At 65.5% G+C, this 57,097-nt stretch carries 51 protein-coding genes and 1 other RNA gene (1 of these 52 only partly in view); 29 read left to right on the top strand and 23 right to left on the bottom strand.

Annotation, left to right across the window (positions count from 1 at the left end; genetic code table 11):
• The 3 genes from mtnA to TGR7_RS07685 form a co-directional block, all read right to left on the bottom strand.
• On the bottom strand, positions 1-628 hold the 5' portion of the coding sequence (gene mtnA, locus TGR7_RS07695) for an S-methyl-5-thioribose-1-phosphate isomerase (RefSeq protein ID WP_012638101.1). Its footprint begins 419 nt before the window's first position; the window shows 628 of its 1,047 coding nt (coding positions 1-628); it begins with the start codon at positions 626-628; the stop codon falls past the left edge of the window.
• Between the two features lie 79 nt (positions 629-707).
• Complete coding sequence (locus TGR7_RS07690) at positions 708-1,538, bottom strand: mechanosensitive ion channel family protein (protein WP_012638100.1); 831 nt, start codon at positions 1,536-1,538, stop codon at positions 708-710.
• A gap of 66 nt (positions 1,539-1,604) precedes the next feature.
• Positions 1,605-2,846 (bottom strand): HD-GYP domain-containing protein, encoded by a 1,242-nt coding sequence (locus TGR7_RS07685; protein ID WP_012638099.1) that lies wholly within the window; start codon positions 2,844-2,846, stop codon positions 1,605-1,607.
• Positions 2,847-3,117: 271 nt separating this feature from the next.
• Between TGR7_RS07685 and TGR7_RS07680 the strand changes: the two genes are divergently transcribed.
• The 4 genes from TGR7_RS07680 (at position 3,118) to TGR7_RS07665 (ending at position 7,459) form a co-directional block, all read left to right on the top strand.
• Positions 3,118-4,437: a TRZ/ATZ family hydrolase gene (locus TGR7_RS07680; protein ID WP_012638098.1), complete on the top strand. Its 1,320-nt coding sequence runs from the start codon at positions 3,118-3,120 to the stop codon at positions 4,435-4,437.
• 147 nt (positions 4,438-4,584) lie between these two features.
• Complete coding sequence (ubiG, locus tag TGR7_RS07675; RefSeq protein WP_012638097.1) at positions 4,585-5,298, top strand: bifunctional 2-polyprenyl-6-hydroxyphenol methylase/3-demethylubiquinol 3-O-methyltransferase UbiG; 714 nt, start codon at positions 4,585-4,587, stop codon at positions 5,296-5,298.
• Positions 5,299-5,306: 8 nt separating this feature from the next.
• On the top strand, positions 5,307-5,999 hold the full coding sequence (locus TGR7_RS07670; protein ID WP_049764723.1) for an HAD-IA family hydrolase: 693 nt from the start codon (positions 5,307-5,309) through the stop codon (positions 5,997-5,999).
• 206 nt (positions 6,000-6,205) lie between these two features.
• Positions 6,206-7,459 (top strand): DNA recombination protein RmuC, encoded by a 1,254-nt coding sequence (locus TGR7_RS07665; protein WP_012638095.1) that lies wholly within the window; start codon positions 6,206-6,208, stop codon positions 7,457-7,459.
• A gap of 395 nt (positions 7,460-7,854) precedes the next feature.
• Here the strand turns inward: TGR7_RS07665 and TGR7_RS07660 are convergent, their stop codons facing one another.
• Positions 7,855-8,376, bottom strand: coding sequence for a GNAT family N-acetyltransferase (locus TGR7_RS07660; RefSeq protein ID WP_012638094.1), 522 nt, complete (start codon positions 8,374-8,376; stop codon positions 7,855-7,857).
• Between the two features lie 86 nt (positions 8,377-8,462).
• Positions 8,463-9,215 carry a hypothetical protein gene (locus tag TGR7_RS07655; RefSeq protein WP_012638093.1) on the bottom strand — a complete coding sequence of 251 codons (753 nt, stop codon included), beginning with the start codon at positions 9,213-9,215 and terminating at the stop codon, positions 8,463-8,465.
• Positions 9,216-9,337: 122 nt separating this feature from the next.
• On the opposite strand from TGR7_RS07655, the gene hpnC reads away from it, so the two are divergent.
• From hpnC to TGR7_RS07635, 4 genes are read left to right on the top strand one after another with little or no spacing between them, the layout of a single operon-like run.
• Positions 9,338-10,237, top strand: a complete 900-nt coding sequence (gene hpnC / locus TGR7_RS07650) for a squalene synthase HpnC (RefSeq protein WP_012638092.1) — start codon at positions 9,338-9,340, stop codon at positions 10,235-10,237.
• Positions 10,234-11,115 (top strand): presqualene diphosphate synthase HpnD, encoded by an 882-nt coding sequence (hpnD, locus tag TGR7_RS07645; RefSeq protein ID WP_012638091.1) that lies wholly within the window; start codon positions 10,234-10,236, stop codon positions 11,113-11,115. The genes hpnC and hpnD overlap by 4 nt, the downstream gene beginning before the upstream one ends.
• Complete coding sequence (hpnE, locus tag TGR7_RS07640; protein ID WP_012638090.1) at positions 11,112-12,428, top strand: hydroxysqualene dehydroxylase HpnE; 1,317 nt, start codon at positions 11,112-11,114, stop codon at positions 12,426-12,428. The genes hpnD and hpnE overlap by 4 nt, the downstream gene beginning before the upstream one ends.
• 24 nt (positions 12,429-12,452) lie before the next feature.
• Positions 12,453-13,217 (top strand): SDR family NAD(P)-dependent oxidoreductase, encoded by a 765-nt coding sequence (locus TGR7_RS07635; RefSeq protein ID WP_012638089.1) that lies wholly within the window; start codon positions 12,453-12,455, stop codon positions 13,215-13,217.
• Positions 13,218-13,366: 149 nt separating this feature from the next.
• Here the strand turns inward: TGR7_RS07635 and TGR7_RS07630 are convergent, their stop codons facing one another.
• From TGR7_RS07630 to TGR7_RS07615, 4 genes are all read right to left on the bottom strand, one after another.
• Positions 13,367-13,675 carry a putative signal transducing protein gene (locus TGR7_RS07630; RefSeq protein ID WP_012638088.1) on the bottom strand — a complete coding sequence of 103 codons (309 nt, stop codon included), beginning with the start codon at positions 13,673-13,675 and terminating at the stop codon, positions 13,367-13,369.
• A 6-nt stretch (positions 13,676-13,681) separates the two neighbouring features.
• Positions 13,682-14,266, bottom strand: coding sequence for a hypothetical protein (locus tag TGR7_RS07625; protein WP_012638087.1), 585 nt, complete (start codon positions 14,264-14,266; stop codon positions 13,682-13,684).
• Positions 14,267-14,445: 179 nt separating this feature from the next.
• Positions 14,446-15,189, bottom strand: coding sequence for an acetoacetyl-CoA reductase (gene phbB, locus TGR7_RS07620; protein WP_012638086.1), 744 nt, complete (start codon positions 15,187-15,189; stop codon positions 14,446-14,448).
• Between the two features lie 33 nt (positions 15,190-15,222).
• Complete coding sequence (locus TGR7_RS07615) at positions 15,223-15,597, bottom strand: phasin family protein (protein ID WP_012638085.1); 375 nt, start codon at positions 15,595-15,597, stop codon at positions 15,223-15,225.
• A gap of 196 nt (positions 15,598-15,793) precedes the next feature.
• Between TGR7_RS07615 and TGR7_RS07610 the strand changes: the two genes are divergently transcribed.
• Positions 15,794-16,942: a tetratricopeptide repeat protein gene (locus tag TGR7_RS07610; RefSeq protein WP_012638084.1), complete on the top strand. Its 1,149-nt coding sequence runs from the start codon at positions 15,794-15,796 to the stop codon at positions 16,940-16,942.
• 123 nt (positions 16,943-17,065) lie between these two features.
• On the opposite strand, the gene phaR is transcribed toward TGR7_RS07610, so the two are convergent.
• From phaR to TGR7_RS07595, 3 genes are all read right to left on the bottom strand, one after another.
• The gene (gene phaR, locus TGR7_RS07605; protein ID WP_041441246.1) at positions 17,066-17,545 is read right to left on the bottom strand and encodes a polyhydroxyalkanoate synthesis repressor PhaR; all 480 of its coding nucleotides are present in this window, start codon (positions 17,543-17,545) and stop codon (positions 17,066-17,068) included.
• 276 nt (positions 17,546-17,821) lie between these two features.
• Complete coding sequence (gene phbB / locus TGR7_RS07600; RefSeq protein WP_012638082.1) at positions 17,822-18,571, bottom strand: acetoacetyl-CoA reductase; 750 nt, start codon at positions 18,569-18,571, stop codon at positions 17,822-17,824.
• Between the two features lies 1 nt (position 18,572).
• Positions 18,573-19,757, bottom strand: a complete 1,185-nt coding sequence (locus TGR7_RS07595) for an acetyl-CoA C-acetyltransferase (RefSeq protein WP_012638081.1) — start codon at positions 19,755-19,757, stop codon at positions 18,573-18,575.
• 265 nt (positions 19,758-20,022) lie between these two features.
• On the opposite strand from TGR7_RS07595, the gene phaE reads away from it, so the two are divergent.
• The 9 genes from phaE (at position 20,023) to TGR7_RS07550 (ending at position 31,290) form a co-directional block, all read left to right on the top strand.
• On the top strand, positions 20,023-21,123 hold the full coding sequence (gene phaE, locus TGR7_RS07590) for a class III poly(R)-hydroxyalkanoic acid synthase subunit PhaE (protein ID WP_012638080.1): 1,101 nt from the start codon (positions 20,023-20,025) through the stop codon (positions 21,121-21,123).
• 4 nt (positions 21,124-21,127) lie between these two features.
• Positions 21,128-22,198, top strand: coding sequence for a class III poly(R)-hydroxyalkanoic acid synthase subunit PhaC (locus tag TGR7_RS07585; RefSeq protein WP_012638079.1), 1,071 nt, complete (start codon positions 21,128-21,130; stop codon positions 22,196-22,198).
• A 278-nt stretch (positions 22,199-22,476) separates the two neighbouring features.
• Entirely contained in the window at positions 22,477-24,381 is a 1,905-nt protein-coding gene (locus TGR7_RS07580) for a propionyl-CoA synthetase (RefSeq protein WP_012638078.1), read from the top strand.
• A 155-nt stretch (positions 24,382-24,536) separates the two neighbouring features.
• On the top strand, positions 24,537-25,235 hold the full coding sequence (locus TGR7_RS07575; RefSeq protein WP_012638077.1) for a GntR family transcriptional regulator: 699 nt from the start codon (positions 24,537-24,539) through the stop codon (positions 25,233-25,235).
• A gap of 8 nt (positions 25,236-25,243) precedes the next feature.
• A complete protein-coding gene (gene prpB / locus TGR7_RS07570) occupies positions 25,244-26,143 on the top strand; it encodes a methylisocitrate lyase (protein ID WP_012638076.1) in 900 nt (299 codons plus the stop codon).
• On the top strand, positions 26,136-27,296 hold the full coding sequence (gene prpC, locus TGR7_RS07565) for a bifunctional 2-methylcitrate synthase/citrate synthase (protein WP_012638075.1): 1,161 nt from the start codon (positions 26,136-26,138) through the stop codon (positions 27,294-27,296). Before prpB ends, prpC begins: the two co-directional genes overlap by 8 nt.
• Positions 27,297-27,446: 150 nt before the next feature.
• Positions 27,447-28,895, top strand: a complete 1,449-nt coding sequence (locus TGR7_RS07560; protein WP_012638074.1) for a bifunctional 2-methylcitrate dehydratase/aconitate hydratase — start codon at positions 27,447-27,449, stop codon at positions 28,893-28,895.
• A 131-nt stretch (positions 28,896-29,026) separates the two neighbouring features.
• On the top strand, positions 29,027-29,989 hold the full coding sequence (locus TGR7_RS07555) for an MBL fold metallo-hydrolase (RefSeq protein ID WP_012638073.1): 963 nt from the start codon (positions 29,027-29,029) through the stop codon (positions 29,987-29,989).
• 308 nt (positions 29,990-30,297) lie between these two features.
• The gene (locus tag TGR7_RS07550) at positions 30,298-31,290 is read left to right on the top strand and encodes an MDR family oxidoreductase (RefSeq protein ID WP_012638072.1); all 993 of its coding nucleotides are present in this window, start codon (positions 30,298-30,300) and stop codon (positions 31,288-31,290) included.
• 174 nt (positions 31,291-31,464) lie between these two features.
• On the opposite strand, the gene TGR7_RS07545 is transcribed toward TGR7_RS07550, so the two are convergent.
• Together TGR7_RS07545 and msrP are read right to left on the bottom strand one after the other, a co-directional pair.
• Complete coding sequence (locus tag TGR7_RS07545; protein WP_012638071.1) at positions 31,465-32,016, bottom strand: protein-methionine-sulfoxide reductase heme-binding subunit MsrQ; 552 nt, start codon at positions 32,014-32,016, stop codon at positions 31,465-31,467.
• Between the two features lie 68 nt (positions 32,017-32,084).
• Positions 32,085-33,035 carry a protein-methionine-sulfoxide reductase catalytic subunit MsrP gene (gene msrP, locus TGR7_RS07540; protein WP_012638070.1) on the bottom strand — a complete coding sequence of 317 codons (951 nt, stop codon included), beginning with the start codon at positions 33,033-33,035 and terminating at the stop codon, positions 32,085-32,087.
• A gap of 206 nt (positions 33,036-33,241) precedes the next feature.
• Between msrP and TGR7_RS07535 the strand changes: the two genes are divergently transcribed.
• Positions 33,242-33,436, top strand: a complete 195-nt coding sequence (locus TGR7_RS07535) for a PA3496 family putative envelope integrity protein (protein ID WP_012638069.1) — start codon at positions 33,242-33,244, stop codon at positions 33,434-33,436.
• 110 nt (positions 33,437-33,546) lie between these two features.
• Here the strand turns inward: TGR7_RS07535 and purL are convergent, their stop codons facing one another.
• Complete coding sequence (gene purL, locus TGR7_RS07530) at positions 33,547-37,422, bottom strand: phosphoribosylformylglycinamidine synthase (protein WP_012638068.1); 3,876 nt, start codon at positions 37,420-37,422, stop codon at positions 33,547-33,549.
• A 135-nt stretch (positions 37,423-37,557) separates the two neighbouring features.
• Here purL and ssrA point away from each other — a divergent pair.
• The 4 genes from ssrA to TGR7_RS07515 all read left to right on the top strand — a co-directional run bounded on the left by ssrA (position 37,558) and on the right by TGR7_RS07515 (position 42,617).
• Positions 37,558-37,919: a transfer-messenger RNA gene (ssrA, locus tag TGR7_RS17080) on the top strand.
• A gap of 355 nt (positions 37,920-38,274) precedes the next feature.
• Positions 38,275-38,709, top strand: coding sequence for an LAGLIDADG family homing endonuclease (locus TGR7_RS07525; protein WP_012638067.1), 435 nt, complete (start codon positions 38,275-38,277; stop codon positions 38,707-38,709).
• A gap of 317 nt (positions 38,710-39,026) precedes the next feature.
• The gene (locus TGR7_RS07520; RefSeq protein ID WP_012638066.1) at positions 39,027-41,591 is read left to right on the top strand and encodes a putative bifunctional diguanylate cyclase/phosphodiesterase; all 2,565 of its coding nucleotides are present in this window, start codon (positions 39,027-39,029) and stop codon (positions 41,589-41,591) included.
• Positions 41,592-41,762: 171 nt separating this feature from the next.
• The gene (locus TGR7_RS07515) at positions 41,763-42,617 is read left to right on the top strand and encodes an HPP family protein (RefSeq protein WP_012638065.1); all 855 of its coding nucleotides are present in this window, start codon (positions 41,763-41,765) and stop codon (positions 42,615-42,617) included.
• Positions 42,618-42,785: 168 nt separating this feature from the next.
• On the opposite strand, the gene TGR7_RS07510 is transcribed toward TGR7_RS07515, so the two are convergent.
• From TGR7_RS07510 to TGR7_RS07495, 4 genes are read right to left on the bottom strand one after another with little or no spacing between them, the layout of a single operon-like run.
• Positions 42,786-43,442 (bottom strand): ABC-type transport auxiliary lipoprotein family protein, encoded by a 657-nt coding sequence (locus TGR7_RS07510; protein ID WP_012638064.1) that lies wholly within the window; start codon positions 43,440-43,442, stop codon positions 42,786-42,788.
• A complete protein-coding gene (locus TGR7_RS07505; RefSeq protein WP_012638063.1) occupies positions 43,439-44,446 on the bottom strand; it encodes an MlaD family protein in 1,008 nt (335 codons plus the stop codon). Before TGR7_RS07505 ends, TGR7_RS07510 begins: the two co-directional genes overlap by 4 nt.
• A gap of 28 nt (positions 44,447-44,474) precedes the next feature.
• Positions 44,475-45,278, bottom strand: coding sequence for an ABC transporter ATP-binding protein (locus TGR7_RS07500; protein WP_012638062.1), 804 nt, complete (start codon positions 45,276-45,278; stop codon positions 44,475-44,477).
• On the bottom strand, positions 45,278-46,405 hold the full coding sequence (locus TGR7_RS07495) for an ABC transporter permease (protein ID WP_012638061.1): 1,128 nt from the start codon (positions 46,403-46,405) through the stop codon (positions 45,278-45,280). The genes TGR7_RS07500 and TGR7_RS07495 overlap by 1 nt, the downstream gene beginning before the upstream one ends.
• A 115-nt stretch (positions 46,406-46,520) precedes the next feature.
• On the opposite strand from TGR7_RS07495, the gene TGR7_RS07490 reads away from it, so the two are divergent.
• The 5 genes from TGR7_RS07490 (at position 46,521) to TGR7_RS07470 (ending at position 52,105) form a co-directional block, all read left to right on the top strand.
• Entirely contained in the window at positions 46,521-47,123 is a 603-nt protein-coding gene (locus tag TGR7_RS07490; RefSeq protein ID WP_012638060.1) for an N-acetyltransferase, read from the top strand.
• The gene (locus tag TGR7_RS07485; RefSeq protein ID WP_012638059.1) at positions 47,113-48,030 is read left to right on the top strand and encodes a carbon-nitrogen hydrolase family protein; all 918 of its coding nucleotides are present in this window, start codon (positions 47,113-47,115) and stop codon (positions 48,028-48,030) included. Before TGR7_RS07490 ends, TGR7_RS07485 begins: the two co-directional genes overlap by 11 nt.
• 127 nt (positions 48,031-48,157) lie before the next feature.
• A complete protein-coding gene (locus tag TGR7_RS07480; protein WP_012638058.1) occupies positions 48,158-49,105 on the top strand; it encodes an AAA family ATPase in 948 nt (315 codons plus the stop codon).
• A gap of 34 nt (positions 49,106-49,139) precedes the next feature.
• Positions 49,140-50,120 carry a DUF58 domain-containing protein gene (locus tag TGR7_RS07475; protein ID WP_012638057.1) on the top strand — a complete coding sequence of 327 codons (981 nt, stop codon included), beginning with the start codon at positions 49,140-49,142 and terminating at the stop codon, positions 50,118-50,120.
• On the top strand, positions 50,117-52,105 hold the full coding sequence (locus TGR7_RS07470) for a transglutaminase TgpA family protein (protein WP_012638056.1): 1,989 nt from the start codon (positions 50,117-50,119) through the stop codon (positions 52,103-52,105). Before TGR7_RS07475 ends, TGR7_RS07470 begins: the two co-directional genes overlap by 4 nt.
• Before the next feature lie 264 nt (positions 52,106-52,369).
• On the opposite strand, the gene iscU is transcribed toward TGR7_RS07470, so the two are convergent.
• From iscU to TGR7_RS07450, 4 genes are all read right to left on the bottom strand, one after another.
• The gene (iscU, locus tag TGR7_RS07465) at positions 52,370-52,774 is read right to left on the bottom strand and encodes a Fe-S cluster assembly scaffold IscU (protein ID WP_012638055.1); all 405 of its coding nucleotides are present in this window, start codon (positions 52,772-52,774) and stop codon (positions 52,370-52,372) included.
• A 153-nt stretch (positions 52,775-52,927) separates the two neighbouring features.
• Positions 52,928-54,148: an IscS subfamily cysteine desulfurase gene (locus TGR7_RS07460; protein ID WP_012638054.1), complete on the bottom strand. Its 1,221-nt coding sequence runs from the start codon at positions 54,146-54,148 to the stop codon at positions 52,928-52,930.
• 14 nt (positions 54,149-54,162) lie between these two features.
• Positions 54,163-54,639: a Fe-S cluster assembly transcriptional regulator IscR gene (iscR, locus tag TGR7_RS07455; RefSeq protein WP_012638053.1), complete on the bottom strand. Its 477-nt coding sequence runs from the start codon at positions 54,637-54,639 to the stop codon at positions 54,163-54,165.
• A gap of 165 nt (positions 54,640-54,804) precedes the next feature.
• The gene (locus TGR7_RS07450; protein WP_012638052.1) at positions 54,805-55,305 is read right to left on the bottom strand and encodes a DUF1249 domain-containing protein; all 501 of its coding nucleotides are present in this window, start codon (positions 55,303-55,305) and stop codon (positions 54,805-54,807) included.
• 83 nt (positions 55,306-55,388) lie between these two features.
• Here TGR7_RS07450 and TGR7_RS07445 point away from each other — a divergent pair, with 83 nt between their 5' ends.
• On the top strand, positions 55,389-57,023 hold the full coding sequence (locus TGR7_RS07445; protein ID WP_012638051.1) for an alpha-D-glucose phosphate-specific phosphoglucomutase: 1,635 nt from the start codon (positions 55,389-55,391) through the stop codon (positions 57,021-57,023).
• Positions 57,024-57,097: the final 74 nt, after the last annotated feature.

Genomic DNA, 57,097 nt, shown 5'->3' with positions numbered 1-57,097 from the left:
GGACCAGTTCCCAGGCTGTGAGCCGGGCGCCCTGCAGCCAGGGGCGGGTCTCGTCGGCATAGACCTTTTTGATGCGTTGCTGACCGTAGGCGCTGCGGATCACCCCCAGCGCAGTGCCGTAGCCGCCGGTGGCCAGGGAGCCGGTGTTGCAGTGGGTCAGCACCGCCTCGGCGGGGTCCATCAGCGCCGCGCCCAGTTCCCCCATGCGCCGGTTGTCGGCGAGATCATCTTCGTGGATGCGCCGGGCCTCGGCCTCCAGGCGCGCAGGCAGATCCGCCCCGACCTGCCCGATCACGGACTTCATGCGCGCCAGGGCCCAGAACAGGTTCACCGCCGTGGGCCGGGAGGCGGCCAGGCGCTCCAGGTCCGGAGTCAGGGCATCCAGCCAGTCCGGGGTGTCGGCAGGCAGGCGACGGGCGGCCAGCACCACGCCGTAGGCCGCGGTGATGCCGATGGCCGGCGCGCCACGCACCACCATCTCGCGGATGGCGTCGGCGGCGGCCCCGACGTCCGGAATGTCCAGGTAGACGGTCTCCCGGGGCAGGCGGCGCTGGTCCAGGAGCTTGAGGGACGTGCCGTCCCAGAGGACGGCACGCACGGTATCGAAGGCGAGATCGGTCGGTTTCATGGGCCGGGATTGTACCCCTGAGCCGATGGCATCGAAACCGCAAAACACCCCGGGCGTGCATGCCCGGGGTATGGCGGGATCAGGCGGACTTGACCTCGTGCAGGTGCACGTCCCGCTGCGGGAACGGGATGCTGATGCCATTGGCATCGAAGGCCAGCTTGACGTTCTCCAGCAGGTCGGCGCGAACCGGCCAGTAGTCCGGGGTGTTGACCCAGGGGCGCACGTTGATGTCCACGCTGCTGTCCCCCAGCTCGCCCAGGGCGATGCCGGGCGCCGGGTCCTTGAGGATGCGCTCGTCGGCGGCGATCACCTCGGCGATGATCTGCTTGGCCTTTTTGATGTCGTCGCCGTAACCGATGCCGAACACCAGGTCGATGCGCCGGGTGGGCTTGGCGGAGACATTGACGATGGTGCCGCCGTAGATCTGGCCATTGGGGATGATGATCTGGCGGTTGTCCCCGGAGCGGATCATGGTGGAGAAGATGCGCACCTCCTCCACCACCCCGGCGGTGCCGGCGGCCTCGATGAAGTCACCCACCTTGAAGGGCCGGAACAGGATCAGCATCACGCCCGAGGAGAAGTTGGACAGGGAGTCCTTGAGGGCCAGACCCACGGCCAGGCCGGCGGCACCGAAGATGGCCAGCAGGGAGGTGGTCTGCAGCCCCAGGTGGTCCAGGGCGGCGATGATCACCGCAATCAGCAGCAGGGTGTAGAGGATATTGCCCAGGAACTGCACCAGCATCTGGTCCATGCCGGTCTTGATCATGACCTTCTTGACTACCGAGGTGATCCTGCCGGCGATCCATTTACCGATGAACCAGATCAGCAGCGCAACCAGGATGCGCAGGGTCCAGGGGATGGCGTACTGTTCGACGAATCCGGGCTGGGTGATGATCTCGAGCGGTTCCATGGAGGACTCCTTGGTTAAGGGTGCGGTCGCCGCAGACTGCACCCTTACAAGGCGTGGGTCAATGGATCACCAGGGGGCGCCCGGCAGACCGGACCACAGCTCGTTGATGTCGGGGAACTGCCACGCGGCGGGGTCTTCCCTGCCGGCGATGCTGTCCTGGCACAGGGGGGCGGAGAGATCCACCAGCTTGGGCGCGAGCCGGCCCTTGGACTTGGTGGAGTAGAACACCTTCACCACCGGTTTCAGCAGCGAGCGCCTGGACTGCTCCACCACCACGGCGATCTTGCCCGAGTCCAGGCGCACCAGCGATCCGACCGGGTAGATGCCGAGACTCTTGACGAAGGCCTGGAACACGGCGGGATCGAAATGCCCGTCGGCCCATTCCGCCATCCTGCGGATCGACTCGGAGGGATCCCAGCCGGCCTTGTAGGGACGGTTGGAGGTGATGGCGTCATAGACATCGCAGACCGCGCCCATCTTGGCGTAGAGACTGATCTGGTCTCCTGCCAGCCCCTTGGGATACCCGGAGCCATTGACCTTTTCGTGGTGATGCAGACAGACATCCAGGGCCACCTCGTCAACACCCCCCGGCGTCTCGAGGAGCATGCGATGACCTGCCTCCGGGTGGGTCTTCATAATGGCGAATTCGTCATCCGTGAGCTTGCCCGGCTTGTTGAGCACCTCGAGCGGCATGGCGGCCTTGCCCAGGTCGTGGACCAGGCCGGCGATGCCGGCCGAGCGCAACTGCGCCTCGTCGAGCCCGAGCTGCCGACCCAGGGCGACCATCAGGGCGCACACCGCCACGGAGTGCATATAGGTGTAATCGTCGGCATTCTTCAGCCGGGCCAGGCTGATGAGCGCACCGGCATTGCGGGTCACCGAGTCGGTGATCTCCTCCACCACCTTGCGCGCCAGGGCGGTGTCCACTGCCTTGCCCATGCGCGCTTCCTGGAACATGGAGGTCACGGCCTGCTTGGCCTTGGCACAGACCTTCGCGGCGCGAGTGAGCTCCTCGGCCATGGGCACGTCTTCCCGGATGCGCTCACCGGCCGCGGCACTTTCCAGTGACGCCTCAACCTCGGCCTCGCTCTGTGCCTCCATGACCGCGTTCGCCGCCTCCTGCACGTCCAGGCCGCGGTCCGTGTCAATCCAGACCTCCCTGACACTGCTTGCCTGCAGGGTGGTAAGGTCCTTCGGGTCGTCGAGCAGGAAACTGGTACGCCAGAACGGATGCTCCATCCAGGAGCCGCACATCTCCTTGATGTACATGCCCTCCACGAGATGCTTCACATGAATCTTCTTCAGCATGCTGGGGAGGCGTTCCTGGGACGTGGGCGGTGGTGGGATGGGAAATGATGCTTCTGGTGATGCCCCGATCAGGCGTCAGACCGGGCCGGACTGTTGCACATCATCACGCCCTGCAATTATGTGATCCAGTGCAAATTCTCACAAGGCAGCGACCCCGGCTTCTTCCGGGGGAAAGCGCCGTTTGTCCGTTCGTGTCCGCCTTCCGTCCCCGGTGAAGCCTGGAGGTGGCGCTGATTGTCGGTGCGCCCCGTCGCCTGTATCGTTTGCGCCCATGGAAACCATCGACACCCTCATCAAGGCACGCTGGATCATTCCGGTGGAGCCCGACGACACCGTCCTCGAACACCATGCCCTGGCCATCCGCGCCGGGCGCATCGTGGCGCTCCTGCCCTCGGCCGAGGCCGATGACCGCTACCGGGCGGACAAGGTCCATGAACTGCCCCACCACGCCCTGATCCCGGGGCTGGTGAACACCCACACCCATGCCGCCATGAGCCTGATGCGCGGTCTGGCCGATGATCTGCCCCTGATGGAATGGCTCAAGGGCCACATCTGGCCCGCCGAGGGCCGCTGGGTGGGCGCGGAGTTCGTGGAGGACGGCACTCTGCTGGCCATGGCGGAGATGCTGCGCGGCGGGGTGACCTGCTTCAACGACATGTACTTCTTCCCGGAGATCACCGCCCACGCCGCCGCGCGGGCGGGCATGCGCGCGGCACTGGGCCTGATCGTCATCGATTTCCCCACCGCCTGGGCGGCCAATGCGGATGAGTACATCGCCAAGGGCCTGGCCCTCTACGACGACCACAAGGACGAGGCCCTGCTGTCATTCTGCTTCGCGCCCCACGCGCCCTATACCGTCTCCGACGAGCCCCTCAAGCGCATCCGGACCCTGGCCAATGAGCTGGACCTGCCGGTACACATGCACGTGCACGAGACCGCCCACGAGGTGGAAGAATCCATGGCCCGCTTCGGCATGCGCCCGCTAGAGCGCCTGGCGCAGCTGGGCCTGGTGGGCCCCAACCTGCTGGCCGTGCACATGACCCAGCTGGAAGATGCCGAGATCGCCCACCTGGCCGAGGCTGGCGCCCACGTGCTGCACTGCCCTGAATCGAACCTCAAGCTGGCCAGCGGTTTCTGTCCGGTCCAGAAACTCCTGGATGCCGGGGTGAACGTGTGCCTGGGCACCGACGGCGCCGCCAGCAACAACGACCTGGACCTGATGGGCGAGATGCGCACCGCCGCGCTGCTGGCCAAGGGGGTGGCCGGGGATGCCGCCGCCCTGCCTGCCGCTGCGGCCCTGCGCATGGCGACCTTGAACGGCGCCCGGGCCCTGGGGCTCGGCGAGGAGACCGGCTCCCTGGTGCCCGGCAAGGCAGCGGACGTGGTGGCCGTGGATCTCGGCGCCCTCGAAAGCCGCCCCGTGTATCACCCCGTCTCACACCTGGTCTATGCCACGGGCCGACAGCAGGTGACCCATGTCTGGGTGGCCGGCAAGGCCCTGCTGAAGGACCGCCGCCTGACGACCCTGGACCTGGAGGCGATCCAGGCCAGGGCGATGGCGTGGCAGGAGCGCTTGAAGGCAAATGCATGAAGGCGGAACAACAGCAATTCAAGATTCAAGATTCAAGATTCAATATTCAAAGGGGACATCCACAGCCGTGCTTTGAATTTTGAATTTTGAATTTTGAATTCCCCACCATGTTGTACCATGTACACCACACCCCTGACCTTACCCGACATGCCTAACAATCCCGCCCCCAACGTGGATCCACGTGAGGTATCCAAGTTCGACGACCTGGCTCACCGCTGGTGGGACCCGGAAGGCGAGTTCAAGCCCCTGCACGAGATCAATCCCCTGCGCCTGGACTACGTGGAGCGCCGCGCGCCCCTGGCCGGCGCCCGGGTGCTGGACGTGGGTTGCGGCGGCGGCATCCTGGCTGAATCCATGGCCCGGCGCGGCGCCACGGTGACCGGCATCGACATGGCCTCGGGCCCGCTGGAGGTGGCACGCATGCACCTGCTGGAATCGGGGCTCGAGGTGGACTACCGGCAGATGCCGGTGGAACAGCTGGCCGAGGAGATGCCCGGTGCCTTCGACGTGGTCACCTGCATGGAGATGCTGGAGCATGTGCCGGACCCCGCCTCGGTGGTGGCCGCCTGTGCCCGCCTGGTGAAGCCCGGCGGACACGTGTTCTTCTCCACCATCAACCGCAATCCCAGGGCCTTCCTGTTCGCCATCGTGGGGGCCGAATACCTGCTGCGCCTGCTGCCCCGGGGCACCCACGAGTACGCCCGCTTCATCAAGCCCTCGGAGCTGAATCGCTGGGTGCGCGCCGCCGGTCTCGAGTCCCGGCATGTGGGCGGCCTGAGCTACAACCCGCTCACCCGGGAATACCGCCTGGATGACGACGTGCAGGTGAACTACCTCATGCACACCACGAGGGAATCGTGAGGACGCCCCTGGACCTGCCGTACCGGACGATCCTGTTCGACCTGGACGGCACCCTGGCCGATACCGCCCCGGACCTCTATGCCGCTCAGGCCCTGCTGTCCCGGGAGCGGGGCCGCGAACCCCTGCCCTTCGAGGCCGTGCGCAACCATGTCTCCCACGGGTCCAGTGCCCTGGTGAAACTCGCCTTCCCCGAGGTCCAGGGGGAGGTGTTCAAGCAACTGCGCGAACGATTCCTGGAGATCTACGCCCAGAACCTGTTTCTGGACACGGTCCTGTTCCCGGGCATGGAGACCCTGCTGGCCTGGATCGAATCCCAGGGGCTGAACTGGGGGGTGGTGACCAACAAACCCGCCTTCCTCACCGATCCCCTGATGCAATCCCTGGGTCTGGCCCAGCGGGCCGCCTGCATCGTCAGCGGCGACACCGTGGATGAACGCAAACCCCATCCCATGCCCATGTGGCACGCCTGCGAACTGGCCGGGTCCCGGCCGGTGGAATGCCTGTACGTGGGCGACGCCGAACGGGACATCCAGGCAGGCCGCGCCGCCGGCATGGCCACCCTGATCGCCCTGTACGGCTACATCGACGAGACCCAGCGCCCGGACGAATGGGGCGCCAGCGGCATGATCCGCGAGCCCCGCGAGATCCTGGACTGGATGCTGGGGACCCATGAGCCGCTGCCGGTTGTGGAGCATCGGTAAAACCAGATGCTTGCCGCGGAGGCGCAGAGAAATAAAGGGAATGGACAGGATTTACATGATTAACATGATGTAGAGCGAGTTTAAGGCGCTGTTCAATGATGTGTTTAATCCTGTGAATCATGTAAATCCTGTCAAAATCTTTTTCCGCCTTTCCTCTGCGCCCCCGCGCCTCAGCGGCAGATATTGATCCCTGAACAGGAAACACCTTGGACACGACCCTGATCATCGTCAGCCTGATTGCCCTCGCCACCGGTGCGCTGCTCGGTTACGGCATCGCGCACCTGCGGGCCCAGCGGCTGGTGGCGGTGCTGCAGGCGGAACTGGACGCCGAGCGGCGCCGGGGCGAGGAACGGGCCGCGGCCTTCGAGGAGTCCCGCCGGCAGATGGCCGACAGTTTCTCCGCCATGGCCAACCAGGCCCTGCACCAGAACAACGAGGCCTTCCTGCGGCTTGCCCAGGAACAGCTCAAGGCCTTCCAGGTGCAGGCCAGTGCCGAACTCACCCAGAAGGAGAAGTCCTTCGAGGGGCTGGTTAAACCCATCCGCGAGACCCTGGAGAAGACCGAGGCCCAGATCCGCGCCATGGAGCAGGCCCGGGAGTCGGCCTTCGGTTCCCTGACCCAGCACCTGCGCATCATGGCCGAGGGTCAGCAGCGGCTGCAGAACGAGACCCACAACCTGGCCCGGGCCCTGTCACGTCCCACGGTGCGCGGCCAGTGGGGCGAGATGACCCTCAAGCGCCTGGCGGAACTGGCGGGCATGGTGGAGCACTGCGATTTCCAGGAGCAGACCCACCGGGCCACCGAGGACGGTGCCATGCGCCCGGACATGATCGTGCGCATGCCCGATGCACGTGAACTGGTGGTGGACGCCAAGACCCCGCTGGATGCCTACCTGGCGGCGGTGGACGCCCCGGACGACAAGCACCGGGAACAGCATCTGAAGACCCACGCGCGCAAGCTGCGCGAGCGCATGCGTGAACTCTCCAGCAAGGCCTACTGGACCCAGTTCAAGGAATCGCCGGACTTCGTCATCCTGTTCATCCCCGGTGACCAGTTCCTGTCCGCTGCGCTGGAACACGACCCGGCCCTGCTGGAGGACGCCCTGTCCAACCGGGTGATCCTCGCGACACCCAGCAGCCTGGTGGCGCTGCTGCGCGCGGTGGCCTACGGCTGGCGCCAGCAGGCGGTGGCGGAGAATGCCGAGAAGATCCGCGAGCTGGGCGAGGAACTCTACAAGCGCCTGGCCACGTTCACCGAACACCTCGGCCGCATCGGCAAGAGCCTGGGCAGCAGCGTGGACCACTACAACAAGGCGGTGGGTTCGCTGGAGCGCAGCGTCATGCCCGGGGCGCGGCGTTTCGCCGAACTGGGCATCCAGGCAAGGAAGCAGATGGAAGAGCCCGTGCCGCTGGAACAGGCCCCCAGGCCACCGATCCAGGAAGAGGACAACGGAAGCTAGGAGCCTGTCGGACTTAGGTGCCCGTAACGAGCCGAGTGGGAGAGTGGGGCCATTTTTTCGATCGTTTGAGGAGAAGAATAGCCGTAGCTATTTGACGAAAAGCATCGGAAAAATGGACCGCTCTCCCACCGGCGCAGTAGGCGCAGGCTAAGTCCGACAGGCACCTAGCCCGCATATCTCACCACCCTTCTACTGCGGCCGCCGATCTGCTCGCTGTGACGGGGCGTGCTCCCTCCAGCCAGCTTGACGTAGTGTCGGCTACGCCAGCGCCGTCTTGCGGTCCACGCGCCCCGTCACAGCGGCATCTCAGCGCCCTCGCGACGAACGGTGGTGAGATATGCGGGCTAGAAACCGATCCCGCTGTGCGTTGAGCACGGCGCGGCGATACGGACGGATCAGTCCAGGTCTTCCAGTTGCTTGCGATTGATGCGCATCTGCACGACCACGTGCCTGCGCCCGTCAAAGCCCAGGTGTTCCTCGTTGCTGTAGGGCAGGAAGCCCATCTCCGAGCACAGCATGATGCCATCCTCGTTCTCGCCCAGCAGGCGCACCCGGACCTCGCGCAGCCGATACTTGCGAAAGGCGATGTCCAGCAGATGCTCCATGAGTTCGCTGCCCACGCCGTGGTTGCGCAAATCCGGGTCCACCACCAGCGGACCCAGGTAGCCCTGGCGGCTTTCCTCCACCTCGTAGAGGGCACCCAGCGCCACCACCCGGCCCTGTAACTCCGCCACGGTGACGTCCTGCCGGGAACGCAAAAGATCACGCACTGCACAGGCCTTGCCGGGCTCGCTGCATTCCCAGTAGACGAGCGCGGCCTCGGCCTCGTCCACGGTAAGCCGTGGCAGGGCCGCGAAGTCGGATTCCTGCAGGGGACGGAAGCTCAGGGTCTGCCGCTTGGGGCGGGGATTCGCCATGGATGGTCGGACAGCTCTCTTGTTTGCCACCATTTAGCCACAAAGTGGGGCGGGTGACCAAGGGTGAATCGTGCCGGGAATGTCCATCAGCTCTCCCGTCTGCGGGCTGCGGTTTCAAGCTCCGAGATCAGGACCTCGGCGCTGCCCAGGAGCGTGGCGATCTCCCGGGGTTCCGTGGGACTGAGGGGACGGATCACCGCGAAGGCCCGGGCGCTGGCACGCAGGGCCAGGTCATGCTCGCGCCGCAGGCTCTCCAGCACGCCTGACTCCATCACCACCCGCAGGGCCTCATCCTTCTCGTCGGGATGGGTGCGCAGCCGCAGACCCGGCACGGGCCGCACGCCCGGCGGCAGTTCCATGGGCACCAGGTCATGGAGCGTTTCCACCCGGTCGGCCAGATGACCGAAGGCGGCAAAGCGGGGATTTTCCGGCTCCGCCATGAGATAGGGCGCATCCAGGATATCGCTGTAGATGAGCACCACGGTGCGCATGGGGCCGGCGGCGCGATCGCGCAGCAGGTAGCGCCGCCAGCGGGCCTGGCCGCTCAGCAGATCGAACAGCCACCAGCGACGTCCGCCCTCCTCCCGGTACTGTGGATGAAACACCATGCCCGCCTCGATGGACTCGATGATGCCGAGGCGCACCAGTTCCTTGAGCAGCAGCACCTGCTGGCCGGCCCAGGGTTCGAAGCCCTGGCGGCTGCCAGCGGTGCGCATGCGCCGGGCCCGGGCGCGCATGCGCCGCAGGGCGATGAGCGCGGGCACCACCGTGACCAGGGTGACGACGATCAGCAGGAACAGGTACAGCAGGGTGTCGCGGTAGATCTCCAGTTCATCCATGGGGCGCCCTCCGCAGCTTGAGACCGGGTGTCCTGTGGTAGACTCGCCCCCCATGCAGAGGCCCATGCTGACTCATTGTTTCCCTCCCGTTCCCGTGCCGCGGCGTCGGCACCCGCTTCGCAATGCCAGCCCCACCCGACCGTGAGATCCGCCGGGCCTATGCCCAGTGTATAGACAAGGCCCGGGCCCATTACGAGAACTTCCCCGTGGCCTCCCGCCTGCTGCCGGCCCGGCTGCGCGGTCCCGTGGCGGCCATCTACCTGTTCGCCCGCCGTGCCGATGACCTGGCCGACGAGGGTTCGCTGCCCGCCGAGGCGCGCCTGCGTGCCCTCGATGAACTGGAGCAGCAGCTGCTGGCCGCCGCGGAGTCCCGGCTGGATGACGATCCTGGCTTCCTGGCCCTGGCCCATGCCATCCGCAGCCATGGGCTTCCTGTCGCCCTGTTCCAGGATCTGCTCAATGCCTTCCGCCAGGACGTGAACAAGAAGCGCTATGGGGACTTCGGCGAACTGATGCAGTACTGCCGGCTGTCCGCCAACCCGGTGGGGCGCCTGCTGCTGCACCTGGTGGGTCACACGGACAAGCGTTCACTGGCCTGGTCCGATGCGATTTGTTCCAGCCTGCAACTGATCAATTTCTACCAGGACCTGAGCCAGGACTATCACGAGATGGGTCGCATCTACCTGCCCCAGGACGAGATGGCCCGCTTTGGCGTCACCGAACGGCACATCGCCGAGGCCATCTCCGACATGAGTATGCAGCGCCTCATGCACCTGCAGTTTACCCGCGCCGATCGGCTGCTGCGTTCCGGTGCGCCCCTGGGCGGGGTGCTCAAGGGTCGCTTCGGTCTGGAGATTCGCCTCATCACCCTGGCCGGTGCCCGGGTGCTCTGGCATCTCAGGCGTCAGCAGTCGAACCTGTTCTCACGGCCCCGTCTGCGCCTGGCCGATTACGCCGTCATCCTGCGCGGTGCCCTGTTCCCGGCGCGCGCCGCCCGCATCGCCACTGCGAGAACACCATGACACCGGAACAGTACTGCCAGGACAAGGCCGCGCGCAGCGGGTCCAGCTTTTACTACAGCTTCCTGTTCCTGCCCGAGCAACAGCGCCGGGCCATCACTGCCCTGTACGCCTTCTGCCGAGAGGTGGACGACGTGGTGGATGAATGCCAGGAGCCGGACATCGCGCGCCGAAAACTGGACTGGTGGCGGGAGGAGATCGCTCGGGTGTTTGCCGGCAACCCGAATCACCCGGTGGGCAAGGCCCTGCTGCCGGCCATCGAACGCTACAATCTACCGGAAGAGCATTTCCGGGAGATCATCGACGGCATGCAGATGGATCTGGACTACGACGCCTACCCCACGTTCACGGAGCTGTCCCTGTACTGCTACCGGGTGGCCTCGGTGGTGGGCCTGATGGCCGCGGAGATCTTCGGCTACCAGGACCGCCAGACCACCCGCTACGCCCATGACCTGGGCATGGCCTTCCAGCTCACCAACATCCTGCGCGACGTCCACGAGGACGCCCTGCGCGGCCGGGTCTACATTCCCATGGACGAGATGCGCCGTTTCGGCGTCGAGCCCCGGGAACTGCAGATGCCACAGGCCTCGGAGCACCTCAAGTCCCTGTTTGAGTTCCAGGCCCGGCGGGCACGGGACTATTACAAACGCGCCTTCGAGCGCCTGCCCGAGGTGGACCGCCCCGCCCAGCGCAGCGGCATCATCATGGCGGCCATCTACCAGACCCTGCTGGATGAGATCGAGGCCGATGGCTACCGGGTCCTGGAGCGACGCATCCGGCTCACGCCGATCCGCAAGCTGTGGATCGCCTGGCGCACGGCGCGCCAGGAAAAGCGCCGTGAAAAGCGTCACCGGAAACCGCTAAAGGGCGCGTCATCATGAGGCCCGTGGATACCGTGGTGGTGGGCGCCGGCTGGTCGGGACTGGCCGCCGCCGTGGAGCTGACCCGGGCAGGCCGCGAGGTGACCGTGCTGGAATCCGCGCCCCAGGCCGGCGGGCGGGCGCGCAGCGTGAGCCTCGGTGACCAGACCCTGGACAACGGCCAGCACATCCTGCTGGGCGCCTACGGCCATATGCTGGAACTGCTGGGCACGCTGGACATCCCGGAGGCCGAGGTCCTGCTGCGCCTGCCTCTGGACCTGAGCATGCGCGCCCCGGAACACCGCGGCCTGTCCCTGTCCACCCTGTACCTGCCGGCTCCCCTGCACCTGCTGGGCGGACTGCTCTCCGCCCGGGGTGTGGGCTTCTTCGAGACCCTGGGCGCCCTGCCCGGCATCCGACGCATGCTGGGCTGGGACGAGGCCGAGGACATCACGGTCGCCACCCTGTTGCAGCGCTGCGGCCAGCCCGAGCACCTGGTCCGCGGACTCTGGGCGCCCCTGTGCTTGGCGGCCCTCAATACCCCGCTGGAAACGGCCTCGGCGCGCTTGTTCACCCGGGTGCTCAACCTGGCCTTCACCGGCCATCGCCGTCACTGCGACCTGCTGATCCCCCGGGTGGATCTCGACCGGGTGCTGGCGGAACCGGCGCGGCGTTATCTGGAGGCCCGGGGCAGCCGCCTGCTCACCGGCCACCGGGTCACGGCCCTGGAAGCCCTCGATGGCGGCGGCTTGCGGGTGCGCATGCGGGATCTGGCCGTGGAGGCACGGCACGTGGTGCTGGCCACCCCCGCCGGGGTGACCGCGGCCCTGTGCACCGGCCTGCCCGGACTCAAGGACGTGGTGCTCGGACTGGAACACCTGGGCCACGAACCCATCTGCACGGTCTACCTGCGCTATCCCCCCGAGGTGCGCCTGCCCATGCCCATGGTGGGCGTGCTGGATCTCACCGCCCAGTGGATCTTCGACCGCCGGCACACCGGCAATCCCGGCGTGATGGCAGTGGTGATCTCGGGTCCCGGTCCCCACATGGAGCTGGACAACGACGCCCTGACCCGTCAGGTGGCCGCGGAACTGGCCCTGCTCTACCCGGACTGGCCCGCCGCCGGCGAGACCTGGGTGGTGCGGGAAAAACGCGCCACCTTCCAGGCCGCTGCCGGCTGCGAGGCGCACCGTCCCTCCATGCGCACGGCCCTGCCCGGCCTGTGGCTGGCCGGGGATCACGTGCAGAACGGCCTGCCCTCCACCCTCGAAGGGGCGGTGATCAATGGCTTACAATGCGCCCGCGCCATCCTCGCCAGCCACCCCGTCACCTGACTTCCTCTGACGCAACGCGAAACCATGACCCCAGAAGAACTGCTCGCCTATCAGCCCGCCCCCGACCTGCTCAGGGACCGGGTGATCCTCGTTACCGGCGCCGGCATGGGCATCGGCCGCGCCCTGTCCCTGGCCTGCGCGGGACTGGGGGCCACGGTGATCCTGCTGGACAAGGAGATCCGTGCCCTGGAGGCGGTCTATGACGAGATCGAGAAGGCGGGTGGCACGCAGCCGGCCATCTACCCCATGAACCTGGAAGGCGCCACCGCCAAGGACCACGAGGATCTGGCGCAGAACGTGGAAAAGGAACTGGGCCGACTGGACGGGCTGGTGCACAACGCCGGCTGGATCGGCGGCTTCACCCCGCTCAAGCTCTACGACGTGGAACTCTGGTCACGGGTGATCACCGCCAACCTGCACGCCCCCTTCCTGCTCACCCGGGCGGTGCTGCCGCTGCTGGAGGCGGCCGGGGATCCTGCGGTGGTGTTCTCCGCCCACGAGAGTGCAAAGGCCTACTGGGGCGCCTTCGGCGTGGCCAAGGCGGGCCAGGAGGCGATGCTGAAGATCCTCGCCGCCGAGTACCAGGGCGAGCGCTTCATGCGTGTCAACGGCGTGGACTCCGGCCCCCTGCGCACCCAGATGCGCGTGCAGCACTATCCGGGCGAAAACCCCAACAAGAATCCGAAACCGGAGAGCGTCATCGCCCCCTACCTGTATTTCCTCGGCCCCGACGCCGGCCGCACCACGGGCGAGATCGTGCGGCTGGAGGGCAAGGTAACGGTCGAGTGAGGCCGCGGGAGCAAAAGCTTCAACGCGAAGACGCAAAGACGCAAAGGACGCGAAAAAGATCTTCTTGTTAAAAAACCTTTGCGAACTTTGTGTCTTTGCGCCTTCGCGTTAAGGCATTTGACTCAGCATCCTGAAGACAGGCAAGGACGTCAGCTCCGCTCCCGGCCGCAGTTCCAGCACTGGGTGAAGACCGGGTCAAGCTGTTCGCCGCAGCCCGGGCAGGTCCAGCCGGGGCCTTCTTCTCCCGCCGCCGTGACCGCCTCGATGATCTCCCGGGCACGGTCCTCGTCCCCGTCTTCCATGACCCAGACCTCCGGCCAGCACTCCGTCGGCGGCAGTTCACCGGAGGCACCGAACAGCAGCCGGTTTTTCACCATGCACTGGATGCCCTCGTTCTCCAGCACCCCCTGGATGAAGCCCGCGGCGGCCGGGTCGCTGGCGAAGAACACCCGCTTCATGCAGCCTTACTGCACCGTGCCGCGATTGGCGCTCTGGAAGTATTCCAGGGCCTTCTGGATGGCGAACATGGGTGCCTCTTCTAGGCTCTCGGCGGCATCCGGGGTGCGCACGTCGGAGTAGTACTTGCGAAACGCCAGGATGTGGATGGGCAGTTCCTTGGCGAACAGCTCGTTGGCGTTGATGAAGTGCTGCGCCAGCGCCAGCGGGATGCGGGCGCGCAGGGCGCGGGAGAGTTCGCCGGCCTCCATGCGGATGCTGGGCAGCTCGCCGGCGGCACCGTGGATCTCCAGCCTGACCATCTGCGCCGGGCCGCTCACCTCGCCCAGCTTCAGTTTGGGGTCGATATCCAGGTGCCCCTTGCTGCGGATGTGATCAAAGGGCTGGAAGATCTTGCTGGACATGTTGACCGCCCAGAGCTCCAGCTGCTCGCGCAGTTCCCGCGCCTCGCTGCAGTCGCCCAGTTCGTGCATCACCCGGGCATAGAGCATGTCCCAGATCCAGACCTGGCCGTACTCGGGCAGTTCGCCCTCCGTCCTGATCATCACCGGGGAGGTTTCGCTGGGGGAGAGATGCAGTTCAAAGGTGGCCAAGGGTGCGCTCCTGGAGGATCTGTGGCGTGGTGCGGGAAATGGATGGTTCAGCCGCAGAGTATATCAACCCCGGGATGTCCCCCGCCTTTCACCCCGCTCTCCTTGCGCCTATCGCCTCACCCGGACCAAAAAAAGGGCCCCGGATGGGGCCCAGCAGGAGGTGTCCTGTCATTGGCACATCAGGACATGTACAAACCGCCGTTGACGGGGATGTTGGCCCCGGTGATGTAAGCGGCGCGGGGATCGCACAGGAAGGCCACCACGTGGGCGATCTCCTCCGGCGTTCCCATGCGCCCCATGGGCACCTGGGCCACGATCGCGTTGCGCACCTCATCAGGCATGGCAAGGGTCATGGCCGTGGCCACGTAACCCGGGGAGACGGAGTTGACCGTCACGCCCTTGGTGGCCACTTCCTGGGCCAGGGACATGGTGAAGCCGTGGATCCCTGCCTTGGCCGCCGCGTAGTTGCACTGGCCGAACTGGCCCTTCTGGCCGTTCACCGAGGAGATGTTCACCACCCGGCCGAAGCCCCGTTCCACCATGGCGTCGATCACATGGCGGGTGACGTTGAACACGCTGTCCAGGTTGGTGGTCATGACCTCGCGCCACTGCTGGTCGCTCATCTTGCGCAGGGTCTTGTCCCGGGTGATGCCGGCACAGTTGACCAGGATGTCCACGGGGCCGATACGTTTTGCCACCGATGCCACCATGGCCCGGGCGTCCTCGAAGGAGGACACGTCACCGGGCTCGATCTCCACCTCGATGCCCTCGGCCAGCTGGGCCTGTTGCCAGGCCCTGGCCTCGGTCTCCAGCGATGGCAGGTAGTTGGCGACCACCAGACAGCCCTGCCGGGTGAGTTCCCGGCAGATGGCCGTGCCGAGGCCACCGGTACCGCCTGTCACCAGGGCGACTCGCCTTACCATGTTTTCGCCTCCTTTTCGGGCGTCTTCAGACTTTCAGGCGGCACGCTTGGTGGCGCCGGCAGAGGCCTGCTTGACGTCTTCACCGGCGCTCTTGATGGCGGTGTCCACCAGCTTCACGGCTGCCTCGCGGGCCTCGGTCAGCACCTCGGCGCAGGACTTGCCACCGGCCATCAGCTTCTGGCCGTACTCGCGGGCCAGCTCGGCCTGTCCGGCCACCACGTCCTGGTAACCCTTGGCCTTGCCCACCAATTCCAGGTTCTTCACGCCGGTCTCCACCCAGGCGTCCATCAGGGCCACCTGCTGGGCCATGAGCTTTTCCATGGCGCTCTGGTTGATCTCGGCCAGGCGACGGCTGTTCTCGAAGGCGTCCTGGGTCATCTTGTTCATCAGTTCGATCATCTCTTTCATGGCGCTACCCTCCACGGGTGTTAGGTTTGGATCTGTCATGCTGCAATGCAGCATTGTTGCACTGCAACATATAGCCCATGGGGCACCCGTGTCAAGCCCCCGGATATAAAAAACTGGCCGTCCGTTCCTGGCTCCGTGGAATAAACCGGGGGGCCAGCCCGTTGAATAGAGGACACTCATCGAAACAGGCCAGCCCATGTCCCCTGCTTCAGCCATTCCCGCCTGCGCGCCCCGAAGCCCCAAGGTCCACACGACCCTCGCCCTCACCTGTCTCGCCGCCCTCTTGCTGAGCGGCATCAGCAACGCTGCTGCCCAGGAAACACCAGCCATCCGCGCCAACCCGGACACGGTACGCACATGGAATCGTTTTGCCGACGGGATCTACCAGCTGCACCTGCAGCACCTGCGCGACACGGAGGTGCGGACCGAGACCCGTGCGGGCGGCTACCCCGAGGGCAGCCTGGGAGGTCCGGACTTCTTCCATGAAGTGCACTACTACGACGCGGCCACGGGACGCCTGCTGAGCCGCATCCAGTGGGAAACGGCGCAGGTGCAGACCATCCACAGCATCCAGGTCTACCTCCACGATGACGAGGGTCGCGTACGGGTGGACTACTACGCCGCCTATCTGCCCGTGTTTCGCAATGCGCCCATGAACACCCTGGTCAACCTGCATGCCTACCACGGTGAGCTGCGTGCCTTCCGCCAGTTCGACGCCTCGGGTAATCGGCGTTACGAACAGTGCCGGGGCAGACTGGAGGGGGAATCCCTGTGGCTGGATGCGGAGTTCTTCCCGATGGATGAGTCAGTCGTCGAGAGCGACGCCTACCGGCGCTGCTTCGGCATGCTCCAGGAACAGGCCGGCGAGCACATTGACCCTCTGCATCATCTGCGCGGGACCGCCCAATGGCCGGCCATTCGCCCGGAAAGCGCGGCGGAACTGGATCAGCTCATCAGCCAGTACGAACACAAGCGCCGCATCACGCCCCTGCGTGGGGACCTGCGGGTCAAGGCCGGCGATGCCTGGTACCTGAAAGGGGACGACCCGCAGGCCATCGCGCACTACGATGCGGCGCTGGAGATCGACCCCGCCCTGTATGAGGCCTATTTCGGCCGGGGTATGGCCCTGACACGGCTGGGCAGGGTCGAGGAAGGGATCGAGTCGCTGGACCGGTTTCTGGCGCAGGCGCCCGGCAGTACCCTGGGCTATGTACAGCGCGGACTGGCGCACCTGGCGCTGGATCGGCCGGAACGGGCGGTTGCGGATCTACGCAGGGCGCTTACGCTCGACCCGGACAACGCCGAGGCGCGCGCGGCCTTGCAGCGGCTTGGGCAGGATGGTTGAGGGACGACGGCCGTAAACCCCGTGCTGGGCATCACGGGCATGAGCTGAGACCTGAAGGCACGTTCGACCCGGGGTCGGGCCTCCTACGCAAACCTCTGCGCCCTTGCGCTCCTGGCCTGAGCGTCACTTGCCTCCGGACTTGTCCTTCGGTGTCCCCCCCAGTCCCGCAGCCTTGAGGAATTCCCCCTGCATGTCCTGCCAGAACTGCAGGTTGCGGCGGGTCATCTCCGCCACGTCCCAGGCGCCCTTGCCGCTCATGGCCTCCTGCATCTGGCGGCTGAAGTGCTGCTGCTGATCGGCGAAGAACTTCATGCTCTGTTCCAGGTAGCCGGAAAAGGCGTCGTGGACCGCGTCGTCGTAGAAGCGGATGAAGCGGGTGAGCATCTCGGTGGAGAACAGCGGATCCTTGCCGGTCTCCTGGTCGGTGATGATCTGGATCAGGATGCTGCGGGTGATATCCTCGCCACTCTGGCTGTCCAGCACCTGGATGTCCGTGCCGCCGCGCACCAGCTGCTGAACGTCCGCCAGGGTCACGTAGCGGCTTTCCTCGGTGTCGTAGAGCCGACGATTGGGATACTTCTTGATGATGCGCGGCGGTTTCACCCGGTCCTCTCCATGTGTCGTGTCCGGTAAATATCTTACCATTCAGCGCGGCTGTGCGGGCATGTGGCCAGGCACGCTTGGGCAGGAATGGCCACTCCCCTTTCAAGCAAGCCTAACACCGCCACATGCCCGCACAGCCGCGCCCAAAGGGAGCCCCGCAAAAGCGCCGATACGGCGTTGCACACCTTGCCAAGGGCTTGCCATTGCCTGCGGTGTGCGCCTTGTCTTGGCGCTTTTGCGGGGCTCTGAATGGCAAGATATTTACCGGCCACGACACTAGTGCATGTGCTGTCCGCCGTTGGCGGCGAAATTGGCGCCGGTGATGAAACCGGCATGCTCGGAAGCGAGAAAGGCTACCACATGGGCGACCTCCTCGGGTCGTCCCAGCCGCCCCACGGGGATCTGGGCGATGATCTTCTCCCGGACCTCCTCCGGCACGGCCATCACCATCTCCGTGGCGATGTAGCCCGGGGAGATGGTGTTCACGGTGACCCCCTTGCGGGCCACCTCCTGGGCCGCCGCCATGGTGAAGCCGTGCATGCCGGCCTTGGCGGCACTGTAGTTGGCCTGGCCGAACTGGCCCTTCTGGCCATTGATGGAGGAGATGTTGATCACCCGGCCCCAGCCCCGCTCCGCCATGCGCGGCAGCAGCGGCTGGGTCATGTTGAACACGCTGTCCAGGTCGGCGCAGATCACCTCCCGCCAGTGACCCGGGGTCATCTTCTTGAGGGTCGTGTCCCGGGTGATGCCGGCATTGTTCACCAGGATGTCCACGGGCCCCAGATCCTTCTCGATGGTCTCGGCCAGCTGCACGCAGGCTTCATAGTCGCCCACGTCACAGGCGTAGATGGTCACCTGGTGTCCGCTCTGTTTCATCTGTGCCTGCCAGGCCTCGGCCTTCTCCCGGTTGCGGTAGGTGGTGGCCACCCGGCAGCCCAGGTCGCTCAAGCGCGCGCAGATGGCCGTGCCGATGCCGCCGGTACCGCCGGTCACCAGGGCCACTTTGTTCTTCAGATCACCGCACATGTCACAGTCCCTCCACCGCCATGGCCACGCCCTGTCCGCCACCGATACACAGCGTCGCCAGCCCCTTGCGGGCGCCGGTGCGCTTCATGCCGTGCAGCAGCGTGACCAGCACCCGCGCCCCCGAGGCGCCGATGGGATGACCCAGGGCGATGGCACCGCCGCTGATGTTGACCCTGGACAGATCCCAGCCCAGGGAACGGTTCACCGCAATCGCCTGGGCGGCGAAGGCCTCGTTGGCCTCCACCAGGTCCAGATCCGAGGGCTTCCAGCCGGCGCGCTCCAGACATTTGGTGGTGGCGGGGATCGGCCCGGTACCCATGATCGCCGGGTCCACGCCGGTGGCGGCGAAGGAGACGATGCGCGCCAGGGGCTTGAGTCCCAGCGCCTTGGCGCGTGACTCGCTCATCACCATCACCACGGCGGCACCGTCGTTGATGCCCGAGGCATTGCCCGGGGTCACGCTGCCTTCCTTGTCGAAGGCCGGGCGCAGGCCGGCAAGGGTCTGTGCCGTGGTGCCGTGACGGGGGAACTCGTCGGTGTCGAACACGATGGGATCGCCCTTACGCTGGGGGATCTCCACCGGCACGATCTCGTCGCGGAACACCCCGGCCTTCTGGGCCCGTTCCGCGCGCTGCTGGGACTCGGCAGCGAAGGCATCCTGGTCCGCGCGGCCGATCTCGAACTGTTTGGCGATATTCTCGGCGGTGTTGCCCATGTGGCAGTTGTTGAAGGCGCACCAGAGGCCGTCGGTGATCATGGTGTCCACCAGCTCCCAGCCACCCATCTTCTTGCCCACGCGCGATCCGGGCAGGACGTGGGGGGCCATGCTCATGTTCTCCTGGCCGCCGGCAATCACCACCTCGGCATCACCGCAACGCACCGCCTGCCAGGCCAGGTGCACCGCCTTCAGACCGCTGCCGCAGACCTTGTTGATGGTCATGGCCGGCACGCTGACCGGCAGACCCGCAGCCAGGGCCGCCTGGCGGGCCGGGTTCTGACCGGCGGCGGCCTGAAGCACCTGTCCCAGGATGACCTCGCCAATCTGATCCCCGGACACACCGCTTCGCTCCAGCAGCGCACGGATCACACGCGCACCCAGCTCGCTGGCTGGTATGCCCGCCAGGGCACCGTTGAAGTTGCCTACGGGGGTTCGCACGGCCTCGACGATGACGACGGAATCACTCATGGTGGGTCTCCTGCATGGGCATTCGGGTTGTTATGAGGACTGGGTATCCGGCGGACCATAAGCGCGCCGGTACAAGCTGATATTGACCAGGCTCAAGGTCCGTACGATCAGGTCCGGAGCCGATCGGGAGGCTCGGCCTGACACCCTGATCTATAACAGATGCTCAAGCACTCTGCCGGTCGCGCGGATTGTTGCAGTGCACAAATTTTATGCTAATCTCCCAGACATCCAATCAGAAGATCACCAAATCCCAGGAGCGGTTCCCATGACTGATTCCAATCCCTTCTCCTCAGAGGACTGGCTGAAGGCCCAGCGCAAGTACTGGAACGCCTGGTTCGACATGTCGCGCCGGGCCATGGAGGCCGGCGCGCCTGCGGAAAACCCCTGGACCGGTGCCCTGGAGCGCTGGTGGCAGGGGGTTTCGCCCGCGGTGGCCCCGGATGCCCGCGAGTTTTACGACCGCATGGTGGGGATGGGGCGCAGCTACTTCTCCATGGCCGAGGAGTTCATGCGCAAGAGCGGCGGTTCCGAGGTCCCCGTGGATGCGTTCAAGACCTGGATGGACCAGCTTTCCGAGGCCCTGCGCAATCCCGCATCCGGGGCCGACGCCGCGCCGGGCATGAAGGATTTCATGGCCTTCTGGCAACTGCCCATGGATACCTGGCAGCGTTTCGCCTCCTCGGTGATGCCGGTGCCGGGCGACCTGATGAAGGCCTTTCAGCCGGAAGGCGCCGCCGCTTTCGGCGAGGGCATGCGCGAGCACATGGACCGTTTCCTGTCCATGCCGGGCCTGGGCTACAGCCGCGAGTCCCAGGCCCAGGTCCAGGACTTCGGCCGGCGACTGCTGGACTATCAGCGTGCCTACCAGGCCTACGAGGCCGCCCTCTCCAAGGTCGCCCTGGACTCCGTGGACCGTTTTCGCGCCCGGCTGGAGGAGGCTTCGCACCGGGAACAGCCCATCAGTTCCCTGCGCGAACTGTTCAACGAATGGGTGGATGTCTGCGAAGAGGTCTACGGAGACTACGCCGTCTCCGAGGAGCACGCCCGCCACTACGGTGACCTGGTCAACGCCCTCATGGCCGTGAAACAGGAAGGCTCACGCCTGGTGGATGAGACCCTGGAAACCATGAACATGCCCACCCGGCGCGAGGTGAGCACCCTTCAGCAGCGCCTCCAGGAGACCCGCCGGGAGATGCAGCGCCTGCGCAGCCAGGTGGAGACACTGCTCGAGGCCAGGGCCGAGGCACCCCCACCCGCACAGCCCGCCAGGCCCAAGGCGGCACCGAAGGCCAAGGCCAGCCGTGCCAAGTCGGCCAAGTCCGCAAAGTCCGCAAAGTCCGCAAAGACAGACACCCAGAGGACCTGATGTCATGATCCCCGTGCAGCTCCGACCCGACCAGATCCTGGCCGAACTCAGCGAGTTCCAGACCAAGCTGGGCCATGGAATCCAGAACCTCATGGCGGCCGGTGAAATCCCCACCGGCGTGACCCCCAAGGAGGCCATCTACCAGGAAGACAAGCTCACCCTGTACCGCTTCCAGCCCTCCACCAAAAAGGTGCAGAACCCGGTGCCGGTGCTGATCGTCTACGCCCTGGTGAACCGCCCCTACATGACCGATCTGCAGGAGAACCGCTCCACGGTGCGCGGCCTGCTGGAGGCGGGGCTGGACGTCTACCTGATCGACTGGGGCTACCCGGACCGGGCCGACCGCTTCCTGGGCCTGGACGACTACATCAACGGCTACATCGACCGCTGCGTGGACGTGATCCGCAGGCGCCACAAGCTGGACGCCATCAACATCCTGGGCATCTGCCAGGGCGGAACCTTCAGCCTCTGCTACAGCGCCCTGCACCCGGAGAAGGTGAAGAACCTGGTCACCATGGTCACGCCGGTGGACTTCCACACCCCCGACAACATGCTCAGCCGCTGGGTGCGCCACGTGGACGTGGACCTGCTGGTGGACACCCTGGGCAACATCCCCGGCGAACTGCTCAATGCCACCTTCCTGATGCTCAAGCCCTACCGGCTCATCGGCCAGAAATACCTGGACATGGTGGACCTGCTTGACGACAGCAGCCAGGTGAACAACTTCCTGCGCATGGAGAAATGGATCTTCGACAGCCCCGACCAGGCAGGCGAGGCCTACCGGCAGTTCATCAAGGACTTCTACCAGCAGAACAAGCTGATCAACGGCGGGGTGCAGATCGGCGATGCCATGGCGAAACTCGCCAACGTCACCATGCCGGTGCTCAACATCTTCGCCGAGCAGGACCACCTGGTGCCGCCCGCCGCCTCCAAGGCACTGGAAGGCAAGGTGGGCACCAGGGACTACACCGAGCTGTCCTTCCCCGGCGGTCACATCGGTATCTACGTGAGCGGCAAGGCACAGAAGCAGGTGCCGCCGGCCATCGGCGCGTGGCTGGATGAAAGGACGAAGTGAGATTTTGGAAGTGGGAACGCCAAAGAAGGCGAGATACTTCTTTGGCTTGATAGTCCCGGTCAGCAACCCATTGTTGTCATCAATATACCCCATATAAGCCAGGTTAACCGGTATATACCGCCCATATTAGCCATATATTGTTGACAATCTTTCAGGATCGTCTACCTTCTTAAAAGCCCCTGACGGGTCTGTACCAAGACGGAACAGACCCGTGCATCTATAACAACAGGGCCGCCTGATCCCGGGCGGCTCCACACCAGGGAAGCGAGGAGAGAGACATGGGTTACGACGAGGTCTACGCCCGCGCCGTGCGGGATCCCGAGGGCTACTGGGCCGAGGCGGCCCGGGCCATCCACTGGGACAGCCCGGCGCAGAAAATCCTGGACGACAGTGCCCCGCCCTTCTACCGCTGGTTCCGCGGCGGACGCCTCAACACCTGCTACAACGCCCTGGACCGTCACGTCGAGGCCGGCCGCGGCGACCAGGCTGCGGTGATCTACGACAGCCCGGTCACCCAGACCAAGCGCACCTCCACCTATCGCGAGATGCGCGACCAGGTGGCCCTGTTCGCCGGCGCCCTGGCACGCCTCGGTGTCGCCAGGGGCGACCGGGTGATCATCTACATGCCCATGGTGCCCGAGGCCCTGATCAGCATGCTGGCCTGCGCCCGCCTGGGCGCGGTGCACTCGGTGGTGTTCGGCGGCTTCTCCGCCCACGAGCTGGCCACCCGCATCGACGACGCCAAGCCCCGGGTGGTGGTCGCCGGTTCCTGCGGCATCGAACCCACCCGTGTGGTGCACTACAAGCCCATGCTGGACAAGGCCATCGACCAGGCCAGGCACAAGCCGGAGCACTGCATCGTCCTGCAACGGCCCCAGGGCCCCGCCGAACTGAAACAGGGACGTGACATCAGCTGGGACGAGGCCATCGACGGTGCCACGCCCCACGACTGCGTCAGCGTGGAGGCCACCGATCCCCTCTACATCCTCTATACCTCCGGCACCACCGGCAAACCCAAGGGCGTGGTGCGGGACAACGGCGGCCATGCGGTGGCCCTCAAGTGGAGCATGGAGCACCTCTACGGCGTGAAGCCGGGCGAGGTCTACTGGGCCGCCTCGGACGTGGGCTGGGTGGTGGGACATTCCTACATCGTCTACGCGCCCCTGCTGCACGGCTGCACCACCCTGGTCTACGAGGGCAAGCCCGTGGGCACCCCTGATGCCGGCGCTTTCTGGCGGGTGATCTCCGAGCACAAGGTGGCGGTGATGTTCACTGCCCCGACCGCGTTTCGCGCCATCAAGAAGGAAGACCCCACGGCCGAGCACCTCAAACGCTACGACCTGAGCGGATTTCGCGCCCTGTTCCTGGCCGGCGAGCGCTGCGACCCTGACACCCTGGAATGGGCCGGCAAGATCCTCGACCGCCCGGTCATCGACCACTGGTGGCAGACCGAGACCGGCTGGGCCATCGCCGGCAACTTCCTGGGCATCGAACTGCTGCCCATCCGTTCCGGCAGCGCCGGCAAGCCTTCGCCCGGTTACGACGTGCAAATCGTCGACGACAACGGCAAGCCCGTGGCCGCCGGCGAGATGGGGCGCATCGTGGTCAAGCTGCCCCTGCCCCCCGCCTGCCTGCCCACCCTGTGGAACAACGACGAGCGTTTCAAGGAGGCCTACCTCAACGCGGTGCCCGGCTACTACCTCACGGGCGACTCCGGCTACCTGGACGAGGACGGCTACCTGTTCGTCATGGGACGCATCGACGACACCATCAACGTGGCGGGCCACCGGCTCTCCAGCGGCGCCATGGAGGAGGTGCTCGCCTCCCATCCTGCGGTGGCCGAATGCGCGGTGATCGCGGTCAACGACGAACTCAAGGGCTCCCTGCCCCTGGGCCTGGTGGTCATGAAGAGCGGCGTCAACCTGGACAAGGCGACCCTGTGCAAGGAACTGGTGGACCTGGTGCGCGAGGAGATCGGCCCGGTGGCGGTGTTCAAGAAGGTGGCGGTGGTGGACCGTCTGCCCAAGACCCGTTCCGGCAAGATCCTGCGCGCCGTGATGCGCAAGATCGCCGACAACGAGGCCTACCAGGCGCCTGCGACCATCGATGACCCGGCGATCCTCAACGAGATCCGGGGCGCCCTGACGGCGATCGGATACGCGGATGGCAAGGCAAAGATCTAAAAAGACAGAAAGGAATGGACAGGATTTACGGGATTAATGCCCATGTCAGGTCATGATCGGCCGGTTAAATCTGTATCCGCCCTTGTCTTTAATCCTGTCAATCCTGTCCAGGTTTTTTTTCCAGTGACGCCGATGCTCACAACACCGAGGCGACGATGAAATCAGAAGAACACGGCATCACCCTCGCCGACCGCGTATTCGCCCGGCTGCGCCAGGCCATCGTGGAAGGCGAGATTCCCGCCGGCAGCAAGATCAGCGAGCCGGAACTGGCCAGTGCCTACGGCATCAGCCGCGGCCCCCTGCGCGAGGCGATCGGGCGGCTCGAGGCCTGCCACCTGGTGGAACGGCGCGCCAACGTGGGCGCCCGGGTGGTGTCCCTGAGCCTGGAAGATCTGATGGAGCTCTACCTGCTGCGTGAATCCCTGGAAGGCCTCGCGGCACGCCTGGCGGCAGAGCGCATGAGCGATACGGAGATCCGCGAGTTACGGGACCTGCTGCACCAGCACGAGCAGCGCGCAGAACTCCAGGAGGGCGTCGCCTATTTCCAGAAGGAGGGCGACATGGATTTCCACTACCGCATCATCCAGGGCAGCGGCAATGCCCGCCTGATCCAGTTGCTGTGCAACGACCTCTACCACCTGATGCGCATGTACCGCTACCAGTTCGGCATGGCCAGCAGTCGTGCGCGCAATGCCTTCCGCGAACACGGCCACATCGTCGAGGCCATCGCCGACCGGGACGCAGAGATGGCGGAACTGCTCATGCGCCGCCATGTGCGTGTCTCCCGGGAGAACGTGGCACGCCAGTTCGCCGAACACCCCAACCAGTCACCCAGCATCCGGGCTGCGGGATAGGAGTCACCATGAATCAAAGCCAGACACCGGGCGCGCGCCTGCGCCAGGCCGTGCAGGAAGAAACACCGCTGCAGGTGATGGGCGCCATCAACGCCTACCACGCCACGCTGGCCGAACAGACCGGCTACCGCGCCCTGTACCTCTCCGGCGGTGGCGTGGCCGCCGGCTCCCTGGGCCTTCCGGATCTCGGCATCAGCACCCTGCACGACGTGCTGGAAGACGTGCGCCGCATCACCTACGTCACCGAGCTGCCGCTGCTGGTGGACGCGGACACCGGCTTCGGACCCAGCGCCTTCAACATCGCCCGCACGGTGCGCGAACTGATCCGTGCCGAGGCCGCCGGCTGTCACATCGAGGACCAGGTGCAGGCCAAGCGCTGCGGTCACCGACCCGGCAAGGCCATCGTCACCAAGGGCGAGATGGCGGACCGCATCAAGGCCGCAGCCGACGCCCGCGACCGGGACTTCGTGATCATGGCGCGCACCGACGCCCTGGCGGTGGAAGGCATCGATGCCGCCATTGAGCGGGCCGTGGCCTGCGTGGAGGCCGGCGCCGACATGATCTTCCCTGAGGCGGTCACGGAACTGGCGCAGTACCGGCGCTTCGTGGAGGCCGTCGGCGTGCCGGTGCTCGCCAACATCACCGAGTTCGGCAAGACGCCGCTGTTCACCGTCGAGGAACTGAAGTCCGCGGGCGTGTCACTGGTGCTCTACCCGCTGTCCGCCTTCCGCGCCATGAACCAGGCCGCGCTCAGGGTCTACGAGGCCATCCGCCGTGACGGTACCCAGCAAGGGGTGATCGACCTGATGCAGACCCGCGACCAGCTCTATGAACATCTGGGCTATCACGCCTATGAGGAAAAGCTCGACGCACTCTACAGCCAGGACAAGGGGAAACGCGATGAGTGATGCAGACCTGAGCCAGGCCACGACGCCAAAGCCGAAAAAATCCGTCGCCCTGTCCGGCACGGTGGCGGGAAACACCGCCATCTGCACCGTGGGGCGCACCGGCAATGACCTGCACTACCGGGGCTACGACATCCTCGATTTCGCCGACATTGCCGAGTTCGAGGAGATTGCCTACCTGCTGATCCACGGCAGCCTGCCCAGCCGCGCAGAACTGCTCGCCTACAAGGACCGCCTGCGTGCCCTGCGCGGCCTGCCCGCAGCGCTGCGCAACACCCTGGAGCAGATCCCGCCCTCGGCCCATCCCATGGACGTGATGCGCACCGCGGTCTCGGTGCTCGGCGCCCTAGAACCCGAGAAGGAGGACATGAGCGTTTCCGGGGCCCGAGCCATCGGAGACCGGCTGATCGCCTGCCTCGGCTCCGCCCTGCTCTACTGGTATCACTACGCCCACGACGGTAAGCGCATCGAGGTGGAGACCGACGACGACAGCATCGGCGGGCACTTCCTGCATCTCATGCATGGAAGCACGCCCCCGGACATCTGGGTGCGCGCCATGCACACCTCGCTGAACCTCTACGCGGAACACGAGTTCAATGCCTCCACCTTCACTGCGCGGGTGATCGCCGGCACCAACGCCGACATGTACTCGGCCCTCACGGGCGCCATCGGCGCCCTGCGCGGGCCGAAACACGGTGGCGCCAACGAGGTGGCCTGCGAGATCCAGCTGCGCTACCACAACCCCGACGAAGCGGAGGCGGACATCCGTGAGCGGGTGGGTCGCAAGGAGATCATCATCGGCTTCGGCCATCCCGTGTACACCACCGGGGATCCGCGCAACCAGGTGATCAAGTCAGTGGCACGGCGCCTGTCCGAGGAGCGCGGCACGCTGACCATGTTCGAGGTGGCCGATCGCCTGGAGAGCGTGATGTGGGAGCTGAAGAAGATGTTCCCGAATCTCGACTGGTTCTCGGCGGTCTCCTATCACATGATGGGCATCCCCACCGCCCTGTTCACGCCCATCTTCGTCATCTCCCGCACCACCGGCTGGGTGGCCCACGTGATCGAACAGCGCCAGGACGGCAAGATCATCCGCCCCAGCGCCAACTACACGGGTCCGGAGAATCAGCCCTGGATGCCCATGGACAAGCGTTGAAGTGCGAAGTGGGAATTGGGAAGTGAGATAAAACCCTGCTGCCCCCCTCTCGCTCAAGTAGAGGGCCGGGGTGAGGGTGGTGTCATTCCCACTTCCCAATTCCCACTTCGCACTTTCGTTCTCACATCTCACCTCTTTGCGGAGCAACCAATGAGTCACCACATCGCCGACACCAACGTCCGCCCCGAACCCGATCCGGAACTGAAAGCCATCGCGGACTACGTCTGCGACTACCCCATCGATTCCGCCGAGGCCCTGGACACGGCGCGCAACTGCCTGATGGATTCCCTGGGCTGCGCCATGCTGGCCCTGCAGTATCCGGAATGCACCAAGCACCTGGGCCCCGTGGTGCCGGGCACGGTGGTGCCCAATGGCAGCCGCATCCCTGGCACCCCGTACCAGCTGGACCCCATCCAGGCCGCCTTCAACATCGGTGCCCTGGTGCGCTGGCTGGACTTCAACGACACCTGGCTGGCCGCGGAATGGGGCCACCCCTCGGACAACCTGGGCACCATCCTGGGTCTGGCCGATCACCTGAGCCGCAAGGCGGTGGCCGAGGGCAAGCGAGCCATGACCATCGACGACGTGCTGCGCTACATGGTCAAGGCCCACGAGATCCAGGGCGTGCTGGCGCTGGAGAACAGCTTCAACCGGGTGGGTCTGGACCACGTGGTGCTGGTGAAGGTGGCCTCGGCGGCGGTGGCCGCCCACATGCTGGGCGCCAGCCGTGACCAGGTGATCGATGCCCTGTCCCAGGCCTGGGTGGACGGCCAGGCACTGCGCACCTATCGCCACGCGCCCAACACCGGCTCACGCAAGTCCTGGGCGGCGGGCGATGCCTGCGGCCGTGCGGTGCGCCTGGCGCTGATGGTGATGAAGGGCGAGATGGGCCTGCCCAGTGTGCTCTCCGCCCCCCGCTGGGGTTTCTATGACGTGCTGTTCAAGGGCGAGAAGTTCCGCTTCCAGCGGGACTACGGCAGCTACGTGATGGAGAACGTGCTGTTCAAGATCAGCTTCCCCGCCGAGTTCCACGCCCAGACGGCGGTGGAATGCGCCATGCAGTTGCATGCCCAGGTGAAGGACCGCATCGACCAGATCGATCGCATCGAACTCAGCACCCAGGAATCCGCGGTGCGCATCATCAGCAAGGACGGCCCCCTGCACAACCCGGCGGACCGGGACCACTGCCTGCAGTACATGGTGGCCGTGCCCCTGATCTTCGGCGAGCTCACCGCCCGCCACTACGAGGACGAGGTGGCCGCCGACCCGCGCATCGATGCCTTGCGCGAGAAGATGCGGGTGGTGGAAGATCCGCGCTACTCGAAGGAATACCATGACCCGGACAAGCGCTCCATCGCCAACGCCGTGCAGGTCTTCTTCAAGGACGGCAGCAGCACCGACAAGGTGGAAGTGGAATATCCGATCGGACACCGCCGCCGCCGCGCCGAGGGCATCCCGGTCCTGGAGAACAAGTTCCGCGACGCCCTGCGCACCCGTTTCCCCCGCGGCCAGGCCGCGCGCATCTACGACCTGTGCAAGGACCCGCAGCGACTCGGCGCTACGCCAGTGCACGAATTCATGGATCTGTTTTTGATCTGATTCACCAACATTAACGCAAAGGACGCAGAGACGCAGAGAGCGCAAAGTGAATGGGTTAAAAATTCACCATCTTTGCGTTCTCTGCGTCTCTGCGCCCTCTGCGTTCAATGCCGAACCCAAGAGCTATCCACATGAAGAACAAACCTCACCATGAAGATCTCGGCCACGGCATCACCATGATCGATGCCCAGCTCTATCGTCAGGGCCAGGTGTCCACCTACCTGGTGGTCCAGGATGATCGGGCGGCGTTCGTGGAGACGGGTACCGCCCATTCCGTGTCGGGGCTCCTGGAGGTTCTGGATCTCAAGGGCATCCCCCGGGAGAACGTGGACTACGTGATCCCCACCCACGTGCACCTGGACCATGCCGGTGGGGCCGGCGCCCTGATGCAGCACCTGCCCAATGCCCGCCTGGTGATCCACCCCCGTGGCGCCCGGCACATGATCGACCCGTCGAAACTCAATGCGGGGGCCGCCGCCGTGTATGGCGAGACGCAGATGGAACGCCTGTTCGGCCGGATCATTCCCGTGTCCGAGGATCGGATCATCGAGGCACACGACGGATTCGAGCTGGATTTCAACGGCCGGCCCTTGCGCTTTCTGGACACACCGGGCCACGCGCGGCACCATTTCTGCGTGGTGGACGAGACCGGCGACGGCATCTTTTCCGGTGACACCTTCGGCCTGTCCTACCGGGAATTCGACACCGAAAACGGTCCGTTCGTGTTTCCCACGACCACGCCCGTCCAGTTCGACCCGGACGCGCTGCACGCCTCCGTGGACCGGCTGATGGGTCAGGGGCTGTCCTACATGTACCTCACCCACTACAGCCGGGTGGGCGACCTGCCCCGCCTGCAGGCGGACATGCACCAGCTGATCGACGCCTTTGTGGCCATGGCGCGGGAGCATGCCCATGCGGGCACGGCCCGCCACGCGAAGCTGTGCCGCGAAATGATGACCCTGCTGCTGCAGCGTGCCCGTGCCCATGGCTGCACGCTGCCCAAGGCGGACATGACCCGGCTGCTCGGGCCGGACGTGGGCCTGAACGTCCAGGGCCTCGGCGTCTGGCTGGACAAGGAGATGGGCGCCGAGTAGGAGGCCCGCCCCCGGGCCGAACAGCCCGCCGGTGGATGAAGCATCGGCTTTCGCGGCGGGATCGCCGCGCCCACGCGCAACCGTAGGTCGGGCTTCAGCCCGATAAGCGGTGGCTTCGTCAGGCATCGCTGTCGGGCTGAAGCCCGACCTACGAAACTGACCTCATACCTCGAACCGAGCCGATGCAGCTGAGAAAACCAGGCTTTTCTTCTCTGTGACCTCTGTGACCTCTGTGGCATAAATTCTCTTAAGCGCGTAATCGCCACAGAGGTATCATGAAAAAATACAATTCAGTTAAGGAGCACTCCATGTCAGACACCTTCAAGGCCCTGGTCCTCGAAGCGGCCGACAAGGCACCCAGCATCCAGATCAAGGAACTGAACACGACCGATCTCCCCGAGGGGGAGGTCCTGGTGCGCGTGTCCCATTCGGGGCTCAACTACAAGGACGGCATGGTCCTCAAGGGTCTGGGCCGGCTGGTGCGCCACTATCCTCACGTGCCGGGCATCGACTTCGCCGGCACCGTCGAGGCCTCCAGTGACCCTCGCTACAAGCCAGGCGATGCCGTGGTGCTGACCGGCTGGCGCGTGGGCGAGGCGCACTGGGGCGGCTACGCCCAGAAGGCCCGGGTCAAGGCCGACTGGCTGGTGCCGCTGCCCGAGGGACTGACGGCGAGGCAGGCCATGGCCGTGGGCACGGCGGGTTTCACCGCCATGCTGGCCGTGCAGGCCCTGGAAGACCATCGACTGAGCCCTGAGGATGGCGAGGTGCTGGTCACCGGTGCCTCCGGTGGCGTGGGCAGCGTTGCCGTCTCGCTACTCGGCCGGCTGGGCTACTCGGTGGCCGCAGTCACCGGGCGCCCGGACAACGCGGACTATCTCAAGTCCCTGGGTGCCACCACCATCGTGCCGCGCGAGGCACTGGCCGGCGCACCGGACAAGCCCCTGTTGAGTGAACGCTGGGCCGGCTGCGTGGATGCCGTGGGCGGCGACATGCTGGCCCACGTGCTGGCGGAGATGCGCTACGGGAGTTCCGTGGCCGCCTGCGGCCTGGCCGGAGGCCCGGGACTGAACACCACGGTGCTGCCCTTCCTGCTGCGCGGTGTGAAGCTGCTGGGCATCGATTCCGTGATGTGCGACCACGACACACGGGTGCTGGCCTGGGAACGGCTCACCGGCCTGCTGGATGCCAGCCGTCTCGATGCCATGACCACGGAGATCCGCCTGGAAGACCTGCCTGACTATGCGGACAGGATCCTCATGGGCCAGGTCCGCGGTCGCGCGGTCGTGGTCATGGATTGATCCTGGGTAGGAGCGACGACTTCGTCGCGAACAGCGGTGTCTGCAGGGCCACCGCTGTTCGGCCCGGGGTCGGGCCTCCTACACCCCCCTCTTACACACACGTAGCTTGGGGTGAGCGCAGCGAACCCCAACATGCCGATCCGTTCAATACCGCTGCGTTGGGCTTCGCTGCGCTCACCCCAACCTGCGGGCCGACCCTGACCACGCCTTCCACGGCCAGCGCTGGATCACCCGCCAGCCGAGCAGAACCGCCAGGATGACCCCATAGAGCATCGGCTCCCGGTAGTCCGCCCGGGTCAGCCACCAGAAGTGCAGCACGGCCAGGATCGCCGCCGGGTAGACCAGCCGGTGCAACTGAACCCAGCGACGCTTGAGCCTGCGCATCATGGCATCCGTGGAGGTGACGGCCAGCGGCAGGAGCAGCAGCCAGGCGGTAAAGCCCAGGGTGATGTAGGGGCGGTTCAGCACATCGTCCCAGATCAGCGTCCAGTCGAAGAACAGGTCCAGGCCGATCCAGATGGACAGGTGCAGGCAGGCGTAGAAGAAGGCAAACAGACCCAGCATGCGCCTCAACCGCATGGGCCATGACCAGCCGGTCATGCGTCGCAGCGGTGTCATGAGCAGGGTCAGACACAACAGGCGCAGGGCCCAGATGCCGGTCTCGTGGGTAAGGTACTCGATGGGGTTGGTGCCAAGCCCGCCCAGACCGCCCAGGGCCTGCACCATGAGCGCTACCAGGGGCAGCAGGCACAGGACAAAGACCGCGGCCTTCAGGCCCTGAAGCCTGGCCGGATTCAGAAGTACTTCCTCAGGTCCATCCCGGCATACAGCGGGCCCACCTCTTCGGCGTAGCCGTTGAACATGAGCGTCGGCCGCCGGCGCAACTCACCGATACGACGCTCGGTGCGCTGGCTCCAGCGGGGATGGGCCACATCCGGGTTCACGTTGGAGTAGAAACCGTATTCCCGGGGCGTGGCCTTGTTCCAGCTGGTGGGTGGTTCCTGCTCGGTGAAACGGATGTGCACGATGGACTTGATGCTCTTGAAACCGTACTTCCAGGGCACCACCAGGCGCAGGGGCGCACCGTTCTGGTTGGGCAGGGTCTCGCCGTAGAGGCCCACGGCCAGGATGGTCAGTGGATGCATGGCCTCGTCCAGACGCAGGCCTTCCACGTAGGGCCAGTCCAGCACCCGCAGACGCTGACCGGGCAGATTCTCCGGGTCTAGAATGGTGGTGAAGGCCACGTACTTCGCCCGGCTGGTGGGTTCCGCCTGTTCGATGATGCGGTTCAGCTCGAAGCCCACCCAGGGGATCACCATGGACCAGCCCTCCACACAGCGCATGCGATAGATGCGCTCCTCCAGGGCGTGGGGCTTGAGGAAGTCCTCCAACTGGTAACGACCCGGGTTCAGGCAGTGGCCGTCCACGGTGACGGTCCAGGGTTCGGTGACCAGTCGCTCGGCGTTGCGTGAAGGGTCCGACTTGCCGGTGCCCAGTTCGTAGAAGTTGTTGTAAGTGGTCACGTCCTGGCGCGGTGTCAGTGGCTCGTCGGTACCGAAGGAACCGGTCGTGAATGCCAGGGGGGGCGTCGTGCTCGCCCGCGCAGGTCCGTGCAACGCGCCGATACTCAGGCCAAGGCCTGCGGCAAGACCCATCTGCAGAAACCTGCGCCGGTCACGATAGACCTCCGGCGGTGTGATTTCGGAGGGGCGCGGGGTGTTGCGCGAAGGCACTCGAATCAGCATGGCAGGCTCCGGATTGACTGGGCAAAATGACCGCTCGTCTGTGCTTGGATACCGCTGGTGTCGTTTGGTTTCCTCATGGCAAATCCATCAGTGGAACTTTGGAGGATCCATAAAAAAAATCTTGTTGCAGATTTTTTGCACAGCGGTATAAGGGCGTCGTGAAACCTCAATGAAACATTGGCGCCCCAACCTGGAGACCTCCGCACATGGCACGGGCCGAAGACATCCTGACTCTGGACGAAGAGATGGACAGTCCTGAATGGAAGCAGGATCAGACCGCCAAAAACCGCCCGGGCGCACGACGCTCCCTGGAGCTTTACCTGGAACGCCGCGCCCTGCGCCGGCAACTGGAAGACGCCTTCGGCGAGGACAGCTACGGACCCACCGAGCTGGACTTCTAAGAAGTCGGAAGTCCGAATCCGGAAGTTGGATCAAAAAAGCGGGCCGTTGGGCCCGCTTTTTTTGTAACTTCGCACTTCCCAATTCCCACTTCCGACTTCAGAACGCGACTTCAGGACACCCATTTCCGGGCATTCCTGAACAGCCGCAGCCACGGCCCGGTCTCGCCCCACTGGGGCGGATGCCAGGAATGCTGCACGGTGCGGAACACCCGTTCTGGATGCGGCATCATGATGGTCACACGCCCGTCCCGGGTGGTCAGGCCGGTGATGCCCTGGGGGGAACCGTTGGGGTTCTCGGGGTAGTGCTCGGTGACTTGTCCGCGGTTGTCCACGTAACGCAGCGCAACGCCCGGCGCATCCGCAGGATCTCCGCTCTCGAACACCACCCTGCCCTCGCCGTGGGCCACGGCCACCGGCAACCTTGAACCCGCCATGCCCTCCAGCAGAATGGACGGGCTCTCGCTCACCTCCACCAGGGAGAGGCGCGCCTCGAACTGTTCGGAGCGGTTGCGCAGGAAGCGCGGCCAGTGGGCGGCGCCGGGGATCAGGTCCTTGAGCTGGGAGAGCATCTGGCAGCCGTTGCAGACACCCAGGCTGAAGCTGTCATCCCGCTCGAAGAAGGCCTGGAACACCTCCCGGGCACGGGGGTTGAACAGGATGGAGCGCGCCCAGCCGCCGCCCGCACCCAGCACGTCGCCGTAGGAGAAGCCGCCGCAGGCGGCCAGGCCCCGGAAGCCGGACAGGTCCAGGCGGCCGGACAGGATGTCGGTCATGTGCACGTCGACGCTGGCGAAACCGGCCCGGTCGAAGGCGGCGGCCATCTCGATCTGGCCGTTCACCCCTTGCTCGCGCAGGATGGCCACCCGGGGGCGGCTGCCCGTGTTGATGAAGGGCGCGGCCACGTCCTCCTCCGGATCGAAGCCCAGCACCGGGGACAGGCCCGGGTCGGTGGCGTCGCTGATGCGCTCGAACTCCTCCCGGGCGCAGTCCGGGTTGTCACGCAGCGCCTGCATCCGGTAGCTGGTCTCGGACCAGACCGCCTGCAGCTCGGCACGCGCGGCGCCGTACAGCACCTGGCGTCCGCGGCAGAACTCGATGCGATCCTCGCCGTTGAGGTTGCCGATCACGTGGCTGTGATGACCCAGCTCCGCCTCCCGCAGGGCCGAGAGCACCTCCTCGGTGTCTTCGTGGCGCACCTGCAGGAGAATGCCCAGCTCCTCGCTGAACAGGGCCGCCACCGGGTCGGCGCCCAGGTCGTCCAGGTGCACGGTCACGCCGGTGTGTCCGGCGAAGGCCATTTCGCAGACCGTGGCCATGAGGCCGCCGTCGGAGCGGTCGTGCAGGGCCAGCACCCTGCCCTCACGATTGAGTTCCTGCACCGCCGCGAAGCAGCGCTTGAGCATGTCCGGGTCGTCCAGGTCCGGGGCGTGGTGACCCACCTGTTTGTACACCTGGGCGAGCGCCGAACCCGCCAGGCGGTTGTGGCCCTTGCCCAGGTCGATGAGGATCAGGTCGGTATCCCCCAGATCGGTGCGCAACTGGGGCGTGCGGGTGCGACGGATGTCCTCCACCGGGGCGAAGCCGGTGACGATCAGTGACACCGGCGCGGTCATCACCTGCTCGCCGCCCGCGTCCTTCCACACGGTCTTCATGGACAGCGAGTCCTTGCCCACGGGGATGGCGAGGCCGAGGCGCGGACACAGTTCCTCGCCCACCGCTTTCACCGTGTCGAACAGGGCCGCATCCTCGCCGGGGAAGCCTGCGGCGGCCATCCAGTTGGCGGACAGGCGGATGTTGCCGATGGTGCCGATGTCGGCCGCCATCAGGTTGGTCACGGTCTCGCCGATGGCCATGCGCCCGGAAGCGGCGGGGTGCACCAGGGCGATGGGGGCGCGTTCGCCCATGGCCATGGCCTCGCCGGTGTGGCCGTACAGGTCCGTGGCGGTGACCGCCACGTCCGCCACCGGCACCTGCCAGGGACCCACCATCTGGTCCCGGGTCACCAGGCCGGTGATGGTCCGGTCACCGATGGTGATGAGGAAGGACTTGGAGGCCACCGAGGGCAGACGCAGCACACGCTGTACCGCGTCGGCGAGATCCACGTTCGAGGTGTCGAACTCGGGCTTGTGGAAGGTCTGGTGATGCACCTCGCGCAGCATCTTGGGCGGCTTGCCCAGGAGCACCTCCATGGGCAGGTCCACGGGCTCGTTGTGAAACAGCCCGTCGCCCACCAGCAGGCGCTGCTCCGCGCTGGCGGTGCCGATCACGGCAAACGGTGCCCGCTCCCGCTCGCACAGGGCGGAGAACACCTCCAGGCGATCCGGATCGATGGCCAGCACGTAGCGTTCCTGGGCCTCGTTGCACCAGATCTCCATGGGCGACATGCCCGGTTCGTCCGAGGGGACGGTACGCAGTTCGATGGCACCGCCGCGGCCGGCGTCGTTCAGGATCTCAGGCACGGCGTTGGACAGGCCGCCCGCACCCACGTCGTGAATGGACAGGATGGGGTTGGCCTCGCCCATGGCGGTGCAGCGATCGATCACCTCCTGGCAGCGGCGTTCCATCTCCGGGTTGCCCCTCTGCACCGAGGCGAAGTCCAGGTCCTCGGCGCTCTCGCCGCTGGCCACCGACGAGGCCGCGCCACCGCCCAGGCCGATGAGCATGGCCGGACCGCCCAGCACCACCACCGGCGTGCCCTCGGGCAGCCCAAGCTTCTCCACGTGTTCAGGGCGCATGCTGCCCAGGCCGCCGGCGATCATGATGGGCTTGTGATAGCCCCGCAGCTGTTCACCACCGGGTCCCGGCACCCGCTCCTCGAAGGTGCGGAAATAGCCGGCCAGGGCTGGACGGCCGAACTCGTTGTTGAAGGCCGCCGCGCCGATGGGTCCGTCCAGCATGATGCGCAGGGCGCTCTCGATGCGCCCGGGCTTGCCGTGGTCCGTCTCCCAGGGCTGCTCGAAACCCGGGATGCGCAGGTTGGAGACCGAGAAGCCCGTGAGCCCCGCCTTGGGCTTGGAGCCCCGTCCCGTGGCCCCCTCGTCGCGGATCTCGCCGCCGGCGCCGGTGGCGGCCCCCGGGAAGGGCGAGATGGCCGTGGGATGGTTATGAGTCTCCACCTTCATGATGATGGGCAGGTCCATCTCCTCCGCCCGGTACTCGCCCGACTCCGGATCCGGCATGAAACGCCGGCCCCGGGCCCCTTCCATGGCGGCGGCATTGTCCCGGTAGGCGGACAGGATGCCCTGGGGCGCGTGGTGGTAGGTGTTGCGGATCATGGCGAACAGGGATTTTTCCTTCGCCTCGCCGTCGATCACCCAGTCGGCGTTGAAGATCTTGTGCCGGCAGTGCTCGGAGTTGGCCTGGGCGAACATCATCAGTTCCACATCCGTGGGTGCCCGCCCCAGGGCGCCGTAGGCCTCCGCCAGGTAGTCGATCTCCTCCCCGGACAGGGCCAGCCCCATCTCGGCGTTGGCCCGCTCGAGGGCGCCCCGGGCGTCGTCGCCCAGCTCGATCACCGTCACCGGGGCCGGCTCGTGATGCACGAACAGCCGCTCCGCGTCGGCCGGATCCAGGAGCACGGTCTCGGTCATGCGGTCGTGCAGCAGACCGGCCAGGCGCCGCCTGCCGGGGATGTCCAGCGCCTTGCCGGACTTGAGGCGGTAGCTGATGCCCCGCTCGATGCGCCGCACTGCGCCGTCCAGGCCGCAATGGTGGGCGATGTCGGTGGCCTTGCTGGACCAGGGGGAGACAGTGCCCAGGCGTGGCACCACCAGGAAGTCCGCCGTCTCCGCAGGGGCTGTGCCCGCCGTCTCCAGCAGGGCCTCGAGAACCGCCTGCTCCGCCGTGGTCAGGGCCCGCTCGAGATCCACGAAATAGACGAACCGGGCGTCCAGACCCTGGATCGTGGGTTCGGTCTCCCGGAGCTGACCCAGCAGGCGCTCCAGACGGAAATCGGACAGGGCGGGCGCCCCAGGCAGAAACAGCATCGCAGACCCCGGTAAAGTGCTGTGAAGGAAGGCCGACTATGATACTGTAAAGGCCTGTCCGCGGCACCGTCGGAAGCGATGCCGAAGGGGGAACTTCCGCGGATAATGTGTGTCTTATTGTTCAGTACCAAAAATGGGGGCGACCTGGCTTCGACGTGGTTCGCGAAACCCGAGGTGCATGCCGAGGAGACAGCTTCCCTCGTAAAACCAGCTGTTACGCTATAGTTGCCAACGACGACAACTACGCTCTGGCTGCGTAAAACCAGCTAGACCTTCGACTGGACTTGCTTGTGGGTCCTACTTGAAGGTCATCGCACACAAGCTCGCGGAGCGGACTCGCCCGGGTCTTAACCGTTAAATCCAATCGGGATCGCGTCTGGGTATCCTGTCCGTCGGAGACTCAGACGTAAAATCAAATGACGGCACTAAGCATGTAGTATCCAAGGATGTAGGTCCTGCGGACGCGGGTTCGATTAACACAATGGTCGCCTCTACCCGTAAGGGTAGAGTGAAAACGGGGCTCACATCGGTGGACCCTACGGCAGGGCAACCTGCTACGGCAACACCGAGGGGTAGGAAGAGGGCTAACCTCAGGCCTGCCCTGTAGAGACTCATAGACCGGCTGAGTTCATGGGAACAGAGCCGGCACTAGGATTCACGGAAAACCATACCGTGGATAACACGCCCCGCATCCTGGCAACAGGATGAAGGTATAGTCCAGCCCATATCGAAAGATATGGATGACTGTCCCGCCGCCTCCACCATCACTAAAAGCCCTGACCGGTAACGGTCAGGGCTTTTTTCTTGGGGCTATACTCAGGCCAGCCAGCCACGGACGCATGAGTGACAGGGATGAGTCTGGAAAAGCTGCCCGAGGTGGACGCCGCCTACATCGCTGGACTGATTGACGGAGAAGGCACGGTCACCCTCACCCGGAAACACCGCAACGAAAACCGCCAGCTCGCGGTGACCATCAGCAGCACCGAGCGGAATCTGCTGGACTTCGTCAAAGAAACCCTCGGGGTCGGCAAGATCACACGAAAACGGGTTGCACAGACCCACCACTCACCCAGCTACACCTACGCCGTCTACAACAGACAGGCGCTCCGGCTGCTTGAACAGGTACGACCGTACCTGCGGGGGTACAAGGCCGCGCGAACGGATCTGATACTTCGACACTACCTGGCTCTGACGCCACGAAACGGCAAATACACAAAGAAACTGCAGCAGGCGAGACAGCATTTTGAAAAGACTGTGCTCGATATCAAACCACTCTCCAACTCTTGATCGAACCTCAGCTGTCAGTGCACGACCTGCCAGCATCGGTAAGGGCCTTTTCCTTTGCCTGGCCCTCCCATCGAATCGCACCAGCCATCCACTTATCGGGAAAAACCCTCCTGCTGTCCTGCGCCTCATGCCGGTCTTTAAGCCAAGGCTGATACTCCAGTGTTGGCATACCCGAGTAGTGTTGAGGGAATACTCAAGGGTTTGCCCGCATCTGCCGATACAGCAAGAAGTATCCGCGGCGTGTTGACTGCCTGGATGTCCAGGCCAGCGACGCCACAGACAACAATAAGACCGTCCAGTGCAGACATGGATAGCGGATGAAACAAGGCGCAAGATCCACTCACAAGGCTACCCGGCTGCCCAGCCTGCGCAGCCGGTATGCGCTGCTTTCCGCGCTGGTGGCGACTGTCCTGGTCAGCGGCGCACTGCTGGCCGGCTGGTACACCCGCGCGGCCATCCAGGACAACACCGACGCCCTGGAGCTGAGCAACCGCGCCAGGGCATCACTGGATGAGATCCGCAACGCCGTGTGGATCGCGGACAACACCCTCAACGCCATGCTGATCACACCCATGCCCGAGCATGAGGAGGAGATCACCGGGCAAATGCTCAAGGCACGGGACAGCCTGGACCTCCTGAGGCGCGACCCGGAGATCCAGGAACCCGAACTCTCCGCGCATATCGATGCGCTTCATGTCCGGCTGTCCGATCTCAACATCGAGGTCCTGCACCTGATCGAACAGCGCCGAGACCCTGACTGGGTCTACCCCCTGCTGCCCTTCCTCACCGAAAGACTCCTAATCCCCAACATCAATTTCGAATCCGCGGCCGATCTGGCACTGCTGGAGATTGCCGAGATCGATGGCAGGAGCTACGCATCTGAACTGTTTGGCGAATTCGATGAGGTGCGTGACCTGTGGCGGCGCATGATTCTCAACTTCCGCGCCGGCATGATCCGTTACGCGGGTCTCAGCGAGACCAGCATCGAGGAACAGGAACAGAACATCGAGATTCTCTATCCGGTGATCATGGAACGCATCGCGCGCCTGGAGTCCCGGCGCAGCCGCGGTGAACTGGGCCTCGAGTCCGAGCACGCCGTGGAGGTCATGCGCACGGCGGCACAGGAGTGGATGGAAAGCTGGGAGACCGCCCGTGAGATCCGCCGGTCCGAGATCTGGCGGGCCGATACCGAGTACCTGAAGGTGGCCGTGCGCCCCGCCCAGCAGGAGGTCTTCGACATGCTCTCGGCGGTGGAAAGCGCCATCCTGGACTGGTCGGCCTACAATACCACCTCCCTGGAAACGGCAGCCCACCAGACCGCCTACCAGCTCTGGGCCCTCACCGGGCTCAGCCTGCTGTTCCTGCTGCTGGTCTATCTGATGCTGGACCGCTCCGTGCTGACCCCCATTCACGGCATTGCCCGTTCTTTGACCGAGGATGGCGGTCACCAGTTGCCCGGCACAGCCAACCACAGCAGCCAGGAGATCCAGCAGTTGGTCCGCGCCTTCAAGGCCATGCAGCGCCAGATCCATCATCGTCAGAAGGCGCTGGAGCACCAGGCCCTGCATGACGCGCTCACCCGCCTGCCCAACCGGGTCCTGCTCAACGACCGCCTGGAACAGGCCATCCAGCTGATGGAGCGCAACGGGGGCCAGCTGGCCGTGCTGCTGCTGGACCTGGATCGATTCAAGGAGGTCAACGATGCCCTGGGGCATCCCGTGGGAGACAAGCTGCTGCAGCAGGTTGCCCGGAGGCTGCGCACCAGCCTGCGCGGATCGGATACCGTCGCGCGTCTGGGTGGTGACGAATTCGCCATCCTGGCGCTCAATACCGATGGCGCCAGTGCCCTGGAGTTTGCCGGCAAGATCCACCAGGCGATCAGCGGCGTTTTCACCATCGAACACCAGAACGTGTATGTAGGCACCAGCATCGGCATCGCGCTGTATCCGGAGCACGGCAACGACGCCAGCAGCCTCATGCGCCGCGCCGACATCGCCATGTACGCGGCCAAGCATCAGGGCCTGGGGAGCTGCATCTACAGTCCGGAACAGGACGAGAACCGTGCGGACCGCCTGTCCCTGGTGGGTGAACTGCACCAGGAACTGCAGAATCCACGCAATCTCTGCATCCACTATCAGCCCCTGGCGGCCCTGCCGTCCGGCAATGCCGCCGGCATGGAGGCGCTGCTGCGCTGGCAGCATCCGGTGCATGGCCCCATCCCGCCGGACGAGATCATCCGCATGGCGGAACACACGGGATTGATCGGACCGCTGACCCGCTGGGTCCTGGTGACCGCCCTGTGCCAGTTCCGTCAGCTGCTCAAGCAGCATCCTGACCTGACACTCTCCGTCAATCTATCCGCCTGGAATCTTCAGGATCCCCACCTGCCGGAGGTGGTGAGCGATGCCTTGCGGCAGTGTGAACTACCGGCGTTCTCGCTGTGCCTGGAAATCACCGAGAGCGCCATGATGAACGATCCGGTGCACGCCCGTGAACTCCTCAATGTGCTCAGTGATATGGGCGTGGCGCTGTCCATCGATGACTACGGCACCGGTTTCTCCTCCCTGAGCTACCTGAAGCTGCTGCCCGTGGATACCCTGAAGATCGACCGCTCCTTCGTGATGGAAATGCTCGAAGATGAGAACGATGCCATCATCGTGCGCTCCACCATCGACCTCGCACACAACCTGGGCTACAAGGTGGTGGCCGAGGGCGTGGAGACCGGCGAGGTGATGACCCTGCTGGCCGCCCTGGGCTGCGATTATGCCCAGGGTTACCACCTGTGCCGGCCGGTTGCCTTCGATGAAATCCAGGCATGGCTGGAGCGTTACTCTGGTGGCGTACCTGCCCACCTGACCCCGGGCCTGCAGGCCATCAGTTGAAGACTCCTGCCTGATTGATCCCCGCCACCCCGCAAGGGGTATGTCTTCGCCATTATTAATGTATTATTAATACATCTATTAATGGTCAGACCGAATCCCGTGAAGGCATCTCCGGAAAGGTTCCGGATACGCCAGCAGGGACACACGGCACACAGTACCGAGGAAAACTGAATGGGTCCTCAGAACACCAGACAAGCCGGGGTCTCGGCCAGCCTGACCAATCCCGTGCACTGGACCGAGATGCTGGTCTCCGCGGCCACCGCACTCCTGGCGATACTGATGGTGTATGCCCTGAGCGCCTGGATCCTGGAGGCCCAGGCCGCCCTGCTGATGGTGGCCTCCATGGGCGCCTCCGCCGTGCTGCTGTTTGCCGTCCCCCATGGCAGTCTGTCGCAGCCCTGGCCGCTGTTCGGTGGTCACCTGGTCTCGGCACTGGCCGGCGTCACCATGGCCCTGTGGGTGCCATCCACCGTGCTGGCCGCGGCCCTGGCCGTGGGCCTGGCCGTGGGTCTCATGCATCTGTTGCGCTGCATCCATCCGCCGGGAGGCGCCACGGCCCTGAGCGCGGCACTGGGGGGCAGCACGGTCTATGGATTGGGCTACGGCTTCGTCATCGCGCCGGTGATGCTCAACGTGCTGATCCTGTTCCTCGTGGCGGTCGTGGCCAATTACCCGTTCCGCTGGCGCCGTTATCCCGTGTCCCTGATGGACAGGAGATACCGCAGCTGCTCAGTGCTGACGGAGGTCAGCGAGCAAGACCTCTTGCACGCCATGGCAGATCTCAACGTCATCGTGGACATCACCCCCGAGGAACTCAGGGAGATCGCGGACCGTGCCCTGGCCCATGCAAGGGAACATGGGGACACGCAGGAGGTGGTCCTGAGTCTGGGGCCGCGGTTCGTGAATGTACGTCGGGACGGCGGCTGGGTCATGCACAAGGCCCTGCATCCGAGTCACGAGGGCCACGAGGCCGCACACACCCTGCGCCTGAAACTGACGCGTCCAGCGGTTCCATCCAGGCATTGAGCTGTTTCACAGGCAGGTGCACAACCAGGCGTCCTGCCACCAGGAGCATCGCGCTTTCAAATGGGAAGGTCGGGCTTCAGCCCGAACAGTGGTGCGTGTCGAAGCGATGGCTGTCGGGCTGAAGCCCGACCTACGCACTTGCGAGGTGCAGCGAAGCCGGACGCGACTTCAGTTCAAAGCCTGTGCCAGGCTTGTTTCAAGCTTCACCAGTGCCTTGCCCAGGGCATCGGCCAGGGCGGTGACCCGTGACTGGGCATTTCCCACGGACTCGCCTTCTGCCGGAACCACCGCGGCGTCCGCTGCCACTTCCACACGCGCGATCAGCCGCCGGCCAGCCGTTTCACGCGCGCTGAGATAGGCCTGCAGTGTGACCCGTGCGCGGTGATCGGCGGCATCTCGCATATCCACGTAGAAATCCGTGACCACCAGGTCCAGACGATAGTCTGCCTCCCCGGCCAGGGTCGGTGGCAGCACGTCAGCGAACACGCTGCCGCGCCTCATCCAGTAGGCCACCGCCTCGCCCAGTTGATCCCGCGGTGCGGTGAACCACTGGTTGTAGTAGTCGGACTCGAAGCGGTCGTCCTGCATGCGGTAGACCAGCGCCCTGCCCTCGTAGGCGCTGGCCATTCGCACCGGCGCGATGACCAGGCTCGGGGCGGTGGCGGGAGCAAGGATGTTGTCGCGCTGCAATTCGATCAGGAAGGTCTGCTTGACGGGCGCGGGCCGCTGCAGATCGACCCCGACACTGCACGCGCTCAGACCTGCCAGCAGGGCCATCGTCAGCATCGTCTGAACGAGACGGGTCAGCAGAGAACGGTGGTTCATGGCTGCGGGATCTCGACGGGTTCAGGGGGACGGGTCCAGATGAGGCCAGGGTGATGCCCGGCCTCCTCGCTCAAGGCGCGTAGAGAATCACTCAGGGCACGCAGGTTGTCCAAAGAGAGGGTCAGGTCGTGTTCGTAGCCGGAGACCATGGACTCCACATCCACCACCGTGCCTTCCAGGCGCTTGATCGTCATTTCCAGGGCGTTCATGGTTTCGTCGAAGCGCGGGCTCTCCGACAGGGCCCTCAGGTTGGCGGCGGCCACGCCGAGATCGGTGGGGATATCGTCGAAGGCCGGCGAGGCGATGACCCGGTTGAGACGTTCCAGGGAGGTGGCGAGCGCATCCAGCAACTGGATCATCTGTGCATTGATGCGTGGCGCATCCACTGCCGAAACCGTGGTATCGAGGTTGACCAGCAGACGGTTCATGTTGTCCACGATTGACTCCACATCCATTCTGTCCAGGCGTCGGGCGATGTTGTCTGCATACTGGATAAACTGGGTCACCGCGCCGGGCGCCGAAGGCACGTAGAGGTTCTCCGGTGTCCAGTCGATGGGGATCGGTGGGAATTCCGCCGGATCCATGAAATCCAGTTCCAGGAAATTGATCCCCGTGACGCCGAAGGCGGTCATGCGCACCCGCAGACCGCGGTCAACCATGGTCTGGACCATCTCCGGCGTGGGTATGCGGCCGCTGGGACTAAGCCGGTCAGGACGGATGACGGCCTCCACCAGCACGTACTGGCGCTGATCCATGGGCATGACATCCTGCTCGTAGCGACCCCGGGTGAAACCGATGTAGCTCACCTCCCCGATGGTCACACCCCGCAGTTTCACCGCGGCCCCCACATCCAGCCCCTGCACGGAGCCATCGAAATAGGTCTCGAGCAGTACCTTGGGCCGGAACAGGTTACCTATCCCCAGCACCACCAGTATGACGATGCCGGCGCCGACGGCAGCCGTGATGAACAGACCCAGACGGAAATAACTGGCGCGGCTGTTCATCGGTGCGAGTGATCCTGTGGCAACATGGTCACGCGGCCTCCGTGGCCTCACGGTTGAAGAAGCGCCGCACCCAGGGATGCTCTGACTGGGCGCGCAGCGTGGCGGGTGCGCCTTCGGCGATGATGCCGCGGCTTTCCCGGTCCAGCATGATCACCCGGTCGGCGATGGTATCGATGCTCGCCAGCTCATGGGTCACCACCACGAAGGTCATGCCCAGGGTCGAAGCCAGGCGCAGGATCAGCTGGTCCAGATCCGCGGCAGTGATCGGATCGAGACCCGCGGAAGGTTCGTCCAGGAACAGGATCATGGGGTCGAGCGCCATGGCGCGGGCGATGGCGGCGCGCTTCTGCATGCCGCCGGAGAGTGCTGAAGGCAGCAGGTGTTCAGAGCCGGTCAGGCCCACCAGGCGCAGCTTCATGCGCGCCACCAGCTCGCGCGCGCTGCGATCCAGCCCGGTATGGGATTCCAGGGGCAGACAGACGTTTTCCAGCAGGGTCATGGAGCCAAACAGCGCCCCGGACTGGAAGGCCACACCGATCTTGCGCAGCAGGGCCATGCGCGCCTCGCCCTCGGCGTGGGCAATGTCCTGCCCGTCGATCAGGATCTGCCCGGACATGGGGGCGTAGAGGCCGATCATGTGCTTGAGCAGGGTGCTCTTGCCGGATCCGGAACCCCCGAGGATCACGAACACCTCCCCTCGGTTGACCTGGAAATTCAGGTTTTCCAGCAGCGCGACCCCGTCGAATCCCAGGGTGAGATCACTCACCTGAATGAGCGCCCGGGAGGCATCGCCGGATGAGGAAGTCTGCTTGTCGGATGCGACTTCGGTCATCAGATGTCCAGATGGTAGAAGACCACGGCGAACACGCCGTCCGCCACGACGATCAGAATGATAGCACTGACCACCGCGCGGGTCGTGGAGATGCCCACCGCCGCCGCACCGCTGCGCGTCTCCAGGCCGCGCAGGCAACCCACCCCGGCGACCAGCAGGCCGAACACCGTGGCCTTGAACAGGCCACCCAGCAGGTCCGAGAGGGTCACGGCGCTGGTCACCTGGTTGAAGTAAGTGACGAAGGGGATGTCGAAACCCTTCATCACCACCGCACCGCCCACCAGCCCCACCAGGTTGGCCACCAGGGTCAGCAGGGGCATCACCGCCACCGCCGCCAGCACCCGGGTTACCACCAGGAAACGCACCGGATCCAGGCCCATGGTGGTCAGGGCATTGATCTCCTCGTTCACCTTCATGGTGCCGATCTCGGCGGCGAAGGCGGCGCCGGAACGTCCCGCCAGGAGGATGGCGGTCATCAGCGGCGCCAGTTCCCGCAGCAGGGACAGGGCCACCAGATTGGCCACGAAGATCTCGGCACCGAACTGGCGCATGGCCACGGCGGACTGGAAGGCCAGGATCACACCCATCAGGAAGGCGATGAGCATAACGATGGGCAGGGCGTTTGCGCCCGCCTCCTGGGCCAGATTCAGGGCATCGCGCCAGCGCACCTGGCGGGGATGGCGGGCGGCGTGAAACATCGCCGCCGTGGCCTCGCCGACGAAGGCCACCTGCAGATAGAGATAGCGACCCAGGTCATGCATGCCGTTGGCCAGGTGCTGCTTGAGACCCGGCCCCCGTTGGGGCGGCACCGCCTCGCCGCTGAAGTCACGCACATCGAAGGGCACGAGCATGCGTCGCACCTCCTCCGGCGTCTCGCCGAGGCCCACCTCGGCGCCCGGGTCCCGGGGCTGGCGCAGCAGATCCACGACCAGGGCCACGCCGGCACCGTCGCAGTAGTCCACGCCGCTGGTGTCCACGCGCACCGGACGCCCTGACCTGACCTTGAGGCCTGCCAGGGCCTCGCCCCAGACAGTGGATACCGTGTGCACGTCCAGCCGTCCCGCCAGGCGCAGCACGACGCCCTTGGGGGACTCATCCCAGGCAAGATACGCTTGCACTGACTTCAACTTAGATCTCTCACGGGAACCACAACCTGGTCGCAGGGTCCATTTGAACCCATCGGGCAAACTTGCCACACTTGCCCGCGCTTTTCATCCCGAGCCCGAGGCCGTCTCCCGCATCATGACCCAGTCCCTGCAAGTCAAACGCTGTATCGGCCGGGAACTGGCCGATCATGTGCCCGAACTGGCCCGCCTGCGCATCACCGTGTTCCGGGAGTTTCCCTACCTCTACGACGGCGACACCGCCTACGAGGAACGCTACCTCAAGACCTACACCGACTCCGCGGACAGCGTGGTGGTGCTGGTGATGGACGGCGCACGCATCGTCGGCGCCTCCACGGCCCTGCCCCTGGTCGATGAGACCGACAACGTAATCGCCCCCTTCCGGCAACAGGGCCTGGACGTGGACGGCATCTTCTACTTCGGCGAATCGGTGCTGCTGCCCGAATACCGGGGACGGGGGCTCGGGGTGCGCTTCTTCGAGGAACGGGAGGCGCACGCGCGCGGCCTGGGGCGGTTTCATACCAGCTGTTTCTGCGCCGTGGATCGTCCCGTGGACCATCCCCGGCGCCCGCCGGATTACCTGCCCCTGAACCGCTTCTGGGAAAAACGCGGCTACCAGATCCAGCCCGATCTCAAGGCCAGCTTCAGCTGGCGCGACCTGGACGAGTCCGGGGAATCCCCCAAGGCCATGACCTTCTGGATGAAGCGCCTTGTTCCCTGAGGCCCGCCTGCCCGATGCGCCGGTGCGGGTGGCCGCCTGCCAGTATCCGGTGGAGTTCCTGGGCGACTGGTCGCACTTCGAGGCCAAACTGCGCGGCCTGGTGAGCGAGGCGGCGAACCAGGGCACCCGGCTCGTCGTGTTCCCGGAATATGCCTCCATGGAACTGGCCTCCCTGTTCGGGCCGGAGGTCTACGGTGACCTGCAGCGCCAGCTGGAGGCGGTTCAGGCGCTGCTGCCCGATTACCGGGCGCTGCACCGCGCGCTCGCCATGGAACATGGCCTCTACCTGCTGGCGGGCAGTTTCCCCGTGCGCGAGGCCGACGGCAGCTATCGCAATCGCGCTTATCTCTACTCACCCGAGGGCAGCGAGGGGTTCCAGGACAAGCTGCACATGACCCGCTTCGAGCAGGAACACTGGCATATCAGTCCCGGCCACGAAGTGAAGGTGTTCGACACGCACATCGGCGCCCTGGCCGTGGCCACCTGCTATGACGTGGAATTCCCCCAGGCGGTGCGCAGGCAGGTGGAGGCCGGCGCCTGGCTGCTGCTGGTGCCCAGCTGTACCGACCGGGAGGCGGGCTACCAGCGGGTGCGCATCGGCTGTCAGGCCCGGGCCCTGGAAAACCAGGTCTACGTGGTGCAGTCCCCCACCGTGGGCGAGGCCCCCTGGTCGGAGTCCATCGACAGCAACGTGGGACTCGGGGCCGTCTACACCCCGGTGGACATCGGCTTCCCCGACAACGGCATCCTCGCGCAAGGGCGGACGGACGAGGCCGGCTGGGTGTTTGCTGATCTTGACCCCCGGGCCATCACCCGGGTGCGTCGCAAGGGGCAGGTGTTCAACCACCGGGACTGGGCACGGCACCGCGAGGCCGCTGACCTCCCCATCGAGCAGGTCGTGCTCTGATGCCAGCGGGAACCCGTCACGGTTCCCGGGGACAAACTTTCTGTACAGCGCCCTGAGGTTGGTACCGCCCGCCACGCGGATGCTATTGTCGTGACATCGCTTGAGAACACGTCAGGGAACAAGACCCATGTCCATCAGCCCCATGCCCCAGCCCCGGCAAAGCGCCGCGCTGCTCCATCAGGTGCTCGACCAGGTAGGCAGTGTGATCCTGGGCAAACCCCAGCCCATCCGCCTCGCGCTTGCCTGCCTGCTGGCCCGGGGGCATCTGCTCATGGAAGACCAGCCCGGCGTCGGCAAGACCACCCTGGCCCACGCCCTGGCCAGGACCCTGGGCCTGCAGTTCCAGCGCATCCAGTTCACCAGCGACCTGCTGCCCGCGGATATCCTGGGCGTGTCCGTCTACGGCGGTCAGGGCAAGGGCTTCGAGTTCCACCCGGGCCCGGTGTTCACCCAGATGCTGCTGGCCGACGAGATCAACCGCGCCCCGCCCAAGTCCCAGAGCGCCCTGCTGGAGGCCATGGAAGAACAGCAGGTCACCATCGAAGGGGTCACCCGTACCCTGCCCGAGCCGTTCTTCGTCATCGCCACCCAGAATCCCCGGGAACAGGCGGGCACCTTCCCGCTGCCGGAATCCCAGCTGGACCGTTTCCTGATGCGCATCCACCTCGGCTACCCGGATCCCGCCGCCGAGCGTGCCCTGCTGCAGGGACGTGACCGTCGCGCCCTGATCGCCGAGTTGCCCGCCCTGCTGGATGCCGAGTCCCTGCTGCGACTGCAGCAGCAGATCACCCAGCTGCACGTCTCCGAGGCCCTCATCGACTACGTGCAGCGGCTCATCGCCCACACCCGCAATCCCCAGCACTACGCCCACGGCCTCTCCCCCCGGGCCGCCCTGGGCCTGTTGGCCGCCGCCCGCGCCTGGGCCTGGCTGGACGGGCGCGACCACGTCATCCCCGAGGACATCCAGACCGTGCTGCCGCCGGTGGCCGGGCATCGCCTGTTCGCCGCCGGCGGCGGCAGCCAGCGGCCCGAGCAGCTGACCCGCGAACTCATCGAGCACGTGGCCATCCCGTGATGCATCTGCGTGAAGGCCCGCGCCCGCCCATGCCATGAAGCTTGCCGCCCAGATCCTTGAGCCGGCCGTCACCTGGCTGATGCGTCGCGAACATCCCGCCGGCCGCGAAATCACCCTGCACCGCCGGCGCATCTACATCCTGCCCACCCGCCAGGGCCTGGTGTTCGGCCTGATGCTGGTGGTGATGCTGCTGGGCGCCATCAATTACAGCAACAGCATGGCCTTCCTGCTCACCTTCCTGCTGGCAGGCCTGGGCGCCAATGGTATCTGGCATACCCACCGCAACCTGCTGGGACTGCGCATCACGCGCCTGCCCCTGGAGCCGGTGTTCGCCGGCGAAACCGCCTACTGCCGCTACCGCATCGAGAACCCGAGCCACGTCCCCCGTCGCGGCCTGGTGCTGCATCGCCGGGATGTCCAGGGTGCCGCCATCGCGGCACAGGCCCGGGCGGAGGCCGTGGCAGAGCTGCCCATCGTCACCACCCGCCGCGGCAGTCTGCGCCCGGGGCGTTTCAGCCTGTCGACCACCTATCCCTTGGGCCTGTTCCGGGCCTGGTCCTGGATCCAGTTCGACGAGGCCCTGACGGTCTACCCGCACCCCCTCGCCGTGGACGAGCGCTTCACCGATGCGGGCAGCAGCGAGGGCGAAGGCCGGCCCGATCCGGGACTGGGCGAGGACTTCTCCGGCCTGCGCGAATACCAGCCCGGCGACTCCCCGCGGCGGGTGGACTGGAAGGCCCTGGCCCGCACCGGCGATCTCTATACCCGCAACTTCGAATCCCCCCGGGGTGGCGAGCTGTGGATCGACTGGCATGCCCTGCCCGCCACGGACACCGAGACCCGGCTGTCGATGCTCTGTCACCAGGTGCTGCTGGCCCACCAGCAGGGGATCCGTTACGGGCTGCGCCTGTCCGGCCTGGAACTGGAGCCCGACCAGGGTGCGGACCACCGGCACCGCTGCCTCTCGGCCCTGGCCCATTACGGTCAGCCGGCTCAAGGCAGTCCGGTATCATGAGCCGCCTGTCCCACGCGCCACCCTCTCAGGGCGCACTGGCCTGGGTGAGCCTCGCCCTCGCGGTGGTGCTGCTGCCGCACCTGCTCAACCAGCCGGCCTGGGTGGTGGGCCTGGCGCTGCTGGCGGTGGCCTGGCGCCATGCAGGGGCCCGGGGCCGCCTGCCCCTGCCGGGTCGATGGCTGTTGGTGCTCATGGCCATTGCCGCCACCGCGGGCGTGCTGTTCAGCCAGGGCACCCTGTTCGGCCGGGATGCCGGTGTATCGCTGCTGATCATCATGACCGGCCTCAAGATGCTGGAGACCCGGACCCACCGGGATGCCATGCTCAGCATATTCCTGGGCTACTTCGTGGTGATCACCCACTTCTTCTACAGCCAGGAAATGCCCGTGGTGGCCTACCTGATCGTCGCCATGCTGGTCACCACCATGGCCCTGATCCGCCTCAACGCCGCCGACACGCCGCCGACCCTGCGCGAGCAGCTGGGCCTGGCGGGTCTGATGCTGCTCCAGGCCCTGCCGGTGATGCTCATCCTGTTCCTGCTGTTCCCGCGCTTGCCCGGACCCCTGTGGGGCATGCCCCAGGAATCCAGCAGCGCCAGCACCGGGCTCTCCGACTCCATGTCGCCGGGCTCCATCAGCGACCTGCTGCAATCCAACGCCACGGCCTTCCGGGTCACCTTCCCCGACAACACGCCGCCGCCTCCGAATCAGCGCTACTGGCGCGCCCTGGTGTTCAACACCTACGACGGACGCACCTGGCGCGGTTCCTTCCCGCCCCTGGACACGCCCGATCCCACGCCTGCGGACACCAGCGAGCTGCGCAGCTACTCGATCATGCTCGAACCCCACAACCAGCGCTGGCTGATCGCCCTGGAGACCCCGGTGGAGGCCCCTTCCGGCGCGCGGCTCACCCCGGACTACGTGCTCTCCAGCACCCGCCCGGTGCTGCGCGTCGAGACCTACCAGCTGCGCGCCGCCACAGGACACGCCATGGAGACGGAACTCATCCCGGCGCGAAGGCGCCAGGCCCTGCAGCTGCCCGGTGATGCACCGGGCGCCCGGGCCCGGGCCCTCGCGGAACAGTGGCGCACGGAGGAGGAACACCCCGAGGCGATCGTGCAAAGGGCCCTTCAGCACTTCAACCAGGAGCCGTTCCGTTACACCCTCTCGCCACCCCGCCTGCCACGGGACCCGGTGGATGAATTCCTGTTCGATACCCGCGCGGGATTCTGCGAACACTACGCGGGCAGCTTCGTGTTCCTGATGCGCGCGGCAGGCATCCCCGCTCGCGTGGTGACCGGCTACCAGGGCGGTGAGTGGATCCGCACCGGCGATTACCTGCTGGTGCGCCAGTCCGACGCCCATGCCTGGGCCGAGGTCTGGCTGGAGGACCGGGGCTGGGTGCGGGTGGATCCCACCGCAGCCGTGGCCCCGGAACGCATCGAACTTGGCATCCGCGCCGCCCTGAGCGCCGAGGCGGATCTGCCCGATTTCCTCCGGCAACGGGAAGGCATGGGCCTGGGGCTGATGGCGCTGCGGTTTCAGCTGGAATACTGGCGCGACCTGGCCGATTACTACTGGAACGGCTGGGTGCTCGGCTTCGGTCCGGAGAAACAGCGTGAGCTCCTCGAGCACCTGGGCCTCGGCTGGCTCGACTGGCGCGGCATCACCGCCCTCATGGTGGCCCTGCTGGCCTTCACCGCCGGCGTGTTCACCCTGGCCTTCCTGTGGCGCAACCGCCGCCCCCAGAAAGACCCCCTGGCCCGCCTCTACCAGCGTTTCGCACAGCGCATGACCCGGCTCGGCATCCCGCCCCTGCCCCACGAAGGCCCGCGGGATTTCACCCGCCGTGTCGCACGGGAACGCCCGGAACTGCACGAGGCAGTGGCGGCATTCACACGCACCTACGAAGCCCTGCGCTACGGCTCGGACCCCGACCCGGACCAGTTCAGTACCCTGCGCCAGGCACTGCGCGGGTTGTCCTGATTGTCTGGAATGAAAGTCAAAGACCTTCAACGCAAAGACGCGAAGACGCAAAGAACGCGAAGAAAAGCGTTTTGAATAAAACAAAAAAGTCTTTTGCGCCCCTTTGCGTCTTCGCGTCTTTGCGTTGAAGGCTTTCGATCTTCGCCCCAACCCATCAAACCGAACTACAAAAAAACCCGCCGGCATGGGCGGGTCTTTCTGTCTCTGCTTGGGCGAGAGAAATCGCGGCGTCCGTGCCGCACTGCATGGGCTCTGTGAAAATCTTCAGGCGATCTTGCGTTCGTCCTCAGCGCCGGACTTCTGCTTGAAGTCGGCAATGGCCGCCTTGATGGCATCCTCGGCCAGCACCGAGCAGTGAATCTTCACCGGCGGCAGCGCCAGCTCCTCGGCTATCTGCGTGTTCTTGATCGCAGCCGCCTCATCCAGCGTCTTGCCCTTCACCCACTCGGTCAGCAGGCTCGAACTGGCAATCGCCGAACCGCAGCCGTAGGTCTTGAACTTGGCGTCCTCGATCACGCCCTCGGCGTTGACCTTGATCTGCAGCTTCATCACGTCGCCACAGGCCGGCGCACCCACCATGCCCGTGCCCACGCTCGGGTCCGCCTTGTCCAGGGAACCCACGTTGCGGGGATTCTCATAGTGATCCAGCACTTTGTCGCTGTAAGCCATACGTCACCTCCAGGTTTGTCTTTGCGTCCTCTCCGCACCTTGGGGAGGACGAACAAGCATCAGTCAGCAGAGACAAGTTCCTAGATCCAAGAGGCCAGAAAAAACGGGGTTACTTGTCTCTTGCCTCTTGTCTCTTGTCTCTATGGGTGGCGCCTAATGCGCCACCCACTGCACACTCTTCAGGTCCACCCCTTCCTGGTACATCTCCCACAGGGGCGAGAGCTCGCGCAGCTTCGCCACCGCGTTCTTCACCAGGTCGATGGTGTAGTCCACCTCCTCACTCGTGGTGTAGCGGCCCATGGAGAAGCGGATCGAGCTGTGCGCCAGCTCGTCATCCCGGCCCAGGGCACGCAGCACGTAGCTGGGTTCCAGGCTCGCGCTGGTGCAGGCCGAACCCGAACTCACCGCGATGTCCTTGAGCGCCATGATCAGGCTCTCGCCCTCCACGAAGTTGAACGAGACGTTGAGGTTGTGCGCCACGCGCCGCTCCAGGTCGCCGTTCAGGTACACCTCGTCCATGTCCGAGAGGCCCGTCCACAGGCGGTCGCGCAGCATGCGGATGCGCTCCACCTCGGCACCCATCTCCTCGCGGGCGATGCGAAACGCCTCGCCCATGCCCACGATCTGGTGCGGGGCCAGGGTCCCGGAACGCATGCCGCGCTCGTGACCGCCGCCGTGCATCTGCGCCTCGATGCGCACCCGCGGCTTCCTGCGCACGTACAGCGCGCCGATGCCCTTGGGGCCGTAGGTCTTGTGGGCCGAGAAGCTCATCAGGTCCACCGGCAGCCTCGACAGGTCGATGGCCACCTTGCCGGTGGACTGCGCCGCGTCCACGTGCAGCAGTACGCCACGCTCCCGGGTCAGGTTGCCGATCGCCTCGATGTCCTGGATCACGCCGATCTCGTTGTTCACGTGCATCACCGACACCAGCACCGTGTCCTCGCGCAGGGCGGCTTTCAGCACCTCCAGGTCCACCAGGCCGTTGGACTGCACGTCCAGGTAGGTGACCTCGAAACCCTCCCGCTCCAGCTGCCGGCAGGTGTCCAGTACCGCCTTGTGCTCGGTCTTGACGGTGATCAGGTGACGGCCCTTCTTCTGGTAGAAGTGCGCCGCGCCCTTGATGGCCAGGTTGTTGGCCTCGGTGGCGCCGCTGGTCCAGACGATCTCCCGGGGGTCGGCTCCCACCAGCTCGGCCACCTGCTCACGGGCGCGCTCCACCGCCTTCTCCGCGTCCCAGCCGAACACGTGGGAACGCGACGCCGGGTTGCCGAAGATGCCGCCGCGGGTCAGGTACTTGGCCATCTCCTCGGCCACGCGCTCGTCCACCGGCGTGGTCGCGGAATAGTCCAGGTAGATGGGGGTCTTGTCGGCCATGACGACCACCTCCCTTAAGCCGCGCTACGGCGGAAGATGAAGTGGTGACGGTTGATCTCGCGATCCTGACGGCGGGCCACGGCCTGGACCTCGGGACGGTTGGCGAACTGGGCCAGGGTGATGCCGTCCAGGAAGCCGTAGAGCTGCTGACTCAGATCCTTCCACAGTTCGTGGGTCAGGCAGCGGTCTCCCTGCTGGCAGTCCTCATTGCCCTGGCAGCGGGTCACGTCCACATTCTCATCCACGGCGGTGATGATGTTGGCCACGGTGATGCGGTCTGCGGGCTTGGCCAGACGGTAACCACCGCCGGGTCCGCGCACGCCTTCCACCAGGCCGTGCTTGCGCAGCTTGGCAAACAGCTGTTCCAGGTAGGACAGGGAGATGCCCTGGCACTGGGAGATGTCGGCGAGGGTCACCGGACCGATCCGGTCGTGGATGGCGAGATCCATCATGGCGGTGACGGCGTAGCGACCTTTGGTTGAGAGTTTCATAAATCCACCCCTTTCAGGTTGGGTTGGCAGAATGTGCATTTCCGACCTGGATGGTCAGGAATTGGTGTATTGATACAATAGTTGACCGACACAGTCAACAATACGACCACAAAAAATCCGAGTGGTTCTGTCGGTAATCGGGGATTCCAGGCGGGAGATGCCCCCTCAGGGGGCGATTTCCAAAGGCAGACCGGCGGCGGGGGTATCGGTCTCGGGCAGATGAAAGCGATGGCCCTGGCGCAGGCTGTAACCCAGCCACTTGAACAGGAAGCGGTTGAGGCGCCACTTGCAGGCCAGCGAGCGCTGCCGGGGCAGGTCTTCCACGGTGATGTTCACATCCAGGGGCCGGCAGTGGCGGCCGAGCACCTCCACCTGACGGGCATCGTGGAACATACGCACCAGAAGATCGGGGCTGCGGCGGGTGCCGTCCGGCTCCTCGAACAGATAGGTCAGGCGGGCAGTGCTGGTGTAGGGGGTGTGTTCCAGGACCTCCAGGTGCAGGTCCATGGCCCCGGCGACCCGGGATACGTACTCACCCTGCAGATCACCCAGTTCCGGACACAGCTGGCGCAGCCTGATGTAGTTGGCTTCATAGAGATCCATGAGCGCCGCGAAGCTCTGCGGCACCGGCTCGAGATAAGCGGGTTTAATGTCCTGGATCAACATGAGAGGCATGGTAGCACAGCGACATCAGACGCCGTCTTTGCTAACGTTTGCCTAGTCAACCTGCTCAGGAAAACTGCTCCCCCATGAAGATCGCCATCGTCGAGACCCGTCCCTTCAAGGATCAGAAACCGGGTACCTCGGGCCTGCGCAAGCGGGTCCGGGTATTCCGTCAGCCCCACTACCTGGAAAACTTTGTCCAGGCCATCTTCGACACCCAGAAGGACCTGCACGGCGGCACCCTGGTGCTGGGCGGCGACGGTCGCTACCACAACCGCGAGGCCATCCAGGTGATCCTGCGCATGGCCGCCGCCAATGGCATTGCCCGGGTCCTGGTGGGCGCCGGAGGGATCCTCTCCACCCCCGCCGCCTCCTGCGTGATCCGCAAGCACCGGGCCCAGGGGGGCATCGTGCTCTCGGCGAGCCACAACCCCGGCGGCCCGGACGCGGACTTCGGCATCAAGTACAACATCGCCAACGGCGGGCCGGCCCCGGAATCGGTCACCGGCGCCATCCACCAGGCCACCCTGAGCCTTTCGCGCTACCACATCGCCGAGATCCCCCACGTGGACATCGACCACCTGGGAGAGACAAGGCTCGGCGAGATGAGCGTCGAAGTGATCGACCCGGTGGCCGACTACGAGACCCTGATGGAGTCCCTGTTCGACTTCGACCGCATCCACGCCCTGTTCAACTCGGGGCATTTCCACATGCGCTTCGATGCCATGCACGCGGTCACCGGGCCCTATGCTGTGCGCATCCTGGAGAACCGGCTGGGCGCGGAGCCCGGTACGGTGATGCGCGCCGAACCCCTGGCGGACTTCGGCGGGGGACACCCGGATCCGAACCTGGCCCATGCCCACGACCTGGTGCAGCAACTCTTCGGCCGTGAGGCGCCGGATTTCGGCGCGGCCTCCGACGGCGACGGCGACCGCAACATGATCCTGGGCAGGCGCTTCTTCGTCACCCCCAGCGACAGCCTGGCGGTGCTCGCCGCCAATGCCCACCACGTGCCCGGCTACCGCCAGGGGATCCGCGGCATCGCCCGCTCCATGCCCACCAGCCAGGCCGCCGACCGGGTGGCGGCGCGTCTCGGGGTGGAATGCTTCGAGACCCCCACCGGCTGGAAGTTCTTCGGCAACCTGCTGGATGCTGGCCGGGTGACCCTGTGCGGCGAGGAAAGCTTCGGCACCAGCTCCGACCACGTGCGCGAGAAGGACGGTCTCTGGGCGGTCCTGTTCTGGCTGAACCTACTGGCGGTCAAGCGCCAGTCCGTGGAGCAGATCGTGCGCGAACACTGGCGCCTCTACGGGCGCAACTACTACACCCGCCACGATTACGAAGCAGTGGACTCGGAACGGGCCGAGGCGCTGATGAAGGACCTGGGGGACAAACTGGCAGCGCTCAAGGGCCAGCGCTTCGGCGATTACCGGGTGGAGCAGGCCGACGACTTCGCCTACACCGACCCGGTGGACGGCTCGCGCAGTGAGCATCAGGGACTGCGGGTGCTGTTCGAGGGCGGATCCCGCGTGGTGTTCCGACTCTCCGGCACCGGCACGGAAGGTGCCACCCTGCGACTCTACGTGGAGCGTTTCGAACCCGACCCCGAGCGCCACAATCTGGACACCCAGGAGGCCCTGGCCGAACTCATCGCCATCGCCGAGCAGATCGCCGGCATCCGGGAACACACGGGGCGGGAGAAGCCGGACGTGATCACTTAATGGTGAATTCAAAATTTAAGATTCAAAATTCAAAGGGGACATGCTCCCGTCAAATCAAGATGCATCAGATCGAG

It is taken from the genome of Thioalkalivibrio sulfidiphilus HL-EbGr7 (assembly GCF_000021985.1).
Classification (GTDB): domain Bacteria; phylum Pseudomonadota; class Gammaproteobacteria; order Ectothiorhodospirales; family Ectothiorhodospiraceae; genus Thioalkalivibrio_A; species Thioalkalivibrio_A sulfidiphilus.
The sequence above is the reverse complement of the archived record's forward strand: the minus strand, read 5'-3'. Positions and strand labels throughout refer to the sequence as shown.

Coding starts and splice junctions, on each gene's coding strand:
- TGR7_RS07690 (WP_012638100.1), bottom strand. CDS start 1,538: ATGGAACCGCTCGAGATCATCACCCAGCCCGGATTCGTCGAACAGTAC.
- TGR7_RS07685 (WP_012638099.1), bottom strand. CDS start 2,846: ATGCTGAAGAAGATTCATGTGAAGCATCTCGTGGAGGGCATGTACATC.
- TGR7_RS07680 (WP_012638098.1), top strand. CDS start 3,118: ATGGAAACCATCGACACCCTCATCAAGGCACGCTGGATCATTCCGGTG.
- ubiG (WP_012638097.1), top strand. CDS start 4,585: ATGCCTAACAATCCCGCCCCCAACGTGGATCCACGTGAGGTATCCAAG.
- TGR7_RS07660 (WP_012638094.1), bottom strand. CDS start 8,376: ATGGCGAATCCCCGCCCCAAGCGGCAGACCCTGAGCTTCCGTCCCCTG.
- TGR7_RS07655 (WP_012638093.1), bottom strand. CDS start 9,215: ATGGATGAACTGGAGATCTACCGCGACACCCTGCTGTACCTGTTCCTG.
- hpnC (WP_012638092.1), top strand. CDS start 9,338: ATGCCAGCCCCACCCGACCGTGAGATCCGCCGGGCCTATGCCCAGTGT.
- hpnD (WP_012638091.1), top strand. CDS start 10,234: ATGACACCGGAACAGTACTGCCAGGACAAGGCCGCGCGCAGCGGGTCC.
- hpnE (WP_012638090.1), top strand. CDS start 11,112: ATGAGGCCCGTGGATACCGTGGTGGTGGGCGCCGGCTGGTCGGGACTG.
- TGR7_RS07635 (WP_012638089.1), top strand. CDS start 12,453: ATGACCCCAGAAGAACTGCTCGCCTATCAGCCCGCCCCCGACCTGCTC.
- TGR7_RS07630 (WP_012638088.1), bottom strand. CDS start 13,675: ATGAAGCGGGTGTTCTTCGCCAGCGACCCGGCCGCCGCGGGCTTCATC.
- phbB (WP_012638086.1), bottom strand. CDS start 15,189: ATGGTAAGGCGAGTCGCCCTGGTGACAGGCGGTACCGGTGGCCTCGGC.
- TGR7_RS07615 (WP_012638085.1), bottom strand. CDS start 15,597: ATGAAAGAGATGATCGAACTGATGAACAAGATGACCCAGGACGCCTTC.
- TGR7_RS07610 (WP_012638084.1), top strand. CDS start 15,794: ATGTCCCCTGCTTCAGCCATTCCCGCCTGCGCGCCCCGAAGCCCCAAG.
- phbB (WP_012638082.1), bottom strand. CDS start 18,571: ATGTGCGGTGATCTGAAGAACAAAGTGGCCCTGGTGACCGGCGGTACC.
- TGR7_RS07595 (WP_012638081.1), bottom strand. CDS start 19,757: ATGAGTGATTCCGTCGTCATCGTCGAGGCCGTGCGAACCCCCGTAGGC.
- phaE (WP_012638080.1), top strand. CDS start 20,023: ATGACTGATTCCAATCCCTTCTCCTCAGAGGACTGGCTGAAGGCCCAG.
- TGR7_RS07585 (WP_012638079.1), top strand. CDS start 21,128: ATGATCCCCGTGCAGCTCCGACCCGACCAGATCCTGGCCGAACTCAGC.
- TGR7_RS07580 (WP_012638078.1), top strand. CDS start 22,477: ATGGGTTACGACGAGGTCTACGCCCGCGCCGTGCGGGATCCCGAGGGC.
- TGR7_RS07575 (WP_012638077.1), top strand. CDS start 24,537: ATGAAATCAGAAGAACACGGCATCACCCTCGCCGACCGCGTATTCGCC.
- prpB (WP_012638076.1), top strand. CDS start 25,244: ATGAATCAAAGCCAGACACCGGGCGCGCGCCTGCGCCAGGCCGTGCAG.
- prpC (WP_012638075.1), top strand. CDS start 26,136: ATGAGTGATGCAGACCTGAGCCAGGCCACGACGCCAAAGCCGAAAAAA.
- TGR7_RS07560 (WP_012638074.1), top strand. CDS start 27,447: ATGAGTCACCACATCGCCGACACCAACGTCCGCCCCGAACCCGATCCG.
- TGR7_RS07555 (WP_012638073.1), top strand. CDS start 29,027: ATGAAGAACAAACCTCACCATGAAGATCTCGGCCACGGCATCACCATG.
- TGR7_RS07550 (WP_012638072.1), top strand. CDS start 30,298: ATGTCAGACACCTTCAAGGCCCTGGTCCTCGAAGCGGCCGACAAGGCA.
- TGR7_RS07545 (WP_012638071.1), bottom strand. CDS start 32,016: ATGGTGCAGGCCCTGGGCGGTCTGGGCGGGCTTGGCACCAACCCCATC.
- msrP (WP_012638070.1), bottom strand. CDS start 33,035: ATGCTGATTCGAGTGCCTTCGCGCAACACCCCGCGCCCCTCCGAAATC.
- TGR7_RS07535 (WP_012638069.1), top strand. CDS start 33,242: ATGGCACGGGCCGAAGACATCCTGACTCTGGACGAAGAGATGGACAGT.
- purL (WP_012638068.1), bottom strand. CDS start 37,422: ATGCTGTTTCTGCCTGGGGCGCCCGCCCTGTCCGATTTCCGTCTGGAG.
- TGR7_RS07525 (WP_012638067.1), top strand. CDS start 38,275: ATGAGTCTGGAAAAGCTGCCCGAGGTGGACGCCGCCTACATCGCTGGA.
- TGR7_RS07520 (WP_012638066.1), top strand. CDS start 39,027: ATGAAACAAGGCGCAAGATCCACTCACAAGGCTACCCGGCTGCCCAGC.
- TGR7_RS07515 (WP_012638065.1), top strand. CDS start 41,763: ATGGGTCCTCAGAACACCAGACAAGCCGGGGTCTCGGCCAGCCTGACC.
- TGR7_RS07510 (WP_012638064.1), bottom strand. CDS start 43,442: ATGAACCACCGTTCTCTGCTGACCCGTCTCGTTCAGACGATGCTGACG.
- TGR7_RS07505 (WP_012638063.1), bottom strand. CDS start 44,446: ATGAACAGCCGCGCCAGTTATTTCCGTCTGGGTCTGTTCATCACGGCT.
- TGR7_RS07500 (WP_012638062.1), bottom strand. CDS start 45,278: ATGACCGAAGTCGCATCCGACAAGCAGACTTCCTCATCCGGCGATGCC.
- TGR7_RS07490 (WP_012638060.1), top strand. CDS start 46,521: ATGACCCAGTCCCTGCAAGTCAAACGCTGTATCGGCCGGGAACTGGCC.
- TGR7_RS07480 (WP_012638058.1), top strand. CDS start 48,158: ATGTCCATCAGCCCCATGCCCCAGCCCCGGCAAAGCGCCGCGCTGCTC.
- TGR7_RS07475 (WP_012638057.1), top strand. CDS start 49,140: ATGAAGCTTGCCGCCCAGATCCTTGAGCCGGCCGTCACCTGGCTGATG.
- TGR7_RS07470 (WP_012638056.1), top strand. CDS start 50,117: ATGAGCCGCCTGTCCCACGCGCCACCCTCTCAGGGCGCACTGGCCTGG.
- iscU (WP_012638055.1), bottom strand. CDS start 52,774: ATGGCTTACAGCGACAAAGTGCTGGATCACTATGAGAATCCCCGCAAC.
- TGR7_RS07460 (WP_012638054.1), bottom strand. CDS start 54,148: ATGGCCGACAAGACCCCCATCTACCTGGACTATTCCGCGACCACGCCG.
- iscR (WP_012638053.1), bottom strand. CDS start 54,639: ATGAAACTCTCAACCAAAGGTCGCTACGCCGTCACCGCCATGATGGAT.
- TGR7_RS07450 (WP_012638052.1), bottom strand. CDS start 55,305: ATGTTGATCCAGGACATTAAACCCGCTTATCTCGAGCCGGTGCCGCAG.
- TGR7_RS07445 (WP_012638051.1), top strand. CDS start 55,389: ATGAAGATCGCCATCGTCGAGACCCGTCCCTTCAAGGATCAGAAACCG.